Below are 57,671 nucleotides of genomic sequence, written 5' to 3'. Positions count from 1 at the left end.
TTGAGAATGATAATTCAATTAAAGGAAAAGTATATTTATTACGCATTGATAAAAAATCATTAAAACAAGATTTAATTTTACTTTCTTCCGAGGAGAATTCCACAGCTTCCATACCATTTACAAAAAATAATTCCGCTTATCTACATAACAATGAATTATTTTTTATAAATGGACTAGGTGATGTCATAACTTTTAATACAGAAACAAATGCAGTCAATCTTAAATTCAAAATTGATTACCATGTAACCGATGGCGTTAGATATAATGAACAAACATATTTTGAAGACGATCAATTATATGTATTACGTTATAATGAAAAACAAGAACATAAATATTCTATAGAAACATACTCTCTAACAACCGGTAAAAAAATTAAAACTACTACAATCAAAGACATGGATCAAATTGTTACATCAGTTAAAGGTGGTAAATCCATTTACGCCTACGATTTTAAAATATTGCAACCAAATAAATAATAAGAAGCTCTGTTTTCAATAACAGAGCTTTTCATTTTAACTCCTCCCACTTCGTCCAAACTTCTCTTTCATTTATACGATACATATTATCCTCGCGATCCATAAACCCCTGCACAATAAACTCGCGTCTAATTGTACAAAAATCGTCATGATATTGTTTGATGAATGCATTGATTTCTTTTTCCGTATACTGATTCTCCGCATTTAACTTGCTAATTAAATGCTCTAACAATACTAGTTTTTTCTTCTTTTGACCTGGAATCGATTTTAGACGGTCCTCTTTATCGAAAAAGTTACGAATAGTTGTATCCCTGAATTTCATTTCACTTTCAGTCATTTTGTTGTCCTCCATCGATTTTTTCTTTATCATTTTTATTGATTTTTTTACTTAAAAAGTCAATAAAGTAATAACCACCCATTAACACATAGTAGAACGTAAGTATTCCAAATGCATCTCTCATACTTGTATATACTTCTTTATCAAACAATATAGGTGAAAGGGCATAAACAAGAAAAATAATTAGCGGATTTATAATTAAATAAGAAATATGTTTTCTTTTCATCATATCCCCCCTCTACTCTATGTTTCTCTGTAAATTGTTGTAATTCCTATCTTTTATTTAGCCTACACATGAAATATGGTGAAATTAAGAAAAAAAGGGATATAAAACAACCATTACATTATGAAGAAAATATTTTATCCACTTTAAATACAGTTGTACACCTTTCTTACAACTGTATTTCTTTTTCATTTTTACTCCTCTCATCTACACTTCTCTTAATTTATTTATTACTTTTACGTCTGCAACTTTTTATTTAAATTAATAAATTCAATATGGTAAATTATGTTATAATTTAATTATACATACTTTGGAGGGGAAATAGTGAAAAAAGCTATTATCGTATTAAGCATCCTATATCTTATTTTAACCGTACATACAGGAGCTGTTCTTTTAGGAAAAGAGGATTATAAAGGGACTATCAATACATTAAAGAAAACAAAGGAAACCGCTTCCTTCCAATCTGCAAAAGACGGTGTGATTTTATTAAAAGGAACATTAACTACCGCGCAACCTATTACAGAGGAAAAACTTCAAAATAAAGAATTCGCACTCCTTGAAATTAATACATATAAACGACGAAAAGCAAATTGGATAAACATTAATACTGAGCAGCATATTGCAAAGCAACTCTTACTAAACAACGAGACTCTTCCTGTCTTAAAAGAAATCCGTTTCTCAATGGAACCAATTACACTGTCAGGCAAAGATATTTCTGCCGAAGACTATTCACTAAAAAAGAATGATACCCAATTAACAATTAAAGGTAAAGGATACCGATACACCGGAATAGAAAACAAATCAGACGTTCTTATTTTTGGCATAAAAAAAGGAGATACACTTGAAGGTTATAGTGGCTCTGAAATTCTAATAGGAAAAACAAAAGAGGACATTGCCAGCAACATGAAACTATATACTTTTGCTGAAAAATATGGTCCATTTGTTTGGATTGTAGCTACAATTATTCTTATAAGTATTGCTATATACTTCTTCCGTAAAAATAGAAAAACAAATGAAATTTCTCAGCCAATAAAACAAAACTAATAAAAAAAGCACCATTTCGGTGCTTTTTTATGTTCCTTATTTACGCTTCAATCGATTGATTTTCAGCAATATTTCTAAATTGTCGTTTGTGCATCCAAGTTAATGAAGCGATTGTTCCAAGTGATAATACAACGATGAAGATCATGAGCATTCCAATGTTTTGCCACATGAAGTTAAAGTCTCCGCTTGATACGACTGCCTTCAATCCAGATACAGAGTATGTCATCGGTAACCAAGCATTGAATGGTTGTAAAAACTTCGGAATCAATTCTAGCGGGAATGTTCCAGCACTTGTTGTCAGCTGAATAATTAATGTGATGATGGCAATGAAACGTCCTGCATCACCGAATGCTGTTACTAAACATTGAATTAATGCGATAAACGCTAAGCTTGTAACGATGCTAAAGAGTATGAAATACGGAATGCTTTGTACTTCTACACCTAATCCGAATAGTAATATGACATCAGCTACTACTGCTTGAATAATACCGACTGATAGTAATACGCCGAACTTACTAATAAACCAGCTAAACCCTGATTTTGGAACACCAACTGTATCACGTAATGGATATACGATTGATAATAGTAATGCCCCAACAAATAAACCGAGTGATAAGAAATACGGTGTAAATCCAGTTCCGTAGTTTGGAACTTCCGCTATTTTCTCCGTCTTCACTTTTACAGGACTTGCAAACATATCATACGTTTTATCCGTCCCTTTTACTTCACCAGTTTTTTCTGCTCCTTCGCCAAGTTTCTCAGCAAGTTCACCTGAACCATCATTTACTTTTTCGAGGCCATCCGTTACTTTTCCGGATCCGTCTGCTAGTTTATTTACGCCGTCGATTAGCTGGGTTGAGCCGGTTGACATTTTATTTAGGCCACCATTTAGAGTACCTAAGCCAGTTGTTACTTGATTAGATCCATCTGCTAATTGATTTACGCCACCTGCCATTTGGTTTGCTCCTACAGATAATGTTCCTAAACCATCTGTTACTTGGCTTGAACCATCTGCTAATTGATTTACGCCACCTGCCATTTGGTTTGCTCCTGCGGATAATGTTCCTAAACCGCCTGTTACTTGACCAGAACCATCTGCTAATTGATTTACTCCTGCAGATAATGTTCCTAAACCACCTGTTACTTGGCTTGAGCCATCTGCTAATTTCGTTACACCTACAGATAATGTCCCTAAACCGCCTGTTACTTGACCAGAACCATCTGCTAATTTGGATACTCCTACAGATAATGTTCCTAAACCGCCTGTTACTTGACCAGAACCATCTGCTAATTGATTTACTCCTGCAGATAATTGACCTAATCCTGCTGTCACTTTTTCAGAGCCACTTTGTAATTGCGTTACTCCATCAATTAATTGAACTGATCCATCTTTTAATTTATCGGCACCTATTTTTGCATTATCTAATCCCTCACCAAATCCATGAAACTTACTAACAAATTCATTTTGTGCGCTCGTTAGTTTCTCAATACCACCTGCTAGAGTTTTTATCCCTGCTGGATTTGATAAGTTTTTTTGCAACCCATTTGTTGTTTGATGTATTTCACCTTTTAATTGTTTCACTTCTTCATTTAATTTATTTGTTCCACCTGCTACTCCGGCAGCTTTTTGCTGAACTGTCGCTGTACTTTTTACAGCACTTGTTACGAATGGCTGTAACTGCTCTTGATATTCTTTTGGTAAACTTTCAATTTGCTTTTGTAAATTCGCTACCTCTTGTGCTGCATTTTTTGCATCTCCTGCTGTTGATTGCGTAAGTTCATTTAACTGATTTACATTCGCCCCAGCTCCATCTATTTTTTCATTTACTGTGTTCAATATAGAAGGAACTTTCGACTGCATTTCCTCTAAGCCTGCAGCAGACTTTTGTACGCTACTATTTAACTCTTGCAATCCCTTTTGAATTTCTTGAGACCCTTTTTCTAATTGGCTTTGCCCTTCAACAAGTTTTCCCATACCATTTGATAGGTCAGTTGTTCCTGTTTTTAATTCACCGGATTTACTTACTAATTTGTTCAAGCCACCGGTCACTTTCTCAGATCCATCACGCAACTCACCCGTTTTACTATTTAACGTATTTAAACCGTCTGTTACTTTGCCCGAGCCGTCTACTAATTTCCCAATACCTGCATTACTATTTAATGCATGTAAACCATCTGTTACTTTACCTGATCCATCTACTAGTTTCCCAATACCTGCATTGCTATTTAATGCATGTAAACCATCTGTTACTTTGCCTGATCCATCTACTAATTTTCCGATACCTGCATTGCTATTTAATACGTGTAAACCATCTGTTACTTTGCCTGACCCATCTACTAATTTCCCTATACCTATCTGCATTTCACCTGTTTTGCTATTTAGCGTATTTAAACCTACTGTCACTTTCCCTGACCCATCTACTAATTTATTAGATCCATCTGCTAATTTCTGAACTCCATCCTTCATCTCTCCAGACTTCCCTTGAAGTGTATGAAGGCCGTCCGTCACTTTACTTGAACCATCATGCAGCTCACTTGATCCGTCGTGAAGTTTATTTGCTCCTTCCGCCCCATCTGCTAATCCTTTTGAGACGTCTTGAATGGAATCAAACATTTTCTCTGCATATGTTTTCGTTAACGTACTTGATACTTCACCTTTAATTTTTTCAATGGCTGTTCCGCCAATTTGTGAAGATAGGAAGTTCAAGCTTTCGTTTGGAATATATTCTAAGTTTAATGGCTTCGGATCGTCTTTTAATAACGTTGTAGCGTTACTTGAGAAGTCATCTGGAATGCGTACTAACATGTAATACTTTCTGCCTTCCATTCCTTTTTTCGCTTCTTTTTCACTTACAAATTCCCATTTGAAACTTGTATTATCTTTTAAATTATCAACGAGCCCTTTTCCGACCTCAATTGGTTTCCCATCAAATACTGCTCCTTTATCTAAATTGACTACCGCAACTGGTAAATCATCTAACTGTTTATACGGATCCCAGAAGGCCCATAAAAACATACCTGCATATAAAATCGGTACGAATAAAACCGCGATAATTGGAATTAATATTTTTTTACTTTTTATAATTTGTGTGAACTCTTTACGAAGTAACTGATTTCCTTTCATTATTTCTCCCCCTTTTTAAAATGACCAAAACGTTCAATTGGTCATTTTCACCCAAACAAAAAGGCTATACTTATTCATACATATGCCTTATCCCCGAATTTATACTATGCAACTGTTCCTTAATTTGAAAGCAATATTTCTATTATCCCCCCCTTAAATTGTATATATGACCATTTTGTTCATATGGTCATTTTTTATAATAATAAAAGGATTATCTTAATTTGACAATCCTTTTAATAAATAAAGTTCAAATAATTCTGCAATTTTTTCTTTTTCTAGCGGTTCATGATTTTTTTCCCAATCAAAAATAAGCGATACATATAAGCGAAGCATAATAAATGCTGTAATTTCTGGATCACATTTGCTAATTTCACCTTTATCAATCGCAATCTTTAAATACGATTGAATGACAGAAACGATTTCCACATCTACTTGTTGCATCACTTCTTGTACTTCTTTCGTTCCCATATCACGCTCTTCTTGAATTAACTTAATCATGAGCTGATGTTCTTTTCTGAATTCTAATATGCTATATAATGCTCTATGTACATTTTCAAAAAATGAAACTTCTGAACGAATTGCATTTTCTGCAACTTGCTTCATTTCTGTAATTAAATTAGAAATAATCTCGCCAAATAGCTCTTCTTTATTTTTAAAAAAAGTATAAATCGTTCCTTTTCCTACATTCGCTAACTTCGCTACTTGATCCATCGTTGTTGCTTTATAACCGAATGCTGAAAAAGACTTTGTTGCAGCTTCAATAATAGAACGTTTTCGATCTATCGCCACATCTTCACCTCCAAAAATGACCAATTGGATAATATAGTCAATTAGTACATCTTTGATATTACCACACGCTTACATTGTATACAAGTTCTCTTTTTTATTATTTCCAGTATAAAAAATTCCAGTCAAGTTATATCATACTGTTCATAGTGTATCAAAAAGTATACTTGTATGGAAAGCTGGAATATATTCGTAAATAATTGCTGACTAGATCCCAATAGAAATTTAATAAAATAGACAGTGTTCTTAAAACAAAATGTTTAAGAACACTGTCTATTATTTTGACATAGAAAGTAAGATTTTCTCCATCTCTTTCTTAGTTAGCTCATCATCGATTATCTCTTCGTATATCTTTGTATCTCTTGTAAAAATATCATTCACTATGACAATTTGATACTCACTATTCTTACCTTGTGCTGGTACAAACATTTTGAGTCCTTTTAACTTACCCTCTCCATGAGAAGATTTATTATAGACCATTCCTTTCCCTTCTAAACTATAACTTTCTAGATTCTCTTCTCCAGGCATCATGTAGTGTAGTGGGTCCTTATTACCACCTGCATACATTCTTGACTGATAAATTGTAAAACCATATTTCCCTTTTTTATATTCTGATTTAGTAACTAATTCTATATCTCTTCCAAAATATGAATCAGCCCATTCTCTCTTTAACTCATAACCTTCAGGTATATAAGCCGGCTGCTTAATTTGAAATGGCACATGATTTTTCGCTTCTTCTATAGTATATGTTAAAGATTTCTCCAGCTTTTCTCCAAGCGGTTTTAATGTCTTCTCAATAGTAGCTAGTCTTTCCTGATCAGCTTTCTTCAAGCATTCAGGTTTATATTCCTTTGTATCTCCATCATAATTTTCAGGCACATTTTTTTTAACCATTGCTTTTTTACGAATTTCTTGGGCTTCCTTAAATAATTGAACATACTGCTCAAATTCTTCTTTTGTAAAATTCTTTTCTGCCAAATATAAAAAATCTGTATTCATTTTATATGACTTTATTGACATGCCCCATTCTCTACTTGCATTCTCCGGTGTGCCTAATACTGTTTCTATCGCTTCTTCAAAAGCCGCTTTAGATTGCTTTTTTTCTACAACCTTTTCTTTCTGTCTTTCATCCCCCTCAGTTATCCTTGCATTTAATAAAAATCCGCCTGCTATAGCTGCTATAGCAATAACTCCAAGTAAAGAAAGACGATACGATTTCTTTTGGAACTTTTTAATCATAACGATTCTCCTTTTTAATGTTCGTTTATTTCTACTTAAATTTGCTAGGCTTGGTACTTGATAGGAATAATGTTCTAGGAGGGTAATAATTGTATGACCGTATGCAATTTGCTCCTCTTTATCTATAAACGTAAGCGCATATGCATCACAAGCTAATTCTTGATCTTCTATCATACAGAAATAGGCGTACCAAAGAATCGGATTGAACCAATTTAATAAGATTAAACTGTACATAATCCAATTTACAGCTACATCGTTTCTTTTAATATGAGCTAACTCATGGTAAAAAACATGTTGTAATTGTTGCTCGTTTAATACTTTCATATGTTTTTTTGATAGTAATACTTTTGGGCGAAAGAAACTAAACACAGTTGGACTCGCAATCTTTCCTGCTAAACGTAATGAAACTACCTTCTTCATTTTCATAGACTGCTTACAGCGATTAAATACTGTAGCGACTTGTTCATCCATAATATCTGGTTGTTTCTTTATGTAAGAATATAAACGTCTATTTGTAATAAACGTTATAACTGCTAATAGGAATACCCCAACTAACCAAACATACATAGCAAGTTTGTATAAAGAAAATGGAGTCTGTTGTTCCAAACTAACTTCTACTTCCGGTTCGCTAGTTTTTGTAACCATTTTAGAATTTGATTCCACTGTACGGTCGCTTTCTATATTCACTATACTCTCCGTAGACGGCATATTTTTAGGAATAACTTCCGATACGCTAGAACGATAGGAAAGTAATGAATAAATGCTATAAGAACTATCTGGTGACCATGGTAAAAGGAGTCTAATCATTAATACAATCCACAGCATATATTGCCACCGGGGTGTTAATTTATTTCTAAATAAAATTTTTATACATAAAATAAAACCCACTAATATGCTAGCCATAAGTGATGTTTCTATAAGCCAATCAAAAAAATGAGGAAGGTATACATTTATAAGCATGTCTATCATTTTTATCGATCCTTCCTCTTATTCTCCTCTGTCTTCTCATCTAAAATGCGTTTTAGTTCATTAATATCTTCTGAAGATAATTTCTCCTCTTTTAAGAAATTAACAAGTAATGGTTTAAACGCTGCACCGCAAAAACGCTTTAGCAAAGATTTCGTTTCCACTTGTAAATAATTATCTTGTGATACTAACGGATAATAAGCATACATGCGTCCTTTATCTTGATGGTAAGAAACGGCTTCCTTTTGTACTAACCGATTAATTAATGTACGGATTGTTTTCGGTTTCCAGTCCATTTCATCTTCTAGTTCTTCTATAATTTCATTCGCTGTTTGTGGAGAATTAGACCAAAGTACTTTCATAATTTCTAATTCTGCTTCGGATATTTTAGGTAATTGATTTGTCATAATATATTTCACTCCCTCGTACTACATTTGTAATCTATAACTAAGATTACAAATGTAATACTTAATTGTCAACCATATTTTAGAAAAAACTAATTTCAACTAAACCTTACTTCCCAACAACAAATTTCTCTTTTTTCAAATAATCAAATAAAAAAACAAGAAAATATTTACATTTAATAGTAATATAGAAAATAGACAAGTTTATCAAAATAGTGGAGGCTTTTTCAGTCATGATGCGTGCACTTCGTTTAAATATAAAGCAAGCTTTTTGTAATCGTGTTTCTTTAATTATTATGTTTAGTGGATTCGTTCTTATTTGTATTTATCATTATTATTATGTCATTCGTTATTTAGGAGACGCTGCGAGCGGATCTATATCAACAGATATAAAATGGATTGGATTTCGTGATAATGAAATGGATGTTTATTTATTATTAATGCCAGTTATTGCGAGTTTCCCCTTTAGTACAAGTTACAATTCCGATAAGTCAGATAGTTTTAAACCGTTCGTGAGCAAAGGAATTTCTTTATTTCCTTATTCAGTAACGAAATATATCGTTACGTTTTTTTGCGGAGGATTTCTTTATACCTTTCCATTCATCTTATCGTTATTATTTTGCAAATTAACAATTCCAGACGGAACACCTACGATTGGTTCTGGCATCATAAATGAGGATGGAATGTTCGCAAACCTATACTTCGATGCGCCTCTCACTTACATTACGGTATATATTGGAATTAATTTTTTATTTGCAGGTTTAATGGCCCTCTTAGGACTTGCTGCATCTGCATGGTCACAAAAAGACTATATGGCCATTCTATTTCCATTTGCAGTTAACTCCATTCCGTACGTCCTACTAAATACAATATTCCCTACAATAGGTGGAGCACCTATTCATTTATATGATCCAAAGCAACCATTGCAAGGCATGTCACCGTACATTTTAACGATGCAATGTGCTTTCTTCCTTCTCGTTAGCTTACTTATGTATATACAAGGAGTAAAGCGAGATAGAAAAAAATATAAAAGAAGACTGCAAAAAAGAGATCGATGTAGAAAAGCGTTTCAAGTAATTTCAGACTAAATCATTGAACGACTAAGAGCGTAATTCCCTGAGTGAGATTAGAGAATTACGCTCTTATTATCATTACTCATATAATCATCCTCCCCTTTACGACGTACCTGCCAATCCCCATAAAATAACAACCGTTACAAAGTAAATCGCTTTAATACCTACCACTAAACATAACAAACTAATTGCATATTTACTTAGCTCTCTTCTTGCGCCGATTAAAGTAAAAATAACTGCCAAGCTAAACGTTATATAAGATGCTGCTGTTTGTATTAAGTTATATGTAATATCTAAATTTTGTGTAAGTCCTGTTACATCAGCTAGAAATTGAAGCATGACGATTGTACTAAAAAAAATTGCAAGCTGATTCATTATCTTTCCATTTAACCATGCTTGCATCTTTAACCTCCTTACCTTATCAAAAAAACTGAATTATAAAAAATAGAAAAGCCTTTAGTATCAGTAGGCTTTTCTATTCATAACATTTACGGCGTACCTGCCAACATCCATAAAACTACAAAAACAATCATATAGATTATTTGAATTCCTACCGCCGAACATACTGAAATAATGGCATATTTACTTAATTCCTTTTTAATACCCAATATAGTAAATATTACGGCTAGACCGAATGCTATATAAGCGATATTAGTACTAAGCTTGCCTAAATAATACATACCTAGTGGTTGCGTAAGACCTGTTACATCGGCTAGAAACTTAATTATTATGAACATGCTAAAAAAAATCGCTAGTTGGTTCATTAGTTTCCCATTTAGTTGGGATACCATATGTCTACACCCCCTAACAATAAAAATGAATATTCAATCTATTTTACCATGAAATTCCTAATTATGTAAAAGAACGCTCAGTATATTTCTAAGCGTTCTTTTACAATTATTTAAGAAGCTTTCTTCAAATCAATTTGAGCAAGTACTGGGTCGTGGTCACTTACACGTCCATGTTCTTTCATAATGTTTGAGTTTAAGTGTACTGGATCTACTATTGTGTGTGGTGCAATGTTGTTTGTTACTAAAATATGATCTAACACTTGTGCATTTCCTTCATGGATGTACGTGTAGCGATTTTCTTTCGGCACTGTGTTTAACATATTTTTCAAGATTGTTCCTTCTAACGTTTTTAATGGTTTAGCGAACTCAAAATCGTTCATATCCCCTAACACAACAACTGGTGCATTCGTGTTCTTTTTCTGAATACCTTGTACGAAATTGTTTACTTCTTGTGCTAATTGAACTCGTTTTTCTTCACTTTTTAATACGAGCGGTTGTACTTTTCCAAATGGCGTTGCATCTCCTAGTTTTGAGTTTAAGTGATTTGCAACGACGACAACGTTTTGTCCTTGGAATGTAAATTCTGCCGCAAGTGGTTTACGTGTACTTTCAAACAATGGGTTTTCGTCTCCAATGCGAACGACATTTTTATCAAGTAACTTCGGTACCGCTGCTAATTTCACGCGTGATGGGTTGTAGAAGAAACCGACGCGAATATTCGCTCCTGGCGCTCCACCGTCTAGATTATTATGCGGAGCAATTTCTACATACTCATACTTTGGCCCGCGAATTTCTAGCACCGCATCAATAATACGTTTTGCGCTTAATGAAGCATCTGTTGTACCGTCATTAATCGTTCCATTATTATCTTGCATTTCCTCTACCCCGATAATATCTGGCATTTTTAAATTGTATTTAATAGAATACGCTAACGCCTTTACTTTTTCATCTGTTGTTTCTTTTTTATTCGCCGAGAAGTTTTCAATGTTATATGTAGCAACTGTTAACTTATCAAGACGCGGCTGAATATTGGCCCCTACTTGCTTAAATCCGCCGTCTACTACAGATGGTAATTCCGTTATTGGCGAAATGCGGAACGCACCATAATCATATCCGACTACTCCTGTTATATCTCCAGTGAAAGTATCTCCTACTTTTGCTACATAATCACGAGGTACTTTTACAGAAAGACGCTCTGGATTTAATTGATTTTCATCTAATACAGGTGTGCCATATTTCGTTACGACTTTATTCCCGCCATTTTTCACTGTTACATATAAATTCCCGTTTTTCTGAGGGGCAATAATTTTTGGCGTTGGCATCGTAACGCGCATACCTTCTATACTTTCATAAAAGTCGATTGCATCTTCATTTGGATCAAATAAACCAAATGCATCATTATCGATAATTTGATCAGGAATTTTCACACCGTTTTCTCCAAGTACAATCGGTGCTGGTAAAGCTTGATCTTTTGCGATTACAGCAACGCGGCTCGCTTTAATTTCCGTCGTCGTTAAGTCTGTTTCAAACCTTTCTGCATATCCAGGTCCAACATATTCTTCTACTACTCCATCAACTTGAATAAGATCTCCTACTGCTACATTTGCATCTTTTTTGTATACGTACATACCTTCTGAAGTAGCTGGATCATTATCTGGCTGGTTGTCTTCTATATAAAAACCATTTTTATCAAGTGCTGTTACAACGCCTTCCACATTGTATACTTTCTTCCCGTTGTAAGGAGAAATATGTGATTTTCCTTGAATATCATGAATACGAACTGGCTCATTGTTTACGATAATAAATGAAAAAGTTGAAATTCCTGAAGAAGTAAGTCCTTCTTTCTCTGCAATTGCTTTAATTACACTATTTTCATTCACTACAATCTGTCTGTTATAACGAACACTTTTATTTGTAGGGTTAGAACCATCTAACGTGTAATAGATTGTTGCTCCTTCTGTATTCGTTGTTAACGTTACCGCTGTTCCTTTCGCAACTTCTCCGCCACTAGGTGAAGCTACTACATCGCTAACACGGTTTTGTCCTTCTCCTTGAAACTTATGAGCTGTTACTGATTTTAAACCTGGGCTACTAAAATATAATTCAAGCGTCCCTGTTAAACTAACTTTCTTCCCAATATTTTCAGGATGATCTTTTACATTTACTGCCGCTCTCACATCGCCTTTTGGCAACTGAACAGGCATGATTTTGTCTGGATTCGTTTCATTTGGAGAATCGGCAATTGCCACATTTGTGTCGTCAAACTTAGCCGGATCCTTCGTGTACTTAGAAGGGCTTTGCGTATATCCAACGATATATCCTTCCACTGTCCCCTTCGTTTTCCCTTGCTGCTTAAATACTTGAATTGCTTTTTCTACTGACATAGAAGTAGTTTCTTCTGCTTGTACTAAAGTTCCAGTAAATGAAAGCAATAGTATGAATGATAAAAAGACACTTAACAATTTCTTCACAGCCATTTTCCTCTCCCTATTTCATATTTTCTCAGCATTTCTATCATATCAAATGATTCGTTATATAGAATGATATTTCGACAAGTTTTACAAAAAATTAATCTAATTTACTCGTTTTCAAACAATAATACAAAATAATAATTTTACACCTTCTACGAATACGTTTTATAATATGAAAGAAAAAAACAGAAATATCAAAATTTAATTGGCATGTAAAATGGATTCATTTGAATAGGAGTGATTGGATGGAAGTGCAAACAGAAACATACCGCGCAGCTATGAATGGAACATTAGAACGTCATTTTTCAGATATGATTGCTGTTATACCAACTAGAATTACAATTGAGCAGTTAAAACAGCGGCTAGAAACTATCGCTACTAAAGTTGATGAGTTAAAAATTGTTTATAGTGATGAGACAAGCCTTATCGTTGAGTTACATATGGATGAAAAAGTCATACCATATGAACTGCATATTGATGAGGCGAATGACCCAGAAGAATATAAACTGTACAATAGACAAGATTCTACAATCGTAGATCGTCATTTTGAAGATGCGGCTTTCGGTACTGAAATTTTCACCCGTACGCTATTTGTAGGCGATGTGCTAGACTGCTTTTTCCAGCAAATACAGTTTTTATGGAACCTCGCCCCGGATTTGTTATTTGTAATTGATTCAAGTGCCGCAATGAAAGTGATATCTAGAAGCTATATTGAATATCATGTTGAAAATGAATTATTACCTGACATTCCTGACTTATACGTTATTCATTCCGTTTATGAAGACGATAAAGAAGGCGAGCCTACGCAATATTGGTTTCATACACACGGCCTTTTAAGAGCGGGCGTAACAGAAATAGAATTAATTATTCCAAATCGTATTTCTTCCTACTACGGCATTGGTGACCTCTTTCAAACATTTGCGAATAATGCCGTTGAGAATGGACAAGTCCCTATGAATGAGCCTATCGTTATCGCGCATAGTCAGCAAGGTTCTATACATACAGTAGCTGTTCCGTGGGAAAAAGGATTATCTTATATTGGGCATAAAACGAGTATGGATCAATTATCTTCAATTGAGGATGAAGAAGTGAAGCTACAACCTATAGATGCACAAAACACATTCTTAGGCGGGATGGATGACCGAGATGAATACCATCAATCGCCATCTGTTCTCTTGTTCAAATTTGATACTTCTGAAGAATGTATCGAAAGCTTTTTCAAAGAACACGAGGAAGCTACAGGGCTTATGTTCTATAAAACAAATAGTGAAACCGATCGTATGGCTTACAATGCGAAGAATACTTTCGGGTACTTCTGCAACATTTTTCAAATTGAACAATCGAATGAAGATTTTCGTTTTCTCGCTAAGTTTGGTGTTTCCTACGAAGAGGGAAAAAGTGAACATATGTGGTTTGAAATGCAAAACATTACGGAAGAATTCATTCAAGGAATACTCATTAACGAACCATATTTTATAAAAGATATGAGTGAAGGAAATAGTTATCATTTAGATTTTGATGACTTAACAGAATGGGTTATTTATGCAGGAGATGCCGTTATAAAGCCAAATAACTTATATATGTTTATTGGTGAATAAGTAACAAAACGCCTTCAATGTGATTGAAGGCGTTTCTCTTTACTGTGCGATTAATTCCGTATCCATTACTTTCTCCAAATGAGCTAGCACACGCTTTGCTGCTTTCTCACCTTGATCAATACAGTCCGGCAGACCAGAACCAGCGTAGGAACTACCTGCCAAGTATATACCTGGCAACTCTTTCTCCATAAATGTTATGAGTTTCTTCATTCGCTCGTTATGGCCTACTGTATATTGGGGCATCGCTTCTTTCCAGCGGCTTACGACTGTAAACTCTGGATCCTCTGTAATATCCATCGTCTTTCGTAAGTCTTCTAGTACGAGCTGAACGAGTTCCTCTTCTGTTTGTTCTACAACTGCTTCATCACCAGGTCGTCCAACGTAACATCGAAGAAGCATTTTTCCTTCTGGCGTTGTATGTGGCCACTTTTTATGCGTCCACGTACATGCTGTAATTGTATAATCACTATTTCGAGAGACAACAAATCCTGTACCATCAATATCGCGCTGAATGGCTGATTTCGGGAAAGCCATCGCTACATTCGCAACTGATGTGGACGGAATGTTGCGGAAGAAACGAAACTGCTTGTACTGTGCAAACATAGATGGCAATACTTTATGTGAACTTGCCACTACGACCGCGTCCGCTTCTATTTCTTTTCCGTTACTAAGAGTAATCGTATAGCCATCACCCTGTTTTGCAACTTTTTCAATGCGAGTTCCCTTTATTATCGTACCTTCATGCATCTTTGCTTCGAGAGATTCTACAATAGATTCTAAACCTGTTTTCACTGTTTTGAAGATTCCTTTTTTCGGTTCAGCTTTCTCTTCTTTCGGAGCGAGCGTACGCATACCGAGTGAAATACTACGATGTTTCTGCTCAATTTGATACATTTGCGGGAATGTTGACATTAAGCTCATTTCATCAATATCTCCTGCATAAATACCCGATAGTAACGGCTCTATTAAGTTTTCAACCACTTCGTTTCCAAGACGATGTCTGAAAAATTGTCCGAGTGATTGGTCACATACTGGCTTTGACCTCGGCATTAATAGATCAAAACCAGCTCTTAGTTTACCAATTGGGGAGAACAGCTCGGAAAATAGAAACGGCGTAATTTGCGTTGGAATTCCCATCATTGATCCATTCGGCATTTTATGTAACCGATTGTTTACGAGGATAAATGATTGACCGGCCTGATTATTTACAAGTTCATCGCCAAGACCTAATTCTTTCACTAATGTAGCTGCACTTTCTTTTCGTGCTAAGAAAGAATCCGGTCCGCGCTCAATTGTAAATCCATCTTTTCGAACGGTTTGAATTTTTCCGCCGAGTTTACCCGATGCTTCTATCAGTAATGTATCAATCGGCAAGTTTTTTTCATGAATATGTTTTTGTAAGTTATACATTGCTGTTAATCCAGTGATGCCTCCGCCGATGATTACAACTTTTTTCCTCAAGCAGGCTCCCCCTTTCTTCTTACAGTACAGATTCTTTTTTCTTTAATACAACATCTGTTAAACAATCAATAAATGAGTCCGATGCATTTGGCATTTCTGGACGATAATATTTCGCGCCAATTTCATCCGTTACAACTTTACACTCAAAGTCGTTGTCATATAAAACTTCTAAATGTTCCGCAACAAATCCAACTGGTGCGTATACGAATGAAGTGTAACCGTACTTTTCATTTAATTCTCTCGTTAAATCTTGTACATCTGGACCAATCCAAGGATCTGGTGTATTTCCTGCACTTTGCCAGCCTACTGCATAGTTTGCTACTTCAGCACCTCTTGCAATATAATCCGCTGTTTCATTTAATTGATCTGGATATGGATCGCCCATTGCGATAATTTTTTCTGGTAAGCTATGAGCTGATACGATTAATACTGCTTTTTCACGTTCTGCGTCTGACATACCGTTATATATACCTTTCACTGCATCAACCCAGTACTGGATAAATTTCGGTTCTTTATACCAGCTATCGATGCCATGAATTGTTAAGTTTCCAAGTTTCTCAGCTTCTTCTTGTGCTCGTCCAACGTATGATTTTACGCTAAACGTAGAATAGTGCGGCGCAAGAACAAGTGCGATTGCATCTTGTATACCGTCGTTATGCATATCTTTCACTGCATCTTCAATGAACGGTTCAATATGTTTTAAGCCAAGATACATATGGTACTCTACTTCATCTTGTACTTCATTTAAACGCTTCTCTAACTTTTTAGCTTGCTCTAATGTAATAGTAGCTAAAGGAGAAATACCACCAATTGCACGGTAACGCTCTGTTAAATCTTCTAGCATTTCAGGACTTGGCTTTCTTCCTCTGCGAATATGTGTATAGTAACGTTCAATATCTTCTTCTTTATATGGCGTTCCGTATGCCATTACAAGCAAACCAATTTTCTTTTTCATACAGCAATGCTCCTTTACTTCGCTAACTGCCCTTTAGAGTATTCATGAATAAATGTAGTTAAACGTTTTAATGTATCTGGATTTACTTCTGGGAATACACCGTGACCTAAGTTAAAGATATAACCCGGCTGCTTCATCCCTTGATCTAAAATACTTTTTACATGTTCTTCAATAACAGACCATGGTGCAAGTAAGAACGAAGGATCCATATTACCTTGTACCGCCTTATGAACGCCGCGTGCACGTGCTTCTTCAATTGGTAAACGCCAGTCTAAACCGACTACATCAAGCGGTAAGTCGTGCCATTCATTTACTAAGTGCGCAGCTCCTACGCCGTGCATAATCATCGGTACACCCATCGTACGAACTTCTGCAAAAATACGCTCCATTGCTGGTTTAATAAATACGCGGTAATCTGCTACGTTTACTGTTCCAACCCAAGAATCGAAAATTTGAACTGCTTTTGCTCCTGCGTTAATTTGCGCTTTTAAATATGTAATAACCATATCTGCTAGTTTATCCATTAATGCGAACCAAGCTTTCGGCTCTGCATACATAAACGCTTTCGTATTATGGTAGTTACGAGATGGACCGCCTTCAATCATATAGCTCGCTAACGTAAATGGAGCTCCTGAAAAACCGATTAACGGTACGTCTAACATTTCAGTCGTTAATAAACGAATTGTATCTAATATGTACGGTACGTCATCTTCTGGATTGATTTCCCCTAGTTTTTCTACGTCTTGTAAAGAACGGATTGGATTATCAATAACTGGGCCAATACCTGATTTAATTTCTACATCCACACCAATTGCAGGTAGTGGTGACATAATATCTTTATATAGAATTGCTGCGTCTACGTTATATTGATCAACTGGCAGTTTTGTAACGTAAGCACATAACTCTGGATTATGTGTAATTTCAAATAAAGAATACTTTTCTTTTATCTTTCTATATTCCGGCTGCGAACGACCTGCTTGACGCATATACCATGCTGGTACATAATCAGTACGTTCCCCCCTACATGCTTTTAAAAATGTCTCATTTATAGTTCTTACCAAGACCCTAGCTCCCTTCCTTACCACAATGCTTCGAATACGTTCGATATTTATCTTTTTTTACTATACAGCTTGTAAAAACAAAATGCATAATATTATGTACGTTGTTCATTAAATTGACACAAACATTCTTAAAAACGCTTACTATTTTCACAACATTCTTATTATAACACAGAGAAAAACTATGGTTTAGCTACTTTTGACTTTTCTCCTTCACGATTCGTTTGTGTGTTATATGGCACAACGTAAAAACTCGGTTTTGAAAAGATGTTAACGAACTTTTCCTCATATTCCCCGGCACCGTTTACAGTACCTACATGCGTATGAATTCCATTTTCCACTCTATAAATACGATACATAATTCTTTCATCTGGAAGTGGTGTCCAGCTTAATTTCGCTTTAAATAAACCGAAAGGACTAAATGCTAATTTCATTTTCACATCTTCAATCTTGCGCAACCGAATTGGAGCACCGATTGTTTCCACACCTTCTGGCTTCCTAAATTGCTCTTTCTGTTCTACATTTGCTTTCGTTAAAATTTTCTTAAACAATTTCGTTGCTGACGCACTTTCGCCTTGCAACTGATGCTCTTTATCTATGCGGTCATAGCCAATCCAAACAGCACCTACTAAATTTGGCGTATAGCCAACGAACCACATATCTCTCGCTCCATTATCGTCATTTGGTAAGGAAGTTGTACCTGTTTTCCCAGCTAACGCCCCGTTATATACACCGGCTTTCGCTGTCCCTTCCTTTACAACTCCTTCAAGCATTTTCGTCATATACCAAGCCGTTTGTTTCGAGAAAATTTTCGTTTCTACTTTTGGCGATTCTCCAATGACTGCGCCGTGTCTATTTAACACTTTATCAATCACGTGCGGCTCAATAATATCACCATTTGCTAAAAACGCACGGTACATTTTCACAAGATCAAATGGTGAAACCCCGTTTTTTAATCCGCCAAGCGCTGTACTTAAACCAGCATCGGCAATATGAACATTTCCTTTCTCTAAATATTGCTTTCCTTCTTCTACCCCTAACTCATTTAATAAAGAAACTGCCGGTACATTTGCTGACTCTAAAATCGCATCGTACATCGTCATTTCTTTCGAATACTCATGATTATAATTTCGAGGTTCATACCCTTCAAAAGAATGTCTTTCATTCTTTAATAAAGAATACGGATTATACTTTTTCGTTTCGAGTGCTGGCGCATAAACGATAAGTGGTTTTAGCACAGAACCGGGCTGTCTTTTTGCAAAAATACGATTGAACCCTCTCGGAACGTACTTTCTTCCGCCAATCGCTGCTTTAATGCCGCCTGTACGATTATCCATTAATAAAAAAGCACCTTGCGCCCCCTCTTCTTTCCCAGGGAAATTCCTTGCATCTTGAAACTGGTTATATGCTACCTTTTGAATCTTTTCATCCATCGGTACAACAAACGTATACCCTCCGCGAAGTACTTCTTGATGAGACAATCCGTATAAACGTGCTGCTTCATCTATGACCATATCAATATACGGCATATATGCGAGCTCATTCTCATCTAAGTTTTTATAGAGAGCGATTGTCTTTCCTTGATAACGTACGCTTTCTTCGGCAGTCAAATAGCCTTGTTTATGCATAAGTGACAATATGAGATCGCGGCGTTCTTTACTCTTCTCTGGAGAAAAATAAGGTGAATAACCGTTTGGCGACTTCGGAAGACCTGCAAGCATTGCGCCCTCTTCTACTGTTAAATCTTCTACATTTTTATTAAAATATAACTTTGCTGCAGCTTGAATACCGTAAGCTCCATGGCCAAAATAAATATGATTCATATACATTTCAAGAATTTGTTGTTTCGTATATTTTTGCTCTAATTGAAGGGAAATTGCGACTTCCTTCAACTTACGCGTAAATGTTTTTTCGCGAGTTAAAAAGACGTTTTTAGCAAGTTGCTGCGTAATCGTGCTACCGCCTTCGACCTTCTCTCCTGCTAACGTATCTTTATAAAGGGCCCGAAATATAGACGGATAATCGATTCCTTGATGCTCATAAAAACGAGAATCTTCCACCGCAACGAACGCCTGCTGCACATATTTCGGAATTTGCTCGATTGGTACGAGGTCTCTATTTTCTACGTATAATTTCGTAATTTCTTTCCCTTTCTGGTCAACGATACGTGATGAAGAGTGGAAAACGAGCTGCTTTTCATCCATCATATAGCCACCAGCTAACACAATTAGTTTATAAAGGACAATCGCTAATAGTAGCGTTGCTAACCCACCTAATAAAGTCCACTTTACTTTCTTCATACATCGGCCTTCTTTCCAAATGATGGTACATTTATTATTTGAAAAAGAGGTATCTTTATGTATATAATCTTCGAAGTTTTTTAAGAGAGTTGATATAATAGAAACAAATAAATAAGGGGGCATTAAAATGAAGGCTATTATTTCATACGAAACACCTCTAGAACAAGCGCATTTCACTGCAAAAAATGATGAAAAAAATATGTTTTATAAAGAAAATACAGAAGAATCTGTAGAAGGATCTCTTAAGTATGATGTACTAGACGCTGTTGGAGAATTTAAAGGTCAACCTGGCTATATCGTTTGTAACAACATTTCTGTCACAGACGAAGGTCGCCCTGTATTTGAAAACCGTTTTAAAAACCGCGCAGGCCTTATTGAAAACGAACCAGGATTCCAAGCGATCCGCGTTCTACGCCCATTAAGTAACGATACATATGTCATCTTAACGATGTGGGAAACAGAGCAAAACTTTAAAGACTGGACAGAATCACGTTCATTCGAAAATGCTCATAAAAAACGCCCCGCCCAAGCAGAAGGACAAGCTCCGGCGCATCCACATGCAGAACAACAAAAGAGTATTTTCTCTCGTCCGTCTTTCGTGACTACTTTTGATGTGTTAGTTTAGAGTTTTGGAGTTCGAAGGCTACGGTATGTGAAATTATATCGGCGATTTTCCGAATATATCGGCGCAACTTGAAATATATCGGCGATTTTCCGAATATATCGACTTATCGACAAATGACGACATAAAAAGGAAACACCGTTACACGCCGGTGTTTCCTTTTTCTTTATACCAATTATATATACAAAGCGCATCTTCTTTTTGCATATGCTTCACTTTGTAAGGATGCCCCGCTACCGATACGACAGCTGTACATAGCTCGTCTTTCTTTTGAAAATACGATTGACTGTATCCGACTGCTTGCACATGCCTTCTTCGCATGATTCCTGTATATTTCGCGAGTCCTCGGTACACCATGACTAACTGATTGTCTCGTATCATATAACCACTACTTGTATACCGCGCGTATGCAAGTAACGTAAATATAATACATAGTGGTATGAGAGTGAATAACGCGATATTTTGTTTAAAATATATACTCGCACCTATGATTGGCACAGCGAGTACGGCACTTGTAATCCAGCCCATGATGACGTAACGACGTAATGCAGCCTTCGGTAAATGAACGATTTCCTCTTCCATTTCATACGGCAACTGTAAATATGCGAGTAACTGCTGCACATCTTTTTTCTTCATAAAAGGATGTAACATCACTTCATTTCCCGCCGCCTCTATACTTTGAATAACTTCTACTTCGACAGAGCAATATCCGAAAGGCTGGCGGAGAATACCTTCTTTCACCGTAATCGCTTGAATACGGTGTAATTTTAAAACAAACTCTTTCTTATCAAATAAACCTTGCACGATACGAACTTCATTTCCGTTTCGCTCAATTTTAAAGTTCGCATATTTTAATGCATAACCGGCTGTTGAAATGACCCACGAAACTGCCATTAAAATCGCCGCCATAACGATTAATTCATATACACCGTTATCCATCACATACGCTTCCACTTTATTGATGAGCCATTTTGGAAGAAATTGATTAAACTCTGTGTAAAGGATGACTAACATTGAAAACACTAATCCGAATCTACCAGATGTAATAGATGCTGCTAAAATTTCTTTCGTTGTTAACTGATATACCGTCTTACTTCCTTCTTCCGTAGGCCCTTCTTCACTCACAACACTTCTTTCTTTATGTAATAAAGTAATGAGTTCCTTCGCTTCTTCTTCTCTAATCCCCGCCAACATCACTTCTGGCTCAGTACCGCCGCCTGCCACTTCAATATTTAATTTCGTCAGTCCGAGCACTTGATAAATGATGTTAGAAGACGTACTAATATTTTGCACACGTTCTTTATTTAAGTAACTTTCTTTCTTAACGAACACACCATGCTTTATATGTAAAATATTACTTTCAACCCAGTACACTTTGAAATACCATTTTATAGCTGAGAAAATTGCCATAATAAATAATACGGCCAAAAGGACAAGATGTAAGAAATACCAAGGTTCTACTTCACCATCTGAACGAAATAGAACGAGAAAAATAAAAGGCAGTAAACCTGCAATTCGAATACCTAACAATATTGTGATCGGATGTTGCCTCTTATACATCCTCATCACTCACTTTCGCAAGTTCTCCAATTTGTCTTTTCAGCTGCTCTGCTTCTTCTTTCGTTAAACCTGGAATACTATGAGAAGTTGCTGCTGTTGAAATATGTAATTCTGCTAAATTGTACTTTCTCATAATCGGGCCCTGTTCAATCGTTACGTGTTGCACGCGAATCATCGGAATAAGTACGCGTTTTACAACGAACATTCCCTTTTGAATCTCAATCTCTTCTTCATTTAATCTGTAACTATAATAGCGCTGACGTAAATTTGGAAACACAAAATAATCAAGCGGAATAAATGTAATAGCGCCTGTTACTAACAAGCCAAACAACCAACCCCACCAATTAAAATTGATCATAAAAAAGAAATATGCAATTACGACTGCTAGTATAACTGCCGCCCCAATTAAAGCGTGAATTCGCCACACTTTCAGCATATTAGAATGAATCTCCCTTTCTAACGGCTGCATTTCATCACTCCAATTATATGAATTTATTACTTATATATTAGTTGGTATATACATATTTGTAAAATTATCCCGCGTTAACGGGCAGTAGAACTCCCCCAAAAATTTCAGCTGGAGCAAAGAAGTTAGAGGAACGATCAACTGCCCGTAAACGTCCGATTGGTTCAACTAATAATCAGTGGGGATGAGTCTCCCACTGATTAAAGTTTCACTTTATAGTTTTTTACATCGTATCGATTAGTTCTTTAAAATTCCCTTCATTAATGGAATACACTTGAAACTGAATGTAATCTATCTCATTCGTATCTAGTTTAGCAAATGGCAAAATGTTAAATTTAGAAGCTGATCTTCCTAACATATCTACAATCATTAGAGAAACATCAATATGGTCGAAATCTACACGGAATACTACCGCTTCCCCTGTAAATTCATAATCTTTAATCGCATCATAAGACTTATTCGCACTAATGAGCATCACTTTTAATAGTTGGTTCAAATTTTCTGGTTTAAAATTAATCATATACGTGGCTCCTTTTCCAACAAAACACTATAAAAATAGTGTAATCTTATACTTTCATAGCTTCACACATCAATTATATTAAAAATAAAGCTAGTTTTTTATAAATTTTTTGATATAATTACTTACGGGAAAAGGGAAGAATTTTGTCTTCCCTTGTGTTTTTATTTGCATCTAGTACTTTTGCTAGATGCCTTTTTTTATGCTAAAAAGGTATCCTCAAACACTTTGAGGATACCTTTCCATTAATTTAGTGCACTTCAACAATTGTACCATCTTCAAATACTTTAAATACGCCAGTAAATCCTGATCCAGCTGCGCCTTCTATTTTATATGTCGTACGCACTCTAATTTGATAATATTTCTTTCCATTCTCTACTTGCGTATTTTCTAGCGTATAATCATAGTCTTCTTTATATTCATTTTTAATATATTCTTTCGCTTTCTCAAAAGTAAATGCATCTTGAGTCTTTCCTGTCTCTACTTTTTGGTTCTTTTCTGCTTCTACCTTTTGATTCTTGTCAGTCTCAGTTTTTTGGTTCTTTTCTGTTACTACCTTCTGATTCTTTTCTGTCTCAGTTTTTTGAGTCTTTTCTGTTGCTACCTTTTGATTTTTTTCTGCCTCAGTTTTTTGAGTCTTTTCTGTTGCTACCTTTTGATTCGTTACTGCATTTGTTTTTTGTGCCTTCGCTGCTGCTTCATTCTTTGCAGTTTTTTCTTCTTCATTCATTTTAGTAACTAATCCTACCGCTTTTTTATTATATTCTTCAAGATTCTTGTTATCTTTTGTTTCTGCAACTAGCTTATTTAATATTTCTTTCGCTTCTGCATAATTTTTCTTACTTATTAACTCTTCACTTTTCGTCAGTTGCTCACTATACTTCTTTTTTTGTTCTAAGATAGCTAGTAATGCAGTTCGTTCTTCCTTCGCTTGTTTTACAAGCGTAGTATTTCCATTCTTCATGTTCTCTACTTTTTCAAATGACTTGATTGATTCTTCTACCTTTGTTTCTTCTTTTAACTTCACAGCTTCAATCATTACTTTCGTTTGTTCTACAAGCATCTTTGCATCCGAATCGTCTTTTTTCTCATCTAGCGCTTTTTCAAATGATGATAAGGCATTTTTATATTCTTTATTCGTTAACGCGGTCTTTCCTTCATCCATTGCTTTGTCAAAATTCCCATTACTACATCCAGCTAACATTAAAAATGTAAGTCCAATTACCATTAATAACTTTTTCATTTTTTCTCCTCCTATATATCCCCTAAAACACTAGCTTTATATGTATAAAAGTCTGTGTAGTAATTAGACTGAAAGTAAAGATGTACTTTGTGTGTGGGAAAGGAAGTACATTTCATTTACTATCATTACTTAAAACTCCTAAATAGTTGGTAGTTGGTTTTCTTCTTCTTTTAAAGACAGAAAGGAATTTTAATAATGTGCGCAAAGTTCTCACCAGGCTCTTTACTACACACACTCTTATACACATAGAAAAACTATTTTTATTTTTTAAACTTCATATATCTTCTGACGATTCGATACGCACTTCATTTTGTAACATACCGAAAAACAAAAGAAAACAAACTGCAATGTAAGTTACATTTTGTAACCACCCTGTAACACAAATGTAACACAAGGTTTTAAAACATACAATAGTTTTTTTACATTATTTTCCCCACTTTCTATATTTTAAAGCGTTAATCCGGTTCCAATCCTTAATGTAATACGTATTTTCATAACACTCACGCTAAAAAAAAGAATTTACATTTTTGATTAAATTGAAGGATATACCCCCTTAAAAAGAAAAAATACGCTATTCTTTCCTATGAGCCTACAGGAGGAAAGAATAACGTATTTTTCAAAAATGAGTTCTTTTATACAAACGCTTTAGTTCTATATTACAATTAAAAGGGCAATCAACGCTAATATAGCTGGAAGCCCTTGTTTCACAATAATTGATTTATTAGATGTGAAACCGCCGAACAGAGCTGCTACTACCACACACATTACAAAAAATAATTGAACCATATAACCAATTGAATTGAAACCAAGTATAAGTCCCAAAATGAGACCAACAGCTAAAAATCCATTATATAAACCTTGGTTTGCAAACATAATGGCTACGTTTCGATCTCCTTCTAAATGCTCAGGTAATTTAAAAGCACGTTTTGCCACTTTTGAATTCATAAAAAACATTTCGAGGATCATGATAAATAAATGTTCTAATGCTACGATCCCGACTAAAATAGCTGCGATTATTTCCACAGTATTGTGCCCCCTCTATCTTCGCTTTAATCTTATAGCTTATATAAAAATCCGACATCGTCTGAATAACACGTTTTCAAAAATTCCTCCTTTTTACTTATTAAAATATTAATTGACATATCAATATTTGATACGTCAATTAATATACAACTCCCCTTTTAGTTTTGCAAGTTTTTTTGCTCAATTTGTTTTATTTTGTTCCATCATCTTTAAATCAATTCAAATCCTATGTTAGCTCCCTAGAAACTATACTGTTTTTTAATAACTCCATAAAAGGAATCAGCTATATCGTCAAATTAATAATTCATTGTCTCCAAAAACGAAAATTTTATTTCTTTTCTATTAAGAAAGCTCATTTTTATTATTTTAGGGCCAGTCCATTTTGTGAGCTCTATGGGCATGGGATTACACCAACAAAACAAAAATTGCATACTTAACAAAAAAGCCTACTAATGAAAGTAGACTTAAATTTTTTTAGGTTATTAACTTAATAATTTATCAGTTCATTTTCAAGGGTTTGAATAATAACAGGTTTTTTCCCCTGGATCAATCCATCTTAAAATATCAATCACATTTTGTTTATCTACATCTGTACATCCTTCTGTCCATGAAGTAGAAACATGGAAGAAGATTGCGCTTCCTTTGTATGGTGTACGTGATTCCGTATTATAATTAATTACGAATCCATAATCATATGCTGGGATATACATATTTTCAGCTGATTTCCATCTACCTCTTACAGGCTTTTCCTGCAGCGTATTATAGTATGGAGATTTAAAATCATCTACCCAAACATGATTTGGTTTTGCTTCCAAACTTTCGCAACGTTATTTTCTTACATAGTATTTAATTCACTTGATTATCAAAAAGGAATCCTATTATTTATGTATATTAGTGTTATCAGTCTTAAACTACAAAATAAATAATCAAAAGGTTTCCTATAAACTCAACCACTAAAAATCCTCCAATCCATTAAAATGTATAATTAATCTTCAGTTTGCTTTAATCGAAATATACTTATTCCTTTTTCCTTAGCCATGTTTTCAAGATTACTCTCTAAATATTCATAGACTTCTTCAATAGAATCTTTAGACAGAAAAATATGTTCTAAATCCAAAGGATCTTTAACCGTTATACTTTTTTTAGAAAAAAGATTTATGATTTGTGGCAAAATACGTATAGTTTCGCACTCCAAATGTAAACGTCTTCCATTTTCAAAGCTGAGAATTAAGTCTAAACTAATTCTCGTTCCAGGAAGGAAAAGAACCGCGGTGGGCTTCTTAACAACAGAAATTTCTATATCGCTAATTTCGCTGTACATAAACTCTTCTACCGGCTCTTTCTTTTTTTTTATTTTAAGCGCCTCACAAAGTGTGATGGTAATATTATGCTCTCCCAAAGTAGTTATACAAAAAGGGTGTAATTTACTAGCATATGTAGGATAATATCTTCCTTCTAATTCAATAAATGTTGGTAATATTCTATTTTCGGAATACAACAAAAATTCTTCCTTTTTCATAACCATTCCACCTTATAAATATATTATTAAAACAACATTTAACACCAAATGCTTAAATATATCACAAATAAAATCTAAAATTTTACTAATCAGGATAAAGTTGGTCTATAATTATTTTACCACAATCTCGAATATATGTATTGTCTTGTCCGTATTTCAGACATTTTTCTTATTTTCACTTATATTTATCGATTTACTGCCAGTATTTTATTTAAGAAAAGAAACACATCCACCTTCCGATTGCTACGTTTATGAACGATCTAATGGGTAATTATACAATCTCTTCTAATCCTAAGTTGGAACAAATACAAACTGCTGATTTATAAACCACCTATACTTCATCATATGAATACTTTTAAAAGAATACTAACGTCCCTATAAGAAAAGTTTTAGGAGCGAACTCCATTCATAAAAACAGAAAAAATCCCCCTTTACCATCGTGTATTTGAGGAAATATCATTGACATAAATAAACTTAATAAAAAATGAAAATACGAAATTGAAATTATTCTCTATCAGCTTTACAAAAAAAACAGCCCGCCTTCCGCAAAAGACGAGCCATTCCATTTAATTTTCACTTATTCTCTTCTTATACCAATCCTGCATTCTCTCCGCATCCTCTACTCTCGTATGCTCTAATTTATAACTTGATGATGCACTGGAAAACTTATACGTACATAAATCCGCGCGGCGCTGGAAATAGGATTGCGTCTTCTCCATTGATTGGACGTGTCTTCTTCTGACAAGTCCGGTATATTTTCCGACGCTGCGATATACAAGCGTAATTTGCTCTCCATTTACACTGTAACCATTTGTTTTAAATGTTGCGTATCCAAGTGTAAAGATGAGAATCGCGAGCGGAATGAGTGCCCACATAATGAAGTGCTTTTCAAAGTATATACTTATTCCAATAAGCGGGATAGCTAACATTGCGAAGAAGATGAAGCTATCAATGAGATAGCGGCGTAATGCTGCTTTTGGTAATGAAATAATATTTGTATTCAGTTCGTATGGTAGTTGTAAATGCGCGAGTAACTGTTGTACTCGATCTTTTCGAATGATTGGATGGAGTGTAACTTTCTCCTCTTTCCCCTCACTTTGAATGACTTCTACTTGCACAGCACAATAGCCGAACATTTGACGGAAAATGCCTTCTTTTATCGTAATCCCTTGAATACGATGTAACTTTAAGACGAGTTCTTTTTTCTCAAGTAATCCTTGTGAAATGCGGACTTCGTCATTTTTTCGATTTACTGTGAAATCTCCATGTTTTAGCGCATAACCGATTGTAGATATAACCCACGAAAGGGCAAGCAAAATAGCTACCATGAAAATCCAGCCATATATGTCATGTTCCATTACATACGACTTTACGCTATTCTCTATCCATTTCGGAATATACTCATCTACTTGGTGATACACGAAAAAGATTAACGAGAATAATAGCCCAAACTGACCCGATGTAACAGAGGCTAATAAAATTTCCTTCCAAGTCAATTTATATTCTGTCGTTTGTTTTTCTTCTGTAACGATTTCTTTTTCTACTGTATTTTCTCTTGCTTCGTCTACCGTTTCTTCTGCTTTCACTTCTGGAGTTGGCTCATTGAGTAAGGAAATAAGCTCCTTCGCCTCATCTTCCTTAATTCCAGCTAAGCTTACTTCTGCATCATCGCCTCCGCCAGCTGTTTCGATTTGAATTTTCTTTAAGCCAAGCATTTGATATAGCACGTTAGAACTTGTATTAATCGTTTGCACACGTTCTTTATTTAAGTAGCTCTCTTTCTTCACGAAGAGACCTTGTTTCACATGTAATACGTTATTTTCAACCCAATACGTTGTGTAATACCATTTTTCAAACGCTGAAAAAACGGTGAGTAAACCGAATGCAGCAGGAATTAAATACCAAAACGGAAATTTTCCGTTTAAACTAAACATGAAAATAATGAGTGGGATAAAGTCTGTTATTTTTAATTCTAATAACATCGTGATCGGATGCTGTCTCTTATACATCCTCATCACTCACTTTCGCTAATTCTGCGATTTTCGTTTTCAACATTTCTGCTTCATACATCGTTAATCCTGGGATGCTGTGAGAAGTTGCTGTTGTTGAAATGTGCAATTCTGCTAAGCCATATTTTCTCATAATCGGTCCTTGTTCAATCGTAACGTGCTGTACACGAATCATCGGTACTAATACGCGCTTTACGACGAAAAGGCCGTGCTGAATTTCAAGTTCTTCTTCATTTAGTTGGTAGCTGTAATAACGCTGACGTAGTTTTGGGAATACGAAGTACTCCAATGGTGCTAACGCAACTGTTAACCCGATTAACACGTACAAAATCCACGCCCACCAATCAAACTTTATCATGAGGAAAAGGTAAGCTAAAATGACAAGAATACCGATCCCTTCTTCTATTACAGCCCGAACTTTCCACACCTTGACCATGTCAGGGTGAATTTCATTTTTCAATGGCTCCATGTAACCACTCCAAATCTAGTAATCTAATATATAAATAGTCTCAATCTATATTTTACGTAACCTTACAGAAAATTGAAATTTAATCTTCTTTCTTCTCAGGAATAAAATATCCGAACCAAAGTAGCCAAATGAAACCGATTAACTTCATCCAATTTCCATCCGCTTGAAAAGCTTCAATCATACCTGGTATTTTATAAATCCCAATAAATCCAAGAAAACCGAGCCACCAGTTTTTTTGCATTTTCATCTTTATTCCTCCTTCATGACCTTTTTCACATTTCGAATCCAAATTTCTTTATACTTTAACTGAAATCCCATGAGCATGTAGTTGCTCATATTATCGATCACAAGCGCCAACGTATGAGCATTTTCTTCCGTTGCCTGTTGTGACACAACGTCAAGTTCCACACCTTTCTTCAATAAGTCGTGGAAACCATTTAAAAACTCTTCTTGTATTTCAAATAAGCGTTTCTGATACTTTTCATTTCGCGCCGCAGTTACGATAAATTCATTTATGACGCGCAGTATTCCTTCTTGTCCTTCATACTCAGAGAGCATATGTAAACCATCTGCGATTAACTTTTCTGCAAAATTTTCTTTCGTATATTGCTCTTTATCAAAATAACTCACGAAATGATACCCAGAAAAAATTTCTTCAAATAAAAAGTCCACTAACGCTTCTTTAGAAGAAAAATGATAATAAATAGCCGGTTTTGAAATACCTACCTCTTTCGCAATCATGGAAAGGCTCATCTTCTCAATGCCGTGCTCTGCCATAAGTTTAAATGACGCCTCTACAATGTTTTGCGATGTTTGTAAATTCTTTGTCATACTGTACCTCACTTGTTTTTACTTACCGGTCGGTAAGTAAATTATAAAATGAAACGAAATGATTTTCAAGTTAGTTAGCGCTTCAGAAGGTATTTATTGGAAAAATGTAGAAATTTATAAAGTAAACGCAACATATAACAATAAGGAGGATATCATATGGGACTTGGTGGTAAAGGCGGTAGTGGTGGCACTGGCGGCGGTGAAGCTGGACAAGCTGGTAAGAACGGATTTTCATTCATCATTGTACTTTTTATCGTATTGATTATAGTTGGAGTTAGCTATATCGGACTTAGCTTCTAAGAAAAGGCGCCCTACATTACACATGTAGGACGCCTTCCTTTTAATCCTTATTCAATAATCGCATACGATAACAATTCATCGTTACTTCTCCAAGTCTTTGCAATAATTGATAGTTCGCATATGCGCCGACCGGGGCACCGATTATTGGTACGAGCTGAAGCATTTTTGCTAAATCGATATAGTCTCGGTACTCTGTTTGGAACTTTTCCCAGTCCATATGATTTTCTTCTTCTGTATCCCACGTTTCGATTGCTTTCCATATTTCTTTTCGGTGGTCGTCACTTGAAAAGGCAAGCTGGAAAACGTGAAGGATAAAAAGGCGCTCTTCTTTATCGCTCGTATCAAATCCGTACAATGTTGCTGCATCGAATAAAAATTTAATTTTAATACCGAGTAAAAGCGGAAAGTCAGCAAGGCCAAGGAGAATACCGCCTGCTCCCGTCCCTGCTCCTTCTGCCGCTGCTATTTTTTTGTACTCATCCATTTTTTTACGTACTTCGTCGTCTCGTCTTTGCAATGACCAGTTCGTCTCTTTTAATTTCGGCTTTATAAAGTTTGATCCGGCGCTAATCGTTTGCACCATCATCCGAATCGTTTCCGTTAATACTTTTTGTACTTTCGCCGGAATAAGCTGTTGTACTTTCGTCTGCACTTTCTTTGAGAACCATGTCATCATAGAAGAATCTTTCATGAATGTAGCTTTCCACTGCTCCAGTTCTTTTATAACCTTTTCTTCATATGTAATCATAGGTTCATTCCCTTCAATTTAAACGCTCAATACGTTTTGCCCCGTATTGATAAACGAAACCGATACTAAATACTATGCTTACGACTAATAAAATTCCCGTCATTATGAAATCTTTCGTCGCAAGTACAAATATGATTGTAAAGATAATACTACCTGTAATAAGGATCGCATTTAATAAAGTAAGGAAATCTTTCTTCTTCTCTTCTCCGCCTACTGGGTACAAATCAAGCCAAATTTTCATGCGGTGATGTTTCCATAAAGTTAATAGCTGATAACCAATTAAGTATAGGAAGATAAGGCTTACGATAAATCGTCCATATAAAAACGGAATGAAGTAAAGAATAACTCCTCCAAGAACGAGCAGGCGTACATATAAGCCGAAATAGTTACCAGATCTTAAGAAAGTTCTCGTATATAAGTATAAATATGTACGCTTTTCGCCGATCATTGAAAGAATAAAATCAAGACATTTTCTACGTGCTACTCTCTCTTTTAATGCTGGTACATCAACGAACATATTCGCGATGCGGTACAACAGCATCATCTTCTTACCTTCTTCAGAAATTAAATATTCCCAGTTTAACGGCTTTCCCTTCACCATTTGATACATAATCGCAAGGTATAACACCATGAGAAGGACGATTCCACCAATAAACATAACGGAAGTACGTTCTACAAGGAAATACACAAATAAGGCGTTTAAAATAAATCGAATGAACCAATCGGCTCTTTGTATATTTTGATCTGTTAAAAATGACTTTTCCCACGCTACAAATAAATTCCACGCTTTTACAATGACAAACGCGATTACAATCCATATGTAAGTCGCTCCTGTTTGCTTCATTTGCTGGAAGTATAACGGGGCAAGCGCTGCCGCTACAATTGCGATTATGTACAACTGAATCATAAACGTAAAAAGAAACGCCTTTGTAAAATATGGTTTTAATTTTTGTTCAACTGGCAGTAAGTAAACGAGATCCGCTTCTTTTAATAACGTTTGAATAGATCCGGCCGTTAATACGAGTCCAAGTAACACTGCCATAACGAGCGCAGTCGGAAATGAAGGTGTTAACGTTTGTAACCATTGCTGGTAATAATACGCTCCTGCGCCGATGATGAATACGAAAATAAATTTTAAATGATCATTAAATACGTATTTACTATATGTACGAACTTCTTGTAGAAAGTGACGAAATCGTTCTTTCCATAACGCTGTGCTATTCATAATCTTCTTCCTTCGTTAATGCAATATAAATATCATCTAACGTTGCACCTGGCATATGAAACTGTGATTGCAGCTCAGATAACGTTCCCTTCGCTCTTACTTCGCCTTGATGCAGAATAATGAATGAATCACAATAACGCTCTGCTGTCGCTAAAATATGTGTACTCATTAAAATACCTGCACCGCTCTTTTTCATTTGATCCATCATTTGAAGGAGTGATTGAATCGCTAACGGATCAAGCCCAACGAACGGTTCGTCCACAATATAAAGAGATGGCTCCACTAAAAATGCACTCATAATCATTACTTTTTGTTTCATCCCTTTTGAGAAATGAGACGGAAACCATTTCAAACGATTTTTCATACGAAATTCTTGTAATAATTGTCCTACACGTTCTTCATATTGTTTTTCATCTACACCGTAAGCCATCGCTGTTAACTTCAAATGTTCTTCTAGCGTTAGCTCATCATATAATACTGGTGTTTCTGGGATGAACGAAAAACTAGAACGGTACGCTGTCATATCATCACGAATTGTTTTCCCATTAATTGTGACAGTTCCTTTTTTCGGTTCCATTAAACCGATAATATGTTTAATCGTCGTACTTTTACCCGCTCCATTTAAACCGATTAAGCCGACAAGTTCGCCTTTATTCACAGAGAACGAAACATCTTTTAATACAGGTCGTTTCGTATATCCTCCTGTAACATTTTCTACACGCAATAACTCGCTCATACGACACCACTTTCTTCATTTATATTCGTTCTATATTTATCTTACCAAAAATTACGCTGTACTACATAGTATCGATGCGTTCAAAAAAAATTTAAATTTGTTCGCATATATTATTACGAAAGCGGACATCATAATTATTGAAGAAGGAACACATTGAAAAAGCGACCACCTATTGATGAGTACAACAACATAGTGAAGTCATCATGAAATGGGGTGTCCATGTTGGACAAAGAAATTTACACATAACCAGATCATTTGTTTCATTTTCGAAACGGGGTGTCTCTGAAAGAGCATATACTGTTTTAAAAAATAAACAATTTCATTTTATAAAAGATTGCAATTCATTTCACTTGAAAATGGGGTGTCTACGGCAGAAACTTTAGCCGATTTACCGTGCATTTCTTAAATAAATGAGGTGTCTGCGAAACGTAAATTACGATAATGCTTTTTCAATCCCTCTTCAGAAAACAGGAAGCTGAGTCAGCTTCCTGTTTTTCGTGTTTGTTCTCTTATGTAATTATGGTAAAATACGGCTAAGGATATTTGAAAGGATGAGATCAATGAATCATACAGCGGACAATTGTATTTTTTGTAAAATTATTGACGGGCAAATCCCTTGCTCAAAAGTATACGAAGATGAACATGTGCTTGCATTTTTAGATATTAGTCAAGTAACAAAAGGACATACTCTTGTTATTCCAAAAGTTCACAAACAAGACATTTTTGCGTTAACGCCAGAAATCGCATCACACATTTTTTCTGTCGTTCCGAAAATCGCAAACGCGATTAAAGCAGAGTTTAATCCAGTTGGCTTTAACCTACTTAACAACAACGGTGAAAAAGCTGGACAAACTGTGTTCCACTTCCACCTTCATTTAATTCCACGCTACGGTGAAAACGATGGTTTCGGTGCTGTTTGGAAATCACATCAAAATGAATACACTATGGAAAATTTACAAAACATCGCAAGTACAATTGCAAATAGCGTGAAATAGTGACACTATAATAAGTAGTCATACATAACAAGCCACTTTCCTAAAGTGATTAAATATGGCACGGCTTGTTTCTCCACTTAAGATGCCAGGGACTATACACTTTTCCCTTGTCTTAAAGATATGCATATTTTTTCACATCATGAATACGAACAAAAAATAAGGAGGTCTCCTTTTATGTCAAAAGCTAAATCCTTTATTACAGGTGTCATTTGCGGCGGAGCAGTTGCTGGACTAGCTGTTCTTTTCTCAACTCCTTCTTCTGGCAAAGACATGCGCGGTAAGTTAAAAGAAAAAGGAAATGATATTAAAAAGACTTTAGCTGATATTACAGCTGATACAAAATTATTAAAACGTCAAATCGTTGAAACTGCTTCAGAAGGTAAAGAAGTGTTCCAAGAATTAAAAGACGACATGCACGATACACTTTCTAACTGGAAGCAAGATATTTCTCAAAACAAACGACATATTGAGCAAGAGATTTTGGACATTCAAAAATCAATTGAGAAACTACAAGAAGCTGTTCCGGAAAAAGCGTAAACAAATTCCTGCTTAGTTTTTTGCATATAACAAATATTTTTTATATAAATTGACCTTAACACGGCATATCACATAGATATGCCGTGTTTTTATGCATTTACAATATATGTTATCACTTAACATGTATGGACAACACATGTATTCATGACTTATAAACCGCTTCCATAGTTATGCATGATTTGTATAGAATGTCGTTTTTTTAAAAAATTTTCACAATTCTCACAAAAAGACTTTATTAATTTTTATTTTACTGGCATAATAGATAGTAATGAAAAAGAATGTTAAAGTGGGTGAGTATATGAAAAGTGGAGAAAAAGATTACTCGGTAAAAGAAGCGATGATTTTCAGCCAACGCATTGCTCAATTATCGAAAGCGTTATGGAAATGTGTAGAGAAAGATTGGCAAATGTGGATTAAACCTTACGATTTAAACATTAATGAGCATCATATTTTAACAATCGCTTATCATTTAAAAGGGGCTTCTATTTCTGAGATTGCTAAGTTTGGAGTTATGCACGTATCAACGGCGTTTAACTTCTCGAAAAAGTTGGAAGAACGCGGCTATCTTGTATTCTCGAAAAAAGAAGATGATAAACGAAATACGTACATCGAAATTACAGACAAAGGGGAAGAATTACTACTTCGCTTAATGGAGGAGTATGACCCTGAAAATAATTCAGTGTTTAATGGGGCTCTTGCACTTCGTAATTTTTATGGGAAGTTCCCAGAAAATATCGAACTGATTGCTATCTTGCGTAACATTTACGGACAAGACTTCATCGATATTTTTGAGAAATCATTAGAAGATATTGAAGAGAACTTTACAGAATCCGATCAAAAGTTAGTTAAGAAGTAATCTATTTATTTTTCGCAATCATGCTTAAGAATTCATTCATAAGCGGTTTGAATAAACCTTGTTTTGCTAGCGCTTCCGCAGTTTCGTGTACTTCGAGCTGATGTGGAAGCGCTTTTTCAAATTGATCTAATAGCGCATCAAACAAAAGAAGTCCTTCTGCTTTCTCCGCTACATATTGTTCGTTCAGCTTTTCACAAAGATGTAGTATACGTTCAACATCTTTTTTACGAGCTTTTTTCTTTATGATCAAAGAATAAAATGGACACTTTTCTTCATCAATCATTTTAAATAGTAGGTCTACGTAGTATTCAGCTTGTTCTAATCTTCTAACAACGTCCATTTTCTCCCTCACTTTCTAACACAAAGTCTTCTATTTCTGAATTTTATAACACGAACAAAATATCGTATGATACAATATATAAAGTATATGTATTTTAGCCAAAAGGAGGTCTCGCCTCATGACACTTATAACAGTTGTTTTTGTCGCATTCGCACTTCTTGTTATATTTTACACGAATTTCATGACACATACACTGTGTGAACGAAAACAAATATCTGCGAGCCGCCAACCCGGTGTCTTTCGGGTTATTAATGTATGTATAACAATTTTATTAATTTCTAGTTATATAGAAATTATATTTCATGGAAAGTGAGGAAGGAAAGCCCCTTCCTCACTTTTTTCCTCTATAAGCAAATTATACCTACTATAACCAATAAAATAAACAGTACAAGTAATAAAATAAGTTGAGAATTCATCCCCATCCCCTCCTCTATTCTGTATATGCGGCATACGCCCAATATGGTACACCTTCAAAATCTGACACGTACTGGTTAATTTTTCTTTATCAATATGAAAACACGTCGAAATATGATATATTAAATTTTGTACATATTGCTTATACTATGAAATAAATGACACGCATCTTAACTTTATCCTAAAGCCTCGGTAAGCCCTGTTAAGCGCGCTTTACCAACAAAAAAAGCAAAAGTATCAGTGAGACTTAATCGGGCTCTGATGAACTAAAATTCATTGGTATAGGATAAATTAAAAATACATAATAGTAGGAGTGTTTATCGAATGAAGAAAGCTATGCTTGCCTTAGCCGCAACAAGTGTAATCGCATTATCAGCATGTGGAACATCATCATCAGACAAAATCGTTACATCTAAAGCTGGTGACATTACAAAAGAAGAATTCTACGAGCAAATGAAAACACAAGCTGGTAAACAAGTACTAAATAACATGGTTATGGAAAAAGTACTTATTAAAAACTACAAAGTTGAAGACAAAGAAGTAGACAAAAAGTTCGATGAAATGAAAAAACAATACGGTGATCAATTCGATACACTATTAAAACAACAAGGTATTAAAGAAGAAACGTTAAAAACTGGTGTACGTGCTCAATTAGCGCAAGAAAAAGCTATTGAGAAAACAATCACTGATAAAGAATTGAAAGATAACTACAAGCCTGAAATTAAAGCAAGCCACATTCTTGTAAAAGATGAAGCAACTGCGAAAAAGGTAAAAGAAGAACTTGGACAAGGTAAATCTTTCGAAGAGTTAGCAAAACAATACTCTGAAGATACTGGTTCAAAAGAAAAAGGTGGAGACTTAGGATTCTTCGGACCTGGCAAAATGGTTAAAGAATTCGAAGAGGCTGCTTACAAGCTGAAAAAAGATGAAGTAAGCGAACCTGTGAAATCACAATTCGGTTACCACATCATTAAAGTAACAGACATTAAAGAGCCAGAAAAATCATTCGAACAATCTAAAGCTGACATCAAAAAAGAAATCGTTCAAAAGAAAGCACAAGATGGCGAATTCATGAACGATCTTATGATGAAAGAAATCAAAAAAGCTGACGTAAAAGTTGACGATAAAGATTTAAAAGATCTTTTCAAAGAGCAAAAAGCTGACGCTAAGAAAGACGAAAAGAAATAATGAAAAGCTCGGGATTAACCCGAGCTTTTTTATTTGCCCTCTTTTGTGGTACGTTACGTCCGGATTCGATAAATGAAATTATATAGTTGGTCCTTTGAATAAATTATATCAGCGATTTTTCAATTATATCGACCGCAACTCCAATTATATCGGCGATTTTTCAATTATATCGGCGCAACTCCAATTATATCGGCGATTTTCATAATATATCGACTTACCGACAGAAACCGACAATAACCGCGAATCCCTCTTAAAACACAAAAAAACCTTGATCCACGTAGCATGGAACCAAGGTTTATCTTATTATCATTGATTAAATTAAAAAACTATGTTATATTAGTACAGAAACACATTTTATAAAATACAAAGAACGTATTTATCCGTATCTTAATTTTACACCAAAACACATCTTCAGTCAACCCCTATTTTTCACTTTTAAAGGAGTGCTTACCGTATGAACAAAAAACTTGATTTAGAGCAAAAACGATTGGATACCGTAATAGAAACGATTACGGAGCAAATTGATAAACTGGAAAACGAAACTGGCAGACGCCGGGCAGAAGTAATCAATATTCGTAAACACTTTTGGGATGATGTGAAAGTGAACACGGATACTTTTGATGATTATCTGGAAACAGTTATCAACTTAAGGCAACAAGCTCAGTCACTAGCTGTCACACAAATTACTCATAAGCACACCTTTAATCGACTTGCCGCATTAAGACGCATGCATAAAGCACCTTATTTTGGACGAATTGATTTTAAAGAAGAAGGAGAATCTGCTGCGGAGAAAATTTATATCGGTGTAGCCACGCTTACTGATGCAAGCGGAGAAAACTTTCTTATATATGACTGGCGCGCACCCATTTCAAGTGTGTACTACGATTATCCACCAGGGCCGGCTGAATACAGTACACCAGGAGGCGTAATTCACGGTAATGTGGAGAAAAAATTACAATACATTATTCAAAATGGCGAGATTGATTCTATGTTCGATACGAGCCTTACAATTGGTGATGAGATCTTGCAACAAGCGCTCGGAAAAGGCACAAACAAACATATGCAAAGTATCGTTGCTACAATTCAGCGCGAGCAAAATGAAATTATTCGTCACGATGAAGGCCGACTTCTTATCGTGCAAGGAGCTGCTGGTAGTGGTAAAACATCTGCTGCCCTTCAGCGAATCGCCTACTTACTATATAAATATCGCGAATGGCTAAAAGCGGATCAAATTATTCTCTTCTCCCCTAACTCTATGTTCAATAGCTACGTATCTAACGTACTACCTGAACTCGGCGAAGAAAATATGCAGCAAGTGACATTCCAAGAATATTTAAACCATAGACTAAGCAAGTCATTTGATGTTGAAGATCCTTATGAGCAATTAGAATATATGCTAACTGAAACGAATAGCCCTACCTATAAAACGAGAAATGCGAGCATCCGATTTAAGGCATCTACTCAATTTTTCGAAATGATTAGAACGTACAGAGAATCTCTTGAATCTTCAGGCATGCTATTTAGGGGAATGAAATTTAGAGGAAAGTTAATTGTTTCTGCTAAAGAAATTACAGAGCAGTTTTACAATACCGATTCCTCCCTCCGCTTCCATAATCGAATTGAAAAGTTAACGGATTGGCTAAATAAACAAATAGATGAAATTGAAAAAACAGAACTGAAAAAGCCCTGGGTAGAAGAGGAAATTGAATTACTTAGTAAAGATGAATATCAAAAGGCTTATAAATATTTACAAAAAAAAGGTGAGTTTGACGACAACTCCTTTCAAGATTTTGAAAAAGAAACGAGAGTACTTGGACGTATGATTGTCCGTAAAAAATTGAAGCCACTGCGTAAAGGCGTTCAAACATTACGCTTTATCAATTTCACGGGCATATATAAACAACTTTTCACAGATGCATCATGGGGGACTGGAGAAAAACCGAAAGAATGGGATGACATTTGTTCTTTAACGGTGAACATGCTCGATGAAGGAAAACTATATTACGAGGATGCGACTCCATTTTTACTTTTAAAAGAGTTAATTGAAGGCTTCCAAACGAACAGATCGATTAAACACGTACTCGTAGACGAAGCGCAAGATTATTCGCCGTTTCAGTTCGAGTTTTTAAAACGTCTCTTCCCTGCCGCAAGAATGACAGTACTTGGAGACTTTAACCAAGCGATATTTGCTCATGCGAGTGAAACGGTGAATTTCGATACACTTACGAATTTATACGGACCAGACGAAACGAACGGCATTAACTTAACCCGTAGCTATCGCTCAACAAAACCAATCATTGAATTTACACGTGCTCTCGTACCGGAAGGCAAGAACATTCACGCCTTTGAACGTGACGGTGAGAAACCTACAGTGACGAAAGTATCAAATGATAGCGAACTGCACAAACATATTACTGCCAAAGTTGCTGAACTACAAAAACAACAGCACAATACGATCGCAATTATATGTAAATCTGCAGCTGAAAGTGCCGCTGCCTACGAAGCACTTAGTCATATCGAGAATATTAAACTTGTGAAAAGTAACTCTGCCGAGTATGAGCAAGGCATCGTCGTGATCCCCGCTTATTTAGCGAAGGGTATTGAATTTGACGCTGTTATTATTTACGATGCTTCTAAAGATGTGTACAGTGATGAGAGCGTTCGTAGATTGTTCTACACTGCTTGTACGCGCGCAATGCATGAATTACAACTTTATAGCGTTGGCGAGGTTAGTCCTTTTATACTTGAGGCTGATTCGGAGAGTTTTGAGCTTATAATGAAAACACCTCGATAATTGAAGTGAACCCCGAAAACGGGACACATATTAGAACACCTCCCGAATTCGCATATTAAGTATGCAAATTCAATGGAGGTGTTCTTTTTATCATTTAGACTTGTACAATGCTTCGTATTTCTTCTAAACGTAAATTTGTAAACTTTGCAATATCTTCGATTGTCATTCCATTTTTATGCATTCCACGAATTAATTGAATCTTACCTTCTTCAATCCCCTCTTTCTTTCCTTCATTACGAGCATGAGCGAACTTTGCGGCTTCATCCATCAAAGCTTTCTCTCTTGCCTCATATGCTTGTCGGAAAGAAGAATCTTGGTTCATCGCAATGTCCTCCAATGTTTGGGTTAGTTGTTCATCCTCGTTTGCCGGAAGTAATAATAACCAACGAACAAACAATAATTGTTTAAAAGCAAAATCAATGCGTAAATTCACTAATTGTTGGCTGGACATGAAAATTTCTCTCCCCATCTCATAAGAGGCTTTTCTTTTATTGTACATAAAATAGTGATACGCATGCAAACACGCACTTACTTAAATTTCATAAAACGCCCTGTATTTGCAGGCTATAACATCATTTTTCATGATGCAGACATACTTACGATTGACGTACTTCTTTCTTCACCTTTACTAGATCCTAATACTTCTGAAAAAGATGCGACAGAATATGCTTATTTACAGCAGCTAGCTGAATCAATTTCTCGTTCTGAATTATGTACTTCTATAAAAGCAAGTGCACTTATTTAAACACGAAAAGAGGGTTATTTATCATCCCCCCCTTTTGCTATCTATTTACGTTTGTACTTGATCATAATAATAAATACCTTTATATGCAACTTATAATAAGTATCAAGGTGTCTTTCTCATTCTAAACGACATATCTTTACGTCGATATACACTCAACACAATTCCCATTATAAATGCATGAAACAGAGTTGGTATCAATCCATAGCTAATAAAAGGTAACGATATAGAAAAACGTGGTAATATCCCAAGAATCATGCCAACGTTACAAATGAAATGGATTGTGAAAAGAGTCACTCCACCAACGAGAAGCAATTTACCATAGCCATCATTGATTTTATAAGCTATGTTCATTATTCTTACTGCAAAAAGAGACAGAATCAAGACAAGAACTAGCGCAAGCACATATCCATAATAGTAAGTCAAACTCGCGAATACAAAATCAGTATGGGCAGCAGGGATAGCCTTTATATTTCCATATGTACCAAACCAACCTGCTGAAGACATCGCCTCTTTCAAACGTAAATACCATAGATCATGCTCCGGGTTTATAAATCCTAAAATTCTAGCTATCCGGTATTCTTTTACAGCAGACCAGGAAAATAGATCCCTAATAATAAAGGGTAAAACTGGTAATATTGTAATGAGCCATGCCGTTTTCTTTCCTAGCTTACTCCACCAAAGCATAACGAATACCATCGTAATATAGATGAAAATTGGTAAAAGAATTGATGTAGCTGAAAATAGATATAAAGAAAATACGTACAACATGAGAAGATGTATAAACTTCAACCTACTATTATTGAAAAAAGAAGCCCAAGCTAGAAAAAAGAATGGTATCGTCATTAAACAGTCAATTTTGATAGGGCCAATTTTTATTATTGCTTCCCCAATCACGTAACCAGTTGGAAAACATTTTATCATTAACAAGATCAGTACCCCAATTGTATAAAACAGCCATCCGAGTCTTTCTAATTTCCGGTAATCAATCAGCATCATCACTACAACTGTTGCAACACCGAGAATAACAAAAATCACCTTATTCAGTAGTAAATCATTTGTATGTCCAAAAGCTATAACCGGCAAGAACCCTAATCCCATCGCAATCACTAATAAACCAATTAAAAACCAATCCACCTTTGGCTTATGTAGTTTGTTCAGTTCCCGGCCAAGTTTAATTGGACTCCCCATTTGCTCAACAGCCTTATCTTCAGCAACTTCCTCACTTAACCCTTTATCCATCCACATATTCTTTGCCTGTTTCAAGTGAAAATTCAGTTCAGTTGCTACTAAGTCCTTCGCTTCTTTTGATTTAATATGGTTCGTAACTTCTTTTAAAAAACGCTCCCCTTTTTTGTTCAATTTTTTCTCACTCCTGTACAAATCCTTTTAATATAAATTGTGCCTTCGTAGCATTTTTCTCTGCCTTCCGCAGCATCTTATTTCCTTTATCATTTAATTGATAATATTTAGCTCCCGCGTGGTCCCAGCTAGATTGGATAAAGCGATTCTGCTCTAGACGATGTAATAAAGTGTATAGAGATCCTTCATCCCCTTCGAATTTTTGAATCCCTCTTCCGCGCAGTAACTGCATCAATTCATAACCTGTTTTTTCATTCATAAGAAGTTGCAACACTGCTAAAAGGATATCTTCTTCCTTTTCGGACGATTGATTGATTTTTTCACGCACTCGTTTTCGATGTTGATCAGAAAAACTCAAATGTTTAAACGTTGTATTCTCCATTGATTTTCGCAGGCCTTTTAATCGATCTTCCATTTGATTATTCCTCCAATCCTTTCTTCAAAAGCTCCTTCGCTTTTTTCAGCCTCGTTTTTATCGTATTTTCCTTCACATCTATTACAATCGCAATCTCTTTAATTGATAACTCTTCATAATAAAATAGATAAATAACTTCTCGATATTTGATCGGTAAATTCATTACTGCAGAAGCCAGTTCACGATCCTCCGCATTTTGAATAACTGTTTGTTCCACACTTTCTTTTTGACTTTCCATATACGTAAAGTCATCCTCTGTAACAATAACTTTTTTGTTATACCAACTTTTTAAATAATCCTTACAATGATTAATTGCAATTCTCCATAGCCATGTTTTTAAGTTCGAATTCCCTTTGTATGTATGAAGAGATTTATAACATTTCACAAATATATCTTGCGTTAAATCCTCCGCAACCTCTTTATTGTTTACATATGAATACACAAGTTGCAGCACTTCTTGCCCATACTTGTTCATAATTTCATCGATAAGGAGTTCCTTATCTTCTATTTCAAACGCTTCTACCGTTAATTCATCCACACCACTTCCTCCTTCCCATATATTAGACGACGCACTGTATGGAAAAGTTTTATAAATTTATAAAAAATAAGGACGGCAATAACGTTTTTTTATAAAACACTTCCTCAGCAACTTACATATAATAAACCGAATAGTCGTTACAATACATTCACCTAAAGAGCGCCTCTCTCCCAAGGCGCTCTTTAAGTTTGTAATAAGGGGGGGCTTAGTTTTTCTATCTTCAAGATTCCCCCTCATCGCTAAATGAAAAAGAGAACCGATTTAATCGAGTCCTCCTTCTTTCTAACACTCACTTAAAAAATCTAATATTTCATGGCCATACAAAGATGGATCGATACTATCAAAACCGATACATTCTTCATACAAGTGTAGTATTTGAAGTTCTATACATAACGCAGCTGTTTGTTCTTGTTGATTTATTGCTTTTTCTAGTTCTGCCGTGTATTTCATTTGAATGTTGTTATCAGTATCCTTATTTTTTAGTTATGTTTATTTAACAAGAAATAAAGTTGTTTATGACAAACCAACCATTTAAAACTAGGGCTTTTCATCCATTTGTCTTGTTCCCTATTTTAAAACATAATACAATTAAACTGTAACTTAATAAGCTATAACTAGTAGGTGTGGCAATCATCTCTTCCATTTCGAAAAAAGGGGGAGGTGATAATATGATCGCGATGTTTGTAATGAAATTAATGTACGGTATCCTAACCGGAGCTGGCGTTGTCATCGGTAGAAGATACGTCGGTCCGTGGCTAATTTCTGTATACAAAAAAGCGAGAACCACCCTGCTTCGTGGAAAAGGTAAGGGCGGTTCTCGGCTAAAACGTTAATGTAATTTTCTTATAACCGCACCTACTACCACCACAATAGCAAGTTAGGTTACAAAGGCAGAAGTTTCTCAGGCTTCTGTCTTCTTTATTTTATGCAAAATTCATACTATACCATCATTGTAACACATTTTATTTATTTTTAGTCAAGATAAAAAACACCTAAAGAGTTTCTCTTCAGGTGTTTCTCTATTTTACGCTAACGCAGCTGCATGCTCTTGTTGATCTACAGGAATGACAGCGTCTGTTAATGCTTTTTCTAGTTCTGCTGTGTATTTCATTTGCTCTTCTTTACTCCAGCCTAGTTTTGCAGCCATGTAGTTGATTACTGCTTCTTTCCACTCGTATACCCAGTGGATGTTGAAGAATACAGCGCCTCTACGGCGTACGAAGAAGTCGACTGGTTTTGCTGTCATTTCGTAATCCATTGCGTATACAAGTGGGATTAGAACGTCTAGCGGCATGTTGTATTCTTTCGCTTCGTCTTTATGTTTTTTTGCTAATTCGAACAATACGTCAACGTTAGAGCCATAGAATTTCGCGAATTCTTCTGCCTGTGCTGTCGTTAAACCGTATTTCGTACCTTCGCCTGCTTTTTTCGCGATAAATGCTGGTAATCCTTTAGAGCCATCTACATGTCCACCAGAGATTGGCATATGTTTCGTTGAGCTCTTCGGATATGCACTATGGCCTTCTTTTTGTAGTAAGTTCGTTACGTAGTCTACTACCATTTCAGCCATTTTGCGGTATCCTGTTAATTTACCACCTGCGATTGTAATTAAACCAGATTCAGAAGTCCAAATTTCGTCTTTACGAGAAATTTCAGATGCACTCTTACCTTCTTCGTAAATTAACGGACGTACGCCAGCCCAGCTTGACTCGATGTCTTTTTCCGTAATTTTTACGCTTGGGAACATGTAGTTAATCGCATTAATGATGTATGTGCGATCTTCTGTTGTCATTTGTGGTACAGCTGCGTCTTTATCATAGAACGTATCTGTTGTACCTACATAAGTTTTCCCGCCGCGCGGAATCGCGAATACCATACGTTTATCTGGTGTATCGAAATAAATTGCTTGCCCTAATGGGAAACGTTTTTGGTCAATTACTAAGTGAACACCTTTTGATAACTGAAGTACTTTTCCTTTTTTCGAGTTATCTTTTTCACGAAGTGTATCTACCCAAGGACCAGCTGCGTTTACAATTTTCTTACCGTAAACTTCGTATACTTCACCATCTAGTAAATCGATTACACGTACACCACATACTTTTCCATCTTTATATAAGAAACTATCTACTTTTGCATAGTTAACAGCTTTTGCACCGTGCTCAATTGCTTCTTTCATTACTTCAATTGTAAGACGCGCATCGTCTGTACGATATTCTACGTAGTAACCGCCGCCTTTTAATCCTTCTTGTTTTACAAGAGGCTCTTTCTTCAGCGTTTCTTCACGGTTAAACATTTTTCTGCGCTCGCTTCGTTTTACACCTGCTAAGAAGTCGTATACACGAAGACCAATTGATGTACTGAATGATCCGAACGTACCGCCTGTATGGAACGGAAGTAACATCCACTCTGGTGTTGTTACATGGGGACCGTTCTCATATACGATCGCACGCTCTTTCCCCACCTCTGCTACCATTTTCACTTCAAGTTGTTTTAAATAACGTAGACCACCGTGTACAAGCTTCGTTGAACGACTTGATGTACCTGCTGCAAAGTCCTGCATTTCAAACACAATTGTTGATAACCCGCGTGTTGCTCCATCTAATGCAATACCAGAACCAGTAATACCTCCACCAATTACGATCACATCTAATTCTTGTTTATTTACTCCGTTTAATACGTCTTTACGTTGTTTACTTGAAAATTTCATGGTAATTCCTCCCTTTGATAACGAAAAAAGAGACCACAAACTCCGCTATAGATTTCGCCTCTATAGCGTGTTGTGGTCTCTCCAAATCTCCTACCGAATTATTAACTTGTCACCATTATAACACTGTTTATGATTATTTGAAAGCTTTTGTTGCTTCAATTGCTTTTTTCCATCCAGCATATAGCTCTTCGCTTGTTTCCGCTTCCATCGTTGGTTCAAAGCGTTTGTCCATATGCCACTGTTCTTTAATTTCATCTTGGTTTTTCCAATATCCAACCGCAAGACCAGCTAAGTACGCTGCACCTAAAGCTGTCGTTTCATTGATCACCGGACACTCTACAGGAACATCTAAAATATCACTTTGGAACTTCATTAAGAAGTTATTTTTAACTGCTCCGCCATCAACACGTAATGTTTTCAGTTCAATACCTGAATCTGCTTCCATTGCGCATAATACGTCTTTCGTTTGGTAAGCTAAAGATTCTAATGTTGCACGAATGAAATGCTCTTTCGTCGTACCGCGTGTTACACCAAACATAGCACCGCGTACTTCACTATCCCAGTAGGGTGTACCTAATCCTACGAATGCTGGTACAACGTATACACCGTCAGTTGATTCAACGCGAGAAGCATACACTTCACTCTCACTTGCATCTTTAAACATGCGCATTCCGTCACGTAACCATTGAATTGCAGAACCTGCTACGAAAATACTTCCTTCTAATGCGTAGTTTACTTTACCATCTATTCCCCATGCAATTGTTGTTAATAGACCATGCTCAGAAGCTACTGCTTTTTCACCAGTGTTCATTAACATGAAGCAACCAGTTCCGTAAGTATTTTTCGCCATACCTTCACCGAAACAAGCTTGTCCAAATAATGCTGCTTGTTGGTCACCAGCTACACCGGCAATCGGTACATTTTGCCCGAAGAAGTGATAGTCAATTGTTTCTCCATACACTTCAGATGATGGACGTACTTCTGGAAGCATGCTCTTTGGTACTGTTAACATGTCTAGAAGCTCATCATCCCACTGTAAGTCGTGAATGTTAAACATTAACGTACGTGATGCATTTGAGTAATCCGTTACGTGCGCTTTACCACCAGATAGTTTCCATACAAGCCACGTATCAATTGTTCCGAATAATAGATCGCCATTTTCCGCTTTCTCTCTTGCACCTTCAACGTTATCTAAAATCCATTTTACTTTCGTACCAGAGAAGTATGCGTCAATTAAAAGACCTGTTTTTTCGCGAACCATTTCGCCATAACCTTTTTCTTTTAACTCATCACAAATTTCAGCTGTTTGGCGAGATTGCCATACGATTGCGTTATAAATTGGTTTGCCTGTTGTTTTATCCCATACAACCGCTGTTTCACGTTGGTTCGTAATACCGATACCAGCGATTTGTTCTGGTTTTACATCTGCTTCGCTTAAGCAAGTTGCGATAACTGCTAAAATAGATCCCCAAATTTCTTGCGCGTTATGCTCTACCCAGCCCGGCTTTGGAAAATGTTGTGTAAATTCTTTTTGAGCTGAATGAACAATTTCACCTTTTTTATTGAACAGAATTGCACGTGAGCTAGTTGTTCCTTGGTCTAATGAAAGAATATATTTTTTCATATCGGTTTCCCCCTTATGCTACTTTTCTACTATTTGTATTGCTTCCACTTTTTTTGCTTGTCATATAAGAGATTGCTAGTACAATCACAGTTGCAATAATCACATAAATAAGTGCTGCATTTTGTTTTCCTTCAAATACAACTTGATGGAATAATCCTGCAAGTGATCCACCTAAAATTGGACCTACTACTGGAATCCATGCATACTTCCAGTTTGAACCGCCTTTTCCTGCAATCGGAAGGAAGAAGTGCGCGATACGCGGACCTAAATCACGTGCTGGGTTGATTGCGTATCCTGTCGTTCCACCTAATGATAAACCAATACTTACAATTAAGAAACCTACGATAAATGGATTTAATCCATCTGCAAATTTATTTGCACCAATTGCTAATATACCAAATACTAAAACGAATGTTCCAATCATTTCACTTAAAAGGTTTGCAAATGTGTTCGGAATTGCTGGACCTGTTGCAAATACGCCTAACTTTGTTCCTGGATCTTCTGTTTCTTTCCAATGTGGTAAGTAATGTAAATATACGATAACTGCCCCGATAATTGCCCCAATCATTTGTGCTGCGATATAACCAGGTACGTCACTCCATGGGAACGCTCCCTTAAATGCTAATCCTATCGTTAAAGCTGGATTCAAATGTGCCCCACTAATTGATCCAACCGCATATGCTGCAACCGCTACTGCTAAGCCCCAGCCCATTGTAATAACAATCCAACCAGAATCTTTCGCAAACGACTTCTTTAAACTTACACCAGCACAAACGCCGCCACCAAGTACGATTAACAACGCAGTCCCTATTAACTCTCCTAAAAATGCTGACATAGTATCCCTCCACAATCAATTTAAACGCTTTCAAATGTGATAGAGGTAAAATGAATGGCCATTCGTTTTTGTCAAAAGAAAAAGACCCACAGCTTTGCACGCTTCTATATAAATTTATATAGAAACAATGAAATGTGGATCTCTTCTTTTCTCCGTCACGTTTATTAACTTGTCTATAATGTTAACCGTTAATGAAAGCGGTGTCAACAGAATTATTTCACATTTTCGTCACTTTTTTTGGTAATGTTTCCATAGTTCGCGTTTTGATGTCGTAATTGCTGTCGCACCAGCATTTAAAGCTCTTTCTACATCATCCACTGTACGAATGAAACCACCTGCTAAAATCGGTACACCAGTACGCTCTTTCACTTCAGCGATCACGTCCGTTAATGCTCCAGGAAGTACCTCTATATAATCCGGTTTCGTCTTATCTAAAAGATTGCAGCTCTTCTCCATTGCACTCGAATCGATTAAAAAAATACGCTGAATTGCCACAACACCTTTTTGCTTCGCCTTCATAATCACGCTCGCCTTCGTTGAAAGTAACCCGTACGGTCTAAACTCCTGACATAAATATTCCGTCGCATGCCCATCACTCTGCAAGCCATGAATTAAATCCACATGTAAAAACACCTTTTTACAATATTGCTTCGCAAGTGATATAACACTCTTCAATTGGCCGACATGAATATCTAAAATAACGATATACTCATACGAACTATGTAATAGCTTTTCCAAATCTTTAATTTGCCTCACTGCCGGCAAAATCTTCTGTTCATGAAATTCCATTCTATACGTCCCCTTCTTTATGTCGTCCTATCCTTTATAGTACACAATTTGAGTGAAAAGAACAGCTAGTGTAAGGGATTTCTTTCATTTTTCTCGTTCTTCTTTTAAGCGTTCACTAAAAACCATACTATGTTTCTCACCTATCTACGTCTAGTATGAGCAAATACATGATGATGAGTAAAGCGAGTTGTCGTTGCGTTGGCTGTGCAACTTGTGCGTTACAGCTTATAATGGTGCTATTTCATGTGCTATACGATGTAGGTTTCATATATTTTTCTTCTATAATAATTTCCCGAACAATAACCGTGCTTCTTAATATTGTCGTTTCGTGTCGGTAAGTCGATATCCTATGTCAAATCGTCGATATATTGAAAAAATCGTTGATATATTTCAAGTTGTGTTCAATATATTTGAAAAATCGTTGATATATTTCAGAAAATGAAAAAGTGGATAACGACATGTTATCCACGCTCTCATAATTATAATAAAACAGAATCTTTATCACTATCCTGATTACGTTTCTCGCGTTCCTCTGCTAAACGCTTCATATACACTTCGCCTTCTTTTTCAATAAACTCATTATCCATCTCTTGCTCTTTTTTCGAAGTATATAAAACCATGTAGCCACTTAATACGATTCCGACGATTACAAGATACACCCACCATGGTAAAGTTTCCACTCTACTTCATTCCTTTCCTTAGACAAGCCTTATTAGTTTCACTGTATGAGGAAAGAAATAGATTTATGCTTAATTTTTATTGGGGATTTTTCGCAAAGAACGCTTGTACATATTCCATAAACTCAATTGGTTCCTGGCGAAACGGTGCGTGGTATCCTTTTTCAATGATATGGAACGTACTATTCGCAAATAGCTGATGATACAGTTCACCATTTTTCCAAGAAACGCTCTTATCATTTCTACCCCATATAATTAAAGTCGGCACCTTAATTTTATCGGCTTCCATCGCAATGCGGCGCTCTCTCATTTTCGTCAGCTGATCATAATGCTGTTTATCGTCACGACTATTTTTCACTTCATTTTTATTATAATCCGTAATCTCAGTTACAGTTTGTAAGTCTGTCGATAGCGGCGGCACTTCATAACTTTCTTTTTGCTGGAAAGACTCTATTCCTGTAGAATCCGCTAAAATGAGATGCGTTACTGCATCCGGATATAAATACGCTAAATTCAGTGACATCTCTCCGCCCATCGAATGACCAAGTACTGCGAATTGATTATATCCAAGCTTCTTCATTAACTTATAATATAAATTCACTTGCGCAGGAAACGAATACTCAAAATCAATTGGTTTAGAAGAACGTCCAAACCCTAAAATATCAACTGCAATAATTGTATGGTCTCTCGCAAGTTCCGGATAAATATCACTAAATCCATCAGATGAACCACCAAACCCATGCAGCATAAGTAAAGGAGGCTTTCCCTCACCAATTTTCTTAAAATAAATCGTCTGCCCGTCGATTTGTGCCATACTCTCTTTCGTATTCAGCTTCATCATAACAGTATCTTTCACTTCTTCGACCTTCGCAATCGGCTTATCAACAAAGTTACATACGATAAGTAAAACGAGCACAATACCGCTAATCATATAAAACTTAAACCGTTTCAACATTCCCGTCTCCTTTCTCTTGTTGCTATTTAAAGTTTTTACATTATTTGGTTGTTTTATAATTAATTTTAATTGTAACTGTATTGGTTACAATTATACCAAAAAAATATTTCTCACTTTTATTACTGATGGTTATTTTGTAACTATTATAGTTACATATTTAAAGTAAGTCAATTCTTTTCTCTGCATGGCCTAATAACAAAGAAAAGGACCTCGTTGTGAGATCCCTTTCTTTGTTATTATAGTTGGCTTACTCCGCCGCCGTCTCCTCTATTATCTGCTGGTGCTCCTCCTGTGTCACCTCTAGTATAATCTGGTTTTACTGGCGCTCCTCCGTCGCCTTTATTAAAGCTAACATAGTCTGGTCTTGCTGGTGCTCCACCTGTTTCTCCTATATTTAATGCTTGATTTGTAAACGCACTGTTAACCCCAATTGATAACGCACCTACTAGCGCAATCCCTAACATTCCAAAGTGAATCTTTTTCATTATTTTAGCGCCCCTTTTTTTAATAATTTTTTTTGAGCTTTATGACTCATGTGAAAATAGTGACTTGCTTTATTGTGATTCTCTTCTTTATGAAACCTTAGAGCTAACATTTCAGCGTATTCCTGTATACAACCCCATAGCTCTTCTTTTTCAAAATAAGTAATACCTTCTAAAACTACTTGCTCTAAGCTTAATGTAGGTGATTTTTCGTTTACACTTTTCAAAATCATAAAACGATAGTGAAACTCTTCCTTATTTAATTCTTTACAAATATCCAAACCTTTTTCAACCAGATCTGCTGCCAATTGATATTGTCCTAATTTATAACATTCACGTGCTTCAACAAATAGCGCTTTAAAAAATTTCGGCTGTTTTTTTGTAACTTCGGATGCATGGCGAACTGCAAGTTCCGATAAATCTTGACTAGCATACAAAAAGGCTAAATTATGACGCACCATTAAAATATATTTTTCATAATTTACCTTTTGGAAAATATCCATAGCAACATTAAAGCTTTCTTCCGCGAGTTCATAATTTTTCAAATCTACACAGCACAGACCAAAAGCATTTTCACATAGCGCTATATTTATTTCACAACCTATATGTTTTTTGAACTCTTCTTTCGCTTTTCTCAAATAGTCAATTGCATTAACTTGTTGATATGTCTGATAGTAAAAATTACCCATACGATAATCAAACTCTGCATTTTCTAAAGAATGCGAAACGTATTTCAGTAGTTCATTTGCTTTTTCATAACTTTCCTTTGCATCGCTATATTTAGACATTGAAGTGCAATATATTCCTTTAAAAAAATGATAATAATACGCTAAAAATCCTTTAGTTGGAATTTCAAAAGATTCTATTCTCTCAAAACTATTTTCTTTTATATTCAACCAATCCGTCAGCATTTTATATCTAAAATCTAATAAGGTAAAATACAAAGATAACTCCTGATCCACGTCCAAACCACTAATCTTACTATCAATCTCCTCTTTCATTTCTGTGGCTTTCTCTATATTTTGCTGCAACATTACACGATACCAATCATCTAAAGAATGTTTCATTTGCTCCCTTGTTACTACATCTACTCCCATACACTCGCATCCCCTTTTCTTAAGCTTGCAAAATTAGGATATTTATACAATTATCAAAATTGTATAGTATCACCTCTTTTCTATGTATTGAAAAATAATTGTCAGAAAATTTATAATTTAAATGAATTATACCAAATATTTCTATTTAGAAAACTTGAGAAACATTTTTCAGAAAATTTTGTAGAACAAATAAAGTGAAACTTTAATCAGTGGGGGTTTTATCCGTCCCCCACTGATTATTAGTTAAACCAATCGGGCATTAACGGGCAGCCCGATCCCCACCTAACTTATTTGCTTTCCCTGAATTTTGAGATGGGGGTCTTACTGCCCTGCCCATTAAAGCGGGATAAAAATAACCTTAGCTCAGCAAATATCCGAACTAAGATTACTTTAAGTACAATGCTTCATGATTCTTATTCTATCTTGGCGCAAGTTAAACAATAGAGTGTATATCAAAAATGGATTTTCTGAATACTTCCGAATTAGAACCGTAAAAATGAGTTTATAAAATTGTACACTTGATTTTCACATAATGAAAAAAGAGCACTGAACAAATATCAGCACTCTTCCTCATCACCCTCGTTATTTACACACAGTTGTTCCGCTATTTCTTGTACCCGTTCCATCGTTATTCCTTCTCTAAATTCCACAGCTAGAGGATGGTCTGTCGGCTCTAGTTCAATATAAGGACGAATGCCATCGGCTCTCAGATGAACCATCGTTTTTAAACTTACTGTTTCCAACTCATATGGTAAATCCGTCGAAAGCCACCCAAACATTGGCTCTAACAGTTCTTGTTTATCCCAGCATTCATTCACCTTATCAAAATTCGCTTCACTCAACGAAACCCATACACCCCATATGAAATGTTCATTTGTACCAATGATAGGAATTTCAATACTCCCTCGCATAAAGAAGTGTTCTCCATCCATCACGCATAAATCATCGTTCATTTCAAATCTAGCTTCTCGCTCTTCAGGTTCAGCATCATAATAATAAACAGGAGCTGATGATCCATAGCTCCTTGGAATTTCTTCATGATATGTACCGCAGCACCTACAAGTATATCCACTTATTTTCGTCATTCTATTCCTCCATCAGTTTTACATTCATTTTAGCAAAATACTTATAAAGCGAAAATAAAAAAACAAGCAGTTCCAGCGATCAGCTAAAACTACTTGCTCTCCTACTTATTATTGTTACTCTTTAATAAATTCCTTCGTACTTCTCACTGTATCAATTGGACGAACTAATTTTTCGATTTCTTCACGTTTTGGCTCTAGGAACGGAGGTAAAGATAATTTTTCGCCAAGTGTTTCGTATGGCTCATCTCCCATAAATCCTGGGCCGTCTGTTGCAAATTCAAATAAGATTTGTGGTGCAACTCTTGCGTATAATGACTCGAAGAAGTGACGGTCTACATAACCAGATGAAGGAAGTCCTACACTGCTGATTCTCTCGATCCATTCTTCTAATACAGCGCGATCTTCTACGCGGAATGCAGCATGGTGAACTGTACCAAAACCTTGTCGTGCTTCTGGAAGAACCGTATTATGTTCTACAATAACAGATGCACCGTTTCCGCCTTCGTTTACTTCAAATAAATAGAATTCTCCTTCTTGCGCAACCTCTTTAAATAATAGAACTTTTTCTAACACTTCTTTAAAGAAACTAAAGTTTGCAATGCGGATAAATACAGGGCCTAAACCAGTAATTGCATATTCTAATGGAACTGGACCTTTTTGCCATGGTGTTCCTGATTCAATCCCTTTATCAAGTTCATCTGAGATTAATTGATAGTGTTGGTCATCAAAGTCAACGAAAGAAAGAGTTTTCTTACCAAATTGCTCTTTAATTCCTGTATGTTCCACTTCCAGACGGTCAAAGCGTTTTACCCAATACTCTAATGCCGCATCAGTTGGAACACGGAATGAAGTTTTTGAAATTTCATTTGTACCGTGTACTCCTTTTGGAATACCTGGGAAGTCAAAGAATGTCATGTCTGTTCCTGCACTACCTTTATCATCTGCAAAGAATAAATGATACGTTTGAATGTCATCTTGGTTTACTGTTTTTTTAACTAAACGCATTCCTAAAACGTGAGTGAAAAACTCATAGTTTTTTTCTGCACTACTTGTAATCGCTGTAACGTGGTGAATTCCTTTTAATTGGTTCATTTTATATTCCTCCAATAGTTTCAAATTTTATATTTTCTCTTCTATTACTTCTCTTCAATAGGTGCTAAATTCGCTTCAATCTCTGCACGCTGATCTTCTAAGAACGGTGGTAAATCAAGTTTTTCTCCTAAATGTTCCACATCTCCATCAACTGTAAATCCTGGTCCATCTGTCGCAATTTCAAATAAGATTCCGTTTGATTCGCGGAAATATAAGCTTTTAAAATAGAAACGGTCGATGATTCCTGAAGACTGGAAGCCTCTTTGAATCACCTGTTCTTCCCAATAAGCAAGCTCTGCATCATTTTTCACGCGAATTGCTAGGTGGTGAATGCTACCACGGCCTGGCTTTTCAGTAGGACCATCTAAATATCTCACAACGATTTCTCCAAAAGCCTCGCCTTTAATGGACTGAAAAATTGCTTCCTCTTCGCTGCGGCTAACCTCTGTATAACCAAACATCTCTGTAAGTGTACTCGCCATTTTATCAAGTCTACGAACTGTCATTTCCACAGAACCCATTCCTTGAATTTGATGCTCTGCAGGAACTTCTGATTTCTCCCAAGTTTCCCAGTGCTCCACTTTTTCTCCGTTTGAAACGAGTAATACTAAGCGAAGACCTTCAGCATCCTCAAATTGCAAAGCAGGACGATTTGCATATGTTGTTATTTCACTATGTTTTACATCAAATTCCTCAAATCGCGCTTTCCAGTAATGTAAGCTTTCCTCGGAAGGAACGAGTAATCCAATTCGAGTAATCGCATTCGTACCGCGGTACGTTTTTCCTACTAAAGGAATTTCAAAAAACGATAATTCCGTACCTGGACTTCCTGTTTTATCTCCATAAAATAAATGATACATTGATGGATCATCTTGGTTTACTGTCATTTTCACGCGACGTAAACCAAGCACATTTTTATAAAAGTGATTATTTTCATTTGCATTTTTCGTAACCATTGAAATGTGATGATGCCCTTTAATTTTATACATTCGTAATTCCTTCGTTTCATTTTACTAGTCAAGTGATACCTAAAAAATAATATGCTTCTTAGCTTTTTAATTTATTCTCATTATATTTTTGTACATTCATCTTAGTTTTTACTGAATAAGTTACTTTGTTTTGTAAATCAAAAGCAAGTGAGTGTATGTTTTTCATATGACTCAATCGCTTTCGTTACTATCACTTTACAACTCAAGTGATTAAAAAGCAAGAGATTTATCTCAAATTCGAGATATTTTTTTATTGCATAATATTTTGAACTGGAAAACGATGAATTTCTATATGGGATAGCGTCATAAGAATGTGGATTTACAACGCTAAGTCTTTTTTATAAACTTTTCCTTACGTTTTCATGTATCCATTTCCGCATCAGCTGTAACGTCCCTCTAACATAATTGTTATCATATCTCTTCCTTCTAATTGGAGCGGAATTTGATAAGAGTGATGCGAACACTGCATCTTCCAATCTGTTTCCCACTCTATTTGTTCATCCGAACGAAACTGAAGAGTTGCTTGAAGGATTGGAAAACGTGCTTCAGTTCCCCTAAATAGGAAGTAAGTATGTATCACGTTTATGATGATTTGAGCAAGGGGATACTGCAAAAGTGGTGCAATGAAGGGGGAATATAAAATAAGAAGATCAATCTAGAAAGAATATCTAGTTCGATCTTCTTTTATTTCTCATTAATGCATTTTTACCCTTAAAATAAAATACTCAATAGGTGGATTATTCTTCATATCCTCAAAATCAGGTCTAATTTTAAAGTCAAATTCATTTGTTATATCGCTCAATGAATAAAGGTTTGTTCCATCTACACTTGTATGAGGAGCAATATATCCTCTTTGATCCCAATTCCCTTTGAAATCTGATGGTATTGTACTTTTTCCGTTTTGTTCTATTTTAGCCCCAGGTGCACCAGAAAAAATAGTTTGGTTTGTAGTGTTATTAATTGTGTACTTCACACGAACTATATTATCAGCTTGTTCAACTTTATGAACTGTAACAATAATCCCATGTTGTTCTAAAGTTACACTTGTAGCCGATTGCTCTTGATTTTGATTAGGTTTTTGTTCATTATTGTTTGAATTATTATTCGAGTTATTACTATTATTAGTGCCCCATTCATTATTTGTATTAGTGTTATTATTACCATTAGAATTGTTTACATTGCTGTTATTGTTATTATTGCCATTAGAGTTATTTGCATTGCTGTTATTATTATTGCCATTAGAGTTATTTGCATTGCTGTTATTGTTATTATTGCCATTAGAGTTATTTGCATTGCTGTTATTATTATTGCTTGAATCATTATTATTGTTTTGTTGTTTACTAGATTCAGCATTTGTTTTTTCTTTGTTATCAGTTACACCACAAGCTGCCATAGAAAATGCCAATCCCGTTGCTAATAAAATTTTTCCCGATTTTTTCTTCAAATATTTCATGGTATCCTTGTCTCTCCCTCTTCAGATCCTATTGTCATTAAAAAAAAGAATACTAGATCCTTCTCAAACAATCCAAAAAATCCCTTTATATGTATATAATTTTACAAGAAGTCACCATTACAGTCAAAGTT

General features: G+C 35.7%; 56 protein-coding genes and 3 pseudogenes (1 of these 59 only partly in view). 14 read left to right on the top strand and 45 right to left on the bottom strand.

Annotated features, from left to right (window positions below; genetic code table 11):
* A protein-coding gene (locus tag PDQ68_RS14645; protein ID WP_000720213.1) for a hypothetical protein crosses the window boundary here: on the top strand, positions 1-476 show its 3' portion. The gene continues 718 nt to the left of window position 1, outside the view; the window shows 476 of its 1,194 coding nt (coding positions 719-1,194); its start codon lies beyond the left edge, outside the window; it ends in the stop codon at positions 474-476.
* Between the two features lie 31 nt (positions 477-507).
* Here the strand turns inward: PDQ68_RS14645 and PDQ68_RS14640 are convergent, their stop codons facing one another.
* Entirely contained in the window at positions 508-813 is a 306-nt protein-coding gene (locus PDQ68_RS14640; protein ID WP_016716734.1) for a DUF2087 domain-containing protein, read from the bottom strand.
* Positions 806-1,042 carry a hypothetical protein gene (locus tag PDQ68_RS14635; RefSeq protein ID WP_029141072.1) on the bottom strand — a complete coding sequence of 79 codons (237 nt, stop codon included), beginning with the start codon at positions 1,040-1,042 and terminating at the stop codon, positions 806-808. Before PDQ68_RS14635 ends, PDQ68_RS14640 begins: the two co-directional genes overlap by 8 nt.
* Positions 1,043-1,360: 318 nt before the next feature.
* Between PDQ68_RS14635 and PDQ68_RS14630 the strand changes: the two genes are divergently transcribed.
* The gene (locus PDQ68_RS14630; RefSeq protein WP_016716732.1) at positions 1,361-2,080 is read left to right on the top strand and encodes a hypothetical protein; all 720 of its coding nucleotides are present in this window, start codon (positions 1,361-1,363) and stop codon (positions 2,078-2,080) included.
* A 40-nt stretch (positions 2,081-2,120) separates the two neighbouring features.
* Here the strand turns inward: PDQ68_RS14630 and PDQ68_RS14625 are convergent, their stop codons facing one another.
* The 4 genes from PDQ68_RS14625 to PDQ68_RS14610 all read right to left on the bottom strand — a co-directional run bounded on the left by PDQ68_RS14625 (position 2,121) and on the right by PDQ68_RS14610 (position 8,602).
* On the bottom strand, positions 2,121-5,204 hold the full coding sequence (locus PDQ68_RS14625) for a YhgE/Pip domain-containing protein (RefSeq protein WP_270786877.1): 3,084 nt from the start codon (positions 5,202-5,204) through the stop codon (positions 2,121-2,123).
* Positions 5,205-5,420: 216 nt separating this feature from the next.
* A complete protein-coding gene (locus tag PDQ68_RS14620; RefSeq protein WP_000963380.1) occupies positions 5,421-5,993 on the bottom strand; it encodes a TetR/AcrR family transcriptional regulator in 573 nt (190 codons plus the stop codon).
* A 273-nt stretch (positions 5,994-6,266) separates the two neighbouring features.
* On the bottom strand, positions 6,267-8,198 hold the full coding sequence (locus PDQ68_RS14615) for a M56 family metallopeptidase (RefSeq protein ID WP_270786876.1): 1,932 nt from the start codon (positions 8,196-8,198) through the stop codon (positions 6,267-6,269).
* 2 nt (positions 8,199-8,200) lie between these two features.
* A complete protein-coding gene (locus PDQ68_RS14610; protein ID WP_000184506.1) occupies positions 8,201-8,602 on the bottom strand; it encodes a BlaI/MecI/CopY family transcriptional regulator in 402 nt (133 codons plus the stop codon).
* 230 nt (positions 8,603-8,832) lie between these two features.
* Between PDQ68_RS14610 and PDQ68_RS14605 the strand changes: the two genes are divergently transcribed.
* Positions 8,833-9,687, top strand: coding sequence for a hypothetical protein (locus PDQ68_RS14605; protein ID WP_061183727.1), 855 nt, complete (start codon positions 8,833-8,835; stop codon positions 9,685-9,687).
* Positions 9,688-9,774: 87 nt separating this feature from the next.
* Here the strand turns inward: PDQ68_RS14605 and PDQ68_RS14600 are convergent, their stop codons facing one another.
* The 3 genes from PDQ68_RS14600 to PDQ68_RS14590 form a co-directional block, all read right to left on the bottom strand.
* Positions 9,775-10,074, bottom strand: a complete 300-nt coding sequence (locus PDQ68_RS14600) for a hypothetical protein (protein ID WP_061183728.1) — start codon at positions 10,072-10,074, stop codon at positions 9,775-9,777.
* A gap of 86 nt (positions 10,075-10,160) precedes the next feature.
* A complete protein-coding gene (locus PDQ68_RS14595) occupies positions 10,161-10,463 on the bottom strand; it encodes a hypothetical protein (protein ID WP_061183729.1) in 303 nt (100 codons plus the stop codon).
* Positions 10,464-10,573: 110 nt separating this feature from the next.
* Positions 10,574-12,940 (bottom strand): DUF6359 domain-containing protein, encoded by a 2,367-nt coding sequence (locus PDQ68_RS14590; RefSeq protein ID WP_061183730.1) that lies wholly within the window; start codon positions 12,938-12,940, stop codon positions 10,574-10,576.
* A gap of 239 nt (positions 12,941-13,179) precedes the next feature.
* On the opposite strand from PDQ68_RS14590, the gene PDQ68_RS14585 reads away from it, so the two are divergent.
* A complete protein-coding gene (locus tag PDQ68_RS14585) occupies positions 13,180-14,532 on the top strand; it encodes a DUF4026 domain-containing protein (RefSeq protein WP_061183731.1) in 1,353 nt (450 codons plus the stop codon).
* 39 nt (positions 14,533-14,571) lie between these two features.
* Here the strand turns inward: PDQ68_RS14585 and hemY are convergent, their stop codons facing one another.
* The 4 genes from hemY to PDQ68_RS14565 all read right to left on the bottom strand — a co-directional run bounded on the left by hemY (position 14,572) and on the right by PDQ68_RS14565 (position 20,306).
* Positions 14,572-15,993, bottom strand: coding sequence for a protoporphyrinogen oxidase (gene hemY / locus PDQ68_RS14580; RefSeq protein ID WP_061183732.1), 1,422 nt, complete (start codon positions 15,991-15,993; stop codon positions 14,572-14,574).
* 19 nt (positions 15,994-16,012) lie between these two features.
* Positions 16,013-16,948 (bottom strand): ferrochelatase, encoded by a 936-nt coding sequence (gene hemH / locus PDQ68_RS14575; RefSeq protein ID WP_000726781.1) that lies wholly within the window; start codon positions 16,946-16,948, stop codon positions 16,013-16,015.
* Positions 16,949-16,962: 14 nt separating this feature from the next.
* Positions 16,963-18,009 (bottom strand): uroporphyrinogen decarboxylase, encoded by a 1,047-nt coding sequence (hemE, locus tag PDQ68_RS14570; RefSeq protein ID WP_061183733.1) that lies wholly within the window; start codon positions 18,007-18,009, stop codon positions 16,963-16,965.
* A gap of 179 nt (positions 18,010-18,188) precedes the next feature.
* Positions 18,189-20,306, bottom strand: coding sequence for a transglycosylase domain-containing protein (locus PDQ68_RS14565; RefSeq protein WP_061183734.1), 2,118 nt, complete (start codon positions 20,304-20,306; stop codon positions 18,189-18,191).
* A gap of 127 nt (positions 20,307-20,433) precedes the next feature.
* On the opposite strand from PDQ68_RS14565, the gene hmoB reads away from it, so the two are divergent.
* Positions 20,434-20,931: a heme-degrading monooxygenase HmoB gene (gene hmoB, locus PDQ68_RS14560; RefSeq protein ID WP_000644055.1), complete on the top strand. Its 498-nt coding sequence runs from the start codon at positions 20,434-20,436 to the stop codon at positions 20,929-20,931.
* A gap of 138 nt (positions 20,932-21,069) precedes the next feature.
* Here the strand turns inward: hmoB and PDQ68_RS14555 are convergent, their stop codons facing one another.
* From PDQ68_RS14555 to PDQ68_RS14505, 11 genes and pseudogenes are all read right to left on the bottom strand, one after another.
* Positions 21,070-22,488 (bottom strand): PH domain-containing protein, encoded by a 1,419-nt coding sequence (locus PDQ68_RS14555; RefSeq protein WP_061183735.1) that lies wholly within the window; start codon positions 22,486-22,488, stop codon positions 21,070-21,072.
* Positions 22,481-22,957: a PH domain-containing protein gene (locus PDQ68_RS14550; RefSeq protein ID WP_001182711.1), complete on the bottom strand. Its 477-nt coding sequence runs from the start codon at positions 22,955-22,957 to the stop codon at positions 22,481-22,483. The genes PDQ68_RS14555 and PDQ68_RS14550 overlap by 8 nt, the downstream gene beginning before the upstream one ends.
* Before the next feature lie 220 nt (positions 22,958-23,177).
* Positions 23,178-23,474: a hypothetical protein gene (locus PDQ68_RS14545; RefSeq protein ID WP_061183736.1), complete on the bottom strand. Its 297-nt coding sequence runs from the start codon at positions 23,472-23,474 to the stop codon at positions 23,178-23,180.
* Positions 23,475-23,721: 247 nt separating this feature from the next.
* Positions 23,722-24,714, bottom strand: coding sequence for a hypothetical protein (locus tag PDQ68_RS14540; RefSeq protein ID WP_061183737.1), 993 nt, complete (start codon positions 24,712-24,714; stop codon positions 23,722-23,724).
* A 651-nt stretch (positions 24,715-25,365) separates the two neighbouring features.
* The gene (locus tag PDQ68_RS14535) at positions 25,366-25,737 is read right to left on the bottom strand and encodes a DUF1304 domain-containing protein (protein ID WP_061183738.1); all 372 of its coding nucleotides are present in this window, start codon (positions 25,735-25,737) and stop codon (positions 25,366-25,368) included.
* Positions 25,738-26,224: 487 nt separating this feature from the next.
* A pseudogene (locus tag PDQ68_RS14530) lies at positions 26,225-26,540 on the bottom strand (L,D-transpeptidase family protein); the annotation flags it as partial.
* 182 nt (positions 26,541-26,722) lie between these two features.
* A complete protein-coding gene (locus PDQ68_RS14525) occupies positions 26,723-27,256 on the bottom strand; it encodes a hypothetical protein (RefSeq protein WP_061183739.1) in 534 nt (177 codons plus the stop codon).
* Positions 27,257-27,822: 566 nt separating this feature from the next.
* Positions 27,823-29,265 (bottom strand): PH domain-containing protein, encoded by a 1,443-nt coding sequence (locus tag PDQ68_RS14520; protein ID WP_061183740.1) that lies wholly within the window; start codon positions 29,263-29,265, stop codon positions 27,823-27,825.
* The gene (locus tag PDQ68_RS14515; protein ID WP_061183741.1) at positions 29,258-29,734 is read right to left on the bottom strand and encodes a PH domain-containing protein; all 477 of its coding nucleotides are present in this window, start codon (positions 29,732-29,734) and stop codon (positions 29,258-29,260) included. The genes PDQ68_RS14520 and PDQ68_RS14515 overlap by 8 nt, the downstream gene beginning before the upstream one ends.
* Before the next feature lie 79 nt (positions 29,735-29,813).
* Entirely contained in the window at positions 29,814-29,981 is a 168-nt protein-coding gene (locus PDQ68_RS14510; protein ID WP_016716715.1) for a hypothetical protein, read from the bottom strand.
* Between the two features lie 2 nt (positions 29,982-29,983).
* Entirely contained in the window at positions 29,984-30,565 is a 582-nt protein-coding gene (locus tag PDQ68_RS14505) for a TetR/AcrR family transcriptional regulator (RefSeq protein WP_016716714.1), read from the bottom strand.
* A 156-nt stretch (positions 30,566-30,721) separates the two neighbouring features.
* On the opposite strand from PDQ68_RS14505, the gene PDQ68_RS14500 reads away from it, so the two are divergent.
* Positions 30,722-30,865 carry a YjcZ family sporulation protein gene (locus tag PDQ68_RS14500; RefSeq protein ID WP_000522750.1) on the top strand — a complete coding sequence of 48 codons (144 nt, stop codon included), beginning with the start codon at positions 30,722-30,724 and terminating at the stop codon, positions 30,863-30,865.
* Between the two features lie 40 nt (positions 30,866-30,905).
* Here the strand turns inward: PDQ68_RS14500 and ecsC are convergent, their stop codons facing one another.
* From ecsC to ecsA, 3 genes are read right to left on the bottom strand one after another with little or no spacing between them, the layout of a single operon-like run.
* Complete coding sequence (ecsC, locus tag PDQ68_RS14495) at positions 30,906-31,613, bottom strand: ecs operon protein EcsC (protein ID WP_061183742.1); 708 nt, start codon at positions 31,611-31,613, stop codon at positions 30,906-30,908.
* Between the two features lie 13 nt (positions 31,614-31,626).
* Positions 31,627-32,838 (bottom strand): ABC transporter permease EcsB, encoded by a 1,212-nt coding sequence (gene ecsB, locus PDQ68_RS14490; protein ID WP_270786875.1) that lies wholly within the window; start codon positions 32,836-32,838, stop codon positions 31,627-31,629.
* The gene (gene ecsA / locus PDQ68_RS14485; RefSeq protein ID WP_001292602.1) at positions 32,831-33,574 is read right to left on the bottom strand and encodes an ABC transporter ATP-binding protein EcsA; all 744 of its coding nucleotides are present in this window, start codon (positions 33,572-33,574) and stop codon (positions 32,831-32,833) included. Before ecsA ends, ecsB begins: the two co-directional genes overlap by 8 nt.
* Positions 33,575-34,134: 560 nt before the next feature.
* Between ecsA and PDQ68_RS14480 the strand changes: the two genes are divergently transcribed.
* The 3 genes from PDQ68_RS14480 (at position 34,135) to PDQ68_RS14470 (ending at position 35,962) form a co-directional block, all read left to right on the top strand.
* Positions 34,135-34,569, top strand: coding sequence for an HIT family protein (locus PDQ68_RS14480; RefSeq protein ID WP_001016840.1), 435 nt, complete (start codon positions 34,135-34,137; stop codon positions 34,567-34,569).
* Positions 34,570-34,743: 174 nt separating this feature from the next.
* Positions 34,744-35,106: a YtxH domain-containing protein gene (locus PDQ68_RS14475; RefSeq protein WP_000030301.1), complete on the top strand. Its 363-nt coding sequence runs from the start codon at positions 34,744-34,746 to the stop codon at positions 35,104-35,106.
* Positions 35,107-35,404: 298 nt separating this feature from the next.
* Positions 35,405-35,962: an HTH-type transcriptional regulator Hpr gene (locus PDQ68_RS14470; protein ID WP_000834918.1), complete on the top strand. Its 558-nt coding sequence runs from the start codon at positions 35,405-35,407 to the stop codon at positions 35,960-35,962.
* A gap of 1 nt (position 35,963) precedes the next feature.
* Here the strand turns inward: PDQ68_RS14470 and PDQ68_RS14465 are convergent, their stop codons facing one another.
* The gene (locus PDQ68_RS14465; RefSeq protein ID WP_000383661.1) at positions 35,964-36,302 is read right to left on the bottom strand and encodes a DUF1878 family protein; all 339 of its coding nucleotides are present in this window, start codon (positions 36,300-36,302) and stop codon (positions 35,964-35,966) included.
* Between the two features lie 118 nt (positions 36,303-36,420).
* Between PDQ68_RS14465 and PDQ68_RS14460 the strand changes: the two genes are divergently transcribed.
* The 3 genes from PDQ68_RS14460 to helD all read left to right on the top strand — a co-directional run bounded on the left by PDQ68_RS14460 (position 36,421) and on the right by helD (position 40,698).
* Complete coding sequence (locus PDQ68_RS14460; protein WP_000172692.1) at positions 36,421-36,615, top strand: hypothetical protein; 195 nt, start codon at positions 36,421-36,423, stop codon at positions 36,613-36,615.
* 425 nt (positions 36,616-37,040) lie between these two features.
* A complete protein-coding gene (gene prsA, locus PDQ68_RS14455) occupies positions 37,041-37,904 on the top strand; it encodes a peptidylprolyl isomerase PrsA (protein WP_000710071.1) in 864 nt (287 codons plus the stop codon).
* Positions 37,905-38,358: 454 nt separating this feature from the next.
* On the top strand, positions 38,359-40,698 hold the full coding sequence (gene helD, locus PDQ68_RS14450; protein ID WP_061183743.1) for an RNA polymerase recycling motor HelD: 2,340 nt from the start codon (positions 38,359-38,361) through the stop codon (positions 40,696-40,698).
* Positions 40,699-40,792: 94 nt separating this feature from the next.
* Here helD and PDQ68_RS14445 read toward each other — a convergent pair.
* Positions 40,793-41,092: pseudogene (locus tag PDQ68_RS14445) on the bottom strand (nuclease/transposase family protein); the annotation flags it as partial.
* Positions 41,093-41,239: 147 nt separating this feature from the next.
* On the opposite strand from PDQ68_RS14445, the pseudogene PDQ68_RS14440 reads away from it, so the two are divergent.
* Positions 41,240-41,443, top strand: a pseudogene (locus PDQ68_RS14440) (hypothetical protein); the annotation flags it as partial.
* A 102-nt stretch (positions 41,444-41,545) separates the two neighbouring features.
* On the opposite strand, the gene PDQ68_RS14435 reads toward PDQ68_RS14440, so the two are convergent.
* The 4 genes from PDQ68_RS14435 to PDQ68_RS14420 all read right to left on the bottom strand — a co-directional run bounded on the left by PDQ68_RS14435 (position 41,546) and on the right by PDQ68_RS14420 (position 44,205).
* On the bottom strand, positions 41,546-42,802 hold the full coding sequence (locus PDQ68_RS14435; protein ID WP_061183744.1) for an FtsW/RodA/SpoVE family cell cycle protein: 1,257 nt from the start codon (positions 42,800-42,802) through the stop codon (positions 41,546-41,548).
* Positions 42,803-42,809: 7 nt separating this feature from the next.
* On the bottom strand, positions 42,810-43,217 hold the full coding sequence (locus tag PDQ68_RS14430; protein WP_016716710.1) for a PadR family transcriptional regulator: 408 nt from the start codon (positions 43,215-43,217) through the stop codon (positions 42,810-42,812).
* A gap of 4 nt (positions 43,218-43,221) precedes the next feature.
* Complete coding sequence (locus PDQ68_RS14425; RefSeq protein ID WP_016716709.1) at positions 43,222-43,755, bottom strand: sigma-70 family RNA polymerase sigma factor; 534 nt, start codon at positions 43,753-43,755, stop codon at positions 43,222-43,224.
* A 282-nt stretch (positions 43,756-44,037) separates the two neighbouring features.
* Entirely contained in the window at positions 44,038-44,205 is a 168-nt protein-coding gene (locus tag PDQ68_RS14420; RefSeq protein WP_162839812.1) for a hypothetical protein, read from the bottom strand.
* A gap of 218 nt (positions 44,206-44,423) precedes the next feature.
* Here PDQ68_RS14420 and PDQ68_RS14415 point away from each other — a divergent pair, with 218 nt between their 5' ends.
* Complete coding sequence (locus tag PDQ68_RS14415; protein WP_000561155.1) at positions 44,424-44,588, top strand: hypothetical protein; 165 nt, start codon at positions 44,424-44,426, stop codon at positions 44,586-44,588.
* A gap of 191 nt (positions 44,589-44,779) precedes the next feature.
* On the opposite strand, the gene glpD is transcribed toward PDQ68_RS14415, so the two are convergent.
* The 12 genes from glpD to PDQ68_RS14355 form a co-directional block, all read right to left on the bottom strand.
* Positions 44,780-46,462 carry an aerobic glycerol-3-phosphate dehydrogenase gene (gene glpD / locus PDQ68_RS14410; RefSeq protein ID WP_044792646.1) on the bottom strand — a complete coding sequence of 561 codons (1,683 nt, stop codon included), beginning with the start codon at positions 46,460-46,462 and terminating at the stop codon, positions 44,780-44,782.
* Positions 46,463-46,595: 133 nt separating this feature from the next.
* Positions 46,596-48,086, bottom strand: a complete 1,491-nt coding sequence (glpK, locus tag PDQ68_RS14405) for a glycerol kinase GlpK (RefSeq protein ID WP_061183746.1) — start codon at positions 48,084-48,086, stop codon at positions 46,596-46,598.
* 13 nt (positions 48,087-48,099) lie between these two features.
* Positions 48,100-48,921 carry a glycerol uptake facilitator protein GlpF gene (glpF, locus tag PDQ68_RS14400; protein WP_001272193.1) on the bottom strand — a complete coding sequence of 274 codons (822 nt, stop codon included), beginning with the start codon at positions 48,919-48,921 and terminating at the stop codon, positions 48,100-48,102.
* A gap of 228 nt (positions 48,922-49,149) precedes the next feature.
* A complete protein-coding gene (glpP, locus tag PDQ68_RS14395) occupies positions 49,150-49,710 on the bottom strand; it encodes a glycerol uptake operon antiterminator GlpP (protein WP_000394284.1) in 561 nt (186 codons plus the stop codon).
* Between the two features lie 479 nt (positions 49,711-50,189).
* Positions 50,190-50,390 carry a sporulation YhaL family protein gene (locus PDQ68_RS14390; RefSeq protein WP_000449227.1) on the bottom strand — a complete coding sequence of 67 codons (201 nt, stop codon included), beginning with the start codon at positions 50,388-50,390 and terminating at the stop codon, positions 50,190-50,192.
* A gap of 76 nt (positions 50,391-50,466) precedes the next feature.
* The gene (locus PDQ68_RS14385) at positions 50,467-51,339 is read right to left on the bottom strand and encodes an alpha/beta fold hydrolase (RefSeq protein WP_029141071.1); all 873 of its coding nucleotides are present in this window, start codon (positions 51,337-51,339) and stop codon (positions 50,467-50,469) included.
* Positions 51,340-51,578: 239 nt separating this feature from the next.
* Positions 51,579-51,827, bottom strand: coding sequence for a Phr family secreted Rap phosphatase inhibitor (locus PDQ68_RS14380; RefSeq protein WP_016716707.1), 249 nt, complete (start codon positions 51,825-51,827; stop codon positions 51,579-51,581).
* Complete coding sequence (locus PDQ68_RS14375) at positions 51,827-52,921, bottom strand: response regulator aspartate phosphatase (RefSeq protein WP_061183747.1); 1,095 nt, start codon at positions 52,919-52,921, stop codon at positions 51,827-51,829. The genes PDQ68_RS14380 and PDQ68_RS14375 overlap by 1 nt, the downstream gene beginning before the upstream one ends.
* 557 nt (positions 52,922-53,478) lie before the next feature.
* On the bottom strand, positions 53,479-54,006 hold the full coding sequence (locus PDQ68_RS14370) for a DUF2199 domain-containing protein (protein WP_061183748.1): 528 nt from the start codon (positions 54,004-54,006) through the stop codon (positions 53,479-53,481).
* 114 nt (positions 54,007-54,120) lie between these two features.
* A complete protein-coding gene (locus PDQ68_RS14365; RefSeq protein WP_001072547.1) occupies positions 54,121-55,098 on the bottom strand; it encodes a ring-cleaving dioxygenase in 978 nt (325 codons plus the stop codon).
* Positions 55,099-55,142: 44 nt separating this feature from the next.
* A complete protein-coding gene (locus PDQ68_RS14360; protein WP_061183749.1) occupies positions 55,143-56,087 on the bottom strand; it encodes a ring-cleaving dioxygenase in 945 nt (314 codons plus the stop codon).
* A 694-nt stretch (positions 56,088-56,781) separates the two neighbouring features.
* The gene (locus PDQ68_RS14355) at positions 56,782-57,540 is read right to left on the bottom strand and encodes a hypothetical protein (protein ID WP_270786874.1); all 759 of its coding nucleotides are present in this window, start codon (positions 57,538-57,540) and stop codon (positions 56,782-56,784) included.
* Positions 57,541-57,671: the final 131 nt, after the last annotated feature.

Origin of the sequence: Bacillus cereus group sp. Bc010 (genome assembly GCF_027716745.1) — a bacterium.
In the GTDB taxonomy this organism is placed as follows: Bacteria; Bacillota; Bacilli; order Bacillales; family Bacillaceae_G; genus Bacillus_A; species Bacillus_A pacificus.
This window is presented reverse-complemented; position numbering and strand designations above follow the sequence as displayed.

Coding starts and splice junctions, on each gene's coding strand:
- PDQ68_RS14565 (WP_061183734.1), bottom strand. CDS start 20,306: ATGAAGAAAGTAAAGTGGACTTTATTAGGTGGGTTAGCAACGCTACTA.
- PDQ68_RS14520 (WP_061183740.1), bottom strand. CDS start 29,265: ATGTATAAGAGACAGCATCCGATCACGATGTTATTAGAATTAAAAATA.
- PDQ68_RS14510 (WP_016716715.1), bottom strand. CDS start 29,981: ATGAAAATGCAAAAAAACTGGTGGCTCGGTTTTCTTGGATTTATTGGG.
- PDQ68_RS14540 (WP_061183737.1), bottom strand. CDS start 24,714: ATGAAAAAGTTATTAATGGTAATTGGACTTACATTTTTAATGTTAGCT.
- PDQ68_RS14615 (WP_270786876.1), bottom strand. CDS start 8,198: ATGATAGACATGCTTATAAATGTATACCTTCCTCATTTTTTTGATTGG.
- PDQ68_RS14365 (WP_001072547.1), bottom strand. CDS start 55,098: ATGAACCAATTAAAAGGAATTCACCACGTTACAGCGATTACAAGTAGT.
- glpD (WP_044792646.1), bottom strand. CDS start 46,462: ATGAAATTTTCAAGTAAACAACGTAAAGACGTATTAAACGGAGTAAAT.
- PDQ68_RS14610 (WP_000184506.1), bottom strand. CDS start 8,602: ATGACAAATCAATTACCTAAAATATCCGAAGCAGAATTAGAAATTATG.
- hmoB (WP_000644055.1), top strand. CDS start 20,434: ATGAAGGCTATTATTTCATACGAAACACCTCTAGAACAAGCGCATTTC.
- PDQ68_RS14355 (WP_270786874.1), bottom strand. CDS start 57,540: ATGAAATATTTGAAGAAAAAATCGGGAAAAATTTTATTAGCAACGGGA.
- PDQ68_RS14600 (WP_061183728.1), bottom strand. CDS start 10,074: ATGCAAGCATGGTTAAATGGAAAGATAATGAATCAGCTTGCAATTTTT.
- PDQ68_RS14465 (WP_000383661.1), bottom strand. CDS start 36,302: ATGGACGTTGTTAGAAGATTAGAACAAGCTGAATACTACGTAGACCTA.
- PDQ68_RS14375 (WP_061183747.1), bottom strand. CDS start 52,921: ATGGGAGTAGATGTAGTAACAAGGGAGCAAATGAAACATTCTTTAGAT.
- PDQ68_RS14475 (WP_000030301.1), top strand. CDS start 34,744: ATGTCAAAAGCTAAATCCTTTATTACAGGTGTCATTTGCGGCGGAGCA.
- PDQ68_RS14505 (WP_016716714.1), bottom strand. CDS start 30,565: ATGACAAAGAATTTACAAACATCGCAAAACATTGTAGAGGCGTCATTT.
- ecsA (WP_001292602.1), bottom strand. CDS start 33,574: ATGAGCGAGTTATTGCGTGTAGAAAATGTTACAGGAGGATATACGAAA.
- PDQ68_RS14460 (WP_000172692.1), top strand. CDS start 36,421: ATGACACTTATAACAGTTGTTTTTGTCGCATTCGCACTTCTTGTTATA.
- hemH (WP_000726781.1), bottom strand. CDS start 16,948: ATGAAAAAGAAAATTGGTTTGCTTGTAATGGCATACGGAACGCCATAT.
- PDQ68_RS14555 (WP_061183735.1), bottom strand. CDS start 22,488: ATGTATAAGAGGCAACATCCGATCACAATATTGTTAGGTATTCGAATT.
- PDQ68_RS14550 (WP_001182711.1), bottom strand. CDS start 22,957: ATGCAGCCGTTAGAAAGGGAGATTCATTCTAATATGCTGAAAGTGTGG.
- PDQ68_RS14605 (WP_061183727.1), top strand. CDS start 8,833: ATGATGCGTGCACTTCGTTTAAATATAAAGCAAGCTTTTTGTAATCGT.
- PDQ68_RS14515 (WP_061183741.1), bottom strand. CDS start 29,734: ATGGAGCCATTGAAAAATGAAATTCACCCTGACATGGTCAAGGTGTGG.
- PDQ68_RS14595 (WP_061183729.1), bottom strand. CDS start 10,463: ATGGTATCCCAACTAAATGGGAAACTAATGAACCAACTAGCGATTTTT.
- PDQ68_RS14380 (WP_016716707.1), bottom strand. CDS start 51,827: ATGAAAAAGATTCACTTTGGAATGTTAGGGATTGCGCTAGTAGGTGCG.
- PDQ68_RS14635 (WP_029141072.1), bottom strand. CDS start 1,042: ATGATGAAAAGAAAACATATTTCTTATTTAATTATAAATCCGCTAATT.
- PDQ68_RS14480 (WP_001016840.1), top strand. CDS start 34,135: ATGAATCATACAGCGGACAATTGTATTTTTTGTAAAATTATTGACGGG.
- PDQ68_RS14545 (WP_061183736.1), bottom strand. CDS start 23,474: ATGATTAATTTTAAACCAGAAAATTTGAACCAACTATTAAAAGTGATG.
- glpK (WP_061183746.1), bottom strand. CDS start 48,086: ATGAAAAAATATATTCTTTCATTAGACCAAGGAACAACTAGCTCACGT.
- PDQ68_RS14625 (WP_270786877.1), bottom strand. CDS start 5,204: ATGAAAGGAAATCAGTTACTTCGTAAAGAGTTCACACAAATTATAAAA.
- PDQ68_RS14420 (WP_162839812.1), bottom strand. CDS start 44,205: ATGAAATACACGGCAGAACTAGAAAAAGCAATAAATCAACAAGAACAA.
- PDQ68_RS14370 (WP_061183748.1), bottom strand. CDS start 54,006: ATGACGAAAATAAGTGGATATACTTGTAGGTGCTGCGGTACATATCAT.
- glpF (WP_001272193.1), bottom strand. CDS start 48,921: ATGTCAGCATTTTTAGGAGAGTTAATAGGGACTGCGTTGTTAATCGTA.
- PDQ68_RS14590 (WP_061183730.1), bottom strand. CDS start 12,940: ATGGCTGTGAAGAAATTGTTAAGTGTCTTTTTATCATTCATACTATTG.
- PDQ68_RS14525 (WP_061183739.1), bottom strand. CDS start 27,256: ATGAAAAAGGAAGAATTTTTGTTGTATTCCGAAAATAGAATATTACCA.
- PDQ68_RS14360 (WP_061183749.1), bottom strand. CDS start 56,087: ATGTATAAAATTAAAGGGCATCATCACATTTCAATGGTTACGAAAAAT.
- ecsC (WP_061183742.1), bottom strand. CDS start 31,613: ATGATTACATATGAAGAAAAGGTTATAAAAGAACTGGAGCAGTGGAAA.
- ecsB (WP_270786875.1), bottom strand. CDS start 32,838: ATGAATAGCACAGCGTTATGGAAAGAACGATTTCGTCACTTTCTACAA.
- PDQ68_RS14470 (WP_000834918.1), top strand. CDS start 35,405: ATGAAAAGTGGAGAAAAAGATTACTCGGTAAAAGAAGCGATGATTTTC.
- helD (WP_061183743.1), top strand. CDS start 38,359: ATGAACAAAAAACTTGATTTAGAGCAAAAACGATTGGATACCGTAATA.
- PDQ68_RS14415 (WP_000561155.1), top strand. CDS start 44,424: ATGATCGCGATGTTTGTAATGAAATTAATGTACGGTATCCTAACCGGA.
- PDQ68_RS14640 (WP_016716734.1), bottom strand. CDS start 813: ATGACTGAAAGTGAAATGAAATTCAGGGATACAACTATTCGTAACTTT.
- glpP (WP_000394284.1), bottom strand. CDS start 49,710: ATGGAATTTCATGAACAGAAGATTTTGCCGGCAGTGAGGCAAATTAAA.
- PDQ68_RS14585 (WP_061183731.1), top strand. CDS start 13,180: ATGGAAGTGCAAACAGAAACATACCGCGCAGCTATGAATGGAACATTA.
- prsA (WP_000710071.1), top strand. CDS start 37,041: ATGAAGAAAGCTATGCTTGCCTTAGCCGCAACAAGTGTAATCGCATTA.
- PDQ68_RS14500 (WP_000522750.1), top strand. CDS start 30,722: ATGGGACTTGGTGGTAAAGGCGGTAGTGGTGGCACTGGCGGCGGTGAA.
- PDQ68_RS14430 (WP_016716710.1), bottom strand. CDS start 43,217: ATGGAAGATCGATTAAAAGGCCTGCGAAAATCAATGGAGAATACAACG.